Source organism: Shewanella gelidimarina, from assembly GCF_023283945.1.
GTDB classification, from domain to species: Bacteria; Pseudomonadota; Gammaproteobacteria; order Enterobacterales; family Shewanellaceae; genus Shewanella; species Shewanella gelidimarina.
Map to the genome: position 1 here is coordinate 57,672 of NZ_JAKIKW010000020.1, position 51,727 is coordinate 109,398.

Sequence of the window (51,727 nt, forward strand, 5' to 3'; positions counted from 1 at the left end):
TGGAAGGCGATACGCTTGTCATATATGCACCTAACCGTTTCGTTTTAGATTGGGTTAGAGACAAATACCTTAATATCATTAATCAATTCTTTATTGAACAAATGGGTGCTGATGCGCCTAACTTGCGCTTTGATATAGGCAGTCGTCCATCGGCTAAGCCAATTGTGCAGGCGACTGCTTCGATCAGAAGTCGACCTGCGGTTAGACAAGCGGTAGAGAAACCTATTTTTAATACTCCGCATTCTGCTCCAGCGCCCTCGGCTAATCATCGTAGCAACATTAATCCGACCTACCAGTTTGATAACTTCGTTGAAGGTAAATCAAACCAATTAGGTAAAGCGGCTGCAATGCAGGTTGCTGAGAATCCAGGCGGTGCTTACAACCCACTGTTTCTTTATGGCGGTACAGGTTTGGGTAAAACCCACCTTTTGCACGCCGTGGGTAATGGCATTATTAAGAACAAGCCTGATGCTAAAGTGGTTTACATGCATTCAGAGCGTTTTGTACAGGACATGGTTAAAGCCCTACAAAACAATGCAATTGAAGAATTTAAGCGTTACTACCGCAGTGTTGATGCACTCTTTATTGATGACATTCAATTCTTTGCCAACAAAGATCGTTCACAAGAAGAATTTTTCCATACCTTTAACGCACTATTAGAAGGTAATCATCAGATCATTCTGACGTCAGATAAGTATCCAAAAGAGATCGACGGTGTTGAAGATCGTCTTAAATCTCGTTTCGGTTGGGGCTTAACGGTTGCTATTGAACCACCTGAACTAGAAACTCGTGTGGCGATCTTGATGCGCAAAGCGCAAGAGAGTGGCATTAACTTACCTGATGAAGTGGCATTCTTTATTGCTAAGCGTTTGCGTTCTAATGTTCGTGAGCTTGAAGGCGCGTTAAACCGTGTTATCGCTAATGCGAACTTTACCGGTCGTCCAATTACTATCGATTTCGTCCGCGAAGCATTACGTGACTTACTTGCGCTGCAAGAAAAGCTGGTCACTATCGATAATATTCAAAAAACCGTGGCTGAGTACTATAAAATTAAAATGGCTGATATGTTGTCGAAGCGTCGTTCACGCAGTGTGGCACGTCCAAGACAAATGGCGATGGCATTATCAAAAGAACTTACCAACCAAAGCTTGCCTGAGATTGGTGATGCATTTGGTGGCCGTGACCATACAACCGTTTTACATGCATGTCGTAAAATTGCGCAGTTGCGTGAAGAAAGTCATGACATTAAAGAAGATTATGCTAACTTGATAAGAACCTTATCTTCTTAATATCAGGGAGTTGAAACGAATGAAATTTTCTATTGATAGGGATGCCCTATTAAAGCCACTTCAGTTAGTTAGTGGAGCGGTGGAGAGACGTCACAACTTGCCTATTCTGGCGAACCTTTTAGTAGAAGTAAGTGCTCACTCACTTAAGTTGACTGGCACCGATTTAGAAGTTGAATTGGTGGGTGAAGTTCAACTTGAGGGTGACGTCATTGAAGGGCGAACCACGGTTCCAGCGAAAAAATTTCTAGATATTGTTAAGTCTTTACCTGATCTGGTCGAGCTTAAGATTGAACAGCAAGAAAACCGATTATTGTTACGTTCTGGTCGCAGCCGTTTTACGTTGGCAACCTTGCCTGCTGAAGAGTACCCGAATGTAGAAGCGTTTACAGCTGATATTGAATTTACCCTCAAGCAAGGCACGATGAAGTCCTTGATTGATGCGACTCAGTTCTCAATGGCTAATCAAGATGTACGTTACTACCTCAATGGCTTGTTATTAGAGACCGAAGGTAATGTTTTGCGTGCTATCGCAACCGATGGTCACCGTCTTGCTTTGAGTCATCGTATTATTGACGCCACTTTGCCTGAAAAGCAGGTAATTGTGCCGCGTAAAGGCGTGTTAGAGCTGATGCGCTCGTTCGAAGGTGATGATTTAGATGTCACCATCGCTATTGGTGACAACGCCATTAGAGCGACGACAGCGACTGCTGTGTTTACCAGTAAGCTGGTCGACGGACGTTTCCCTGATTATCGCCGAGTGTTGCCAAAAGGCGGCGATAAGATTGTTATTGCCAACCGTCTGCAGCTTAAACAGGCGTTGCTACGTGCTTCTATTTTATCGAATGAAAAGTTTCGTGGTGTGCGAGTACAGTTAGAAAACAACCTGATTAAGATCACTGCCAATAACCCTGAACAGGAAGAAGCGGAAGAGATCTTAGATGTTGAATACGAAAACACCCCGTTAGAGATTGGTTTTAACGTCAGTTATTTACTGGATGTATTAAATAACTTACCTTCTGATGACGTGCGTATTACGCTTATTGATGGTAATTCAAGCGCACTTATCGATAATCACATAGAGCAGAACTCTATGTATGTTGTTATGCCAATGCGTTTATAACAGACTGTTTTATTCTGCTTTAGAGACCAGATAAAGTACTTCGACACACCGTCGGCTTTATCTGGTATAAATGACCACTTCAGAAAAATCCTCCCCGTTGCATTTAAAGGGTATTAATGAGCCTTAACCGTCTTCATATTGAAGCTTTCCGTAATATTGTCTCTGCGCAGTTGCAGCCAGGTGAAGGGCTCAATTTAATTTATGGCAAAAATGGCAGTGGCAAGACCAGCATTTTAGAAGCCATCTATTTTTTGGGAATGGGGCGCTCTTTTCGCAGTCATTTATCGCAGCGAGTGATTCAACATGACCAAGATGCGCTGACGTTATTTGCCAATATGCAAACCGGCGAAGAGGACAGTAAGATAGGCCTCAGACGTTTTAGAAGTGGCGAGATTGAAGTTAAAATTAATGGCGATAAAGTTAAACGTTTATCGACATTAGCGGAAACATTACCGATTCAGGTGATCACTCCCGAAAGCTTTTCATTGCTTTTTGAGGGGCCAAAAGCCAGACGGCAGTTTATTGATTGGGGTGCGTTCCATTCTGACCCCCGTTTTTATGCGGCATGGGTAAATGTACGACGAATTATAAAGCAACGAAATCAGTTGCTCAGGGATGAATCGCCCTATAGTTCGATACAATTTTGGGATAAAGAATTTATTCGTTATGCTGAACTGGTTACCGATATACGAAAGCAATATGTAGACTCGTTAAATGAGCTACTTAAGGGTATAATCGAAGAGTTTTTACCTCAGGTTGATGTGAAGGTTTCTTTTACCCGAGGATGGGATAGTAAAACAGAGTATGCACAGCTGCTCGAGACGCAGTATCCCAGAGATTTAGCCACAGGCTTTACCGTCAGCGGACCTCATAAAGCGGACTTAAGGTTGCGGGTAGGAACACTGCCAGCACAAGATGCTTTGTCCCGCGGACAGTTGAAATTGTTAGTCTGTGCATTGCGTATTGCACAAGGAAAGTTGCTCAAACAACAAATAGATAAAAAAAGTATTTATCTGGTGGATGATCTTCCATCGGAATTGGATGCACAGCATAGAAAACTATTGCTACAGCAGTTAGCAGATACCGGGGCACAAGTTTTTGTCACGGCAATCGAACCAGCAGCAATAGTCGATTCGTTAATCACGCCGCCAAGTAAGGTGTTCCATGTGGAACATGGGTGTGTAACGGTAATTGAATAACCGACGAGAGTATAATATGTCAGAGAATAGTTATGATTCTTCGAGTATTAAGGTATTAAAAGGCCTTGATGCGGTACGTAAAAGACCAGGAATGTACATTGGTGATACCGATGATGGCACCGGTCTACATCACATGGTATTCGAAGTGGTCGATAACTCTATCGATGAAGCATTAGCCGGCCACTGTAACGACGTCATTATTACTATTCATGCCGATGGTTCCGTTTCGGTTAAAGATGATGGACGTGGTATCCCAGTTGCGATTCACCCAGAAGAGGGTATTTCTGCGGCTGAAGTGATCATGACGGTACTGCATGCTGGCGGTAAGTTCGATGATAACTCGTATAAAGTTTCTGGTGGCCTTCACGGTGTAGGTGTTTCAGTGGTAAACGCACTCTCTAGTAAGGTGCAGTTGACCATTCGTCGTGACGGTAAGCTTTATGAGCAATTTTACACCCACGGTGTACCTGATGCGCCTGTTAAAGAGATTGGTGATTCGACTAATACCGGTACTGAGCTAAGATTCTGGCCAAGTACCGATACGTTTACCAATGTACTGTTTCATTTTGAGATTCTTGCCAAGCGTGTCCGTGAACTGTCTTTCCTAAACTCAGGTGTAGGTATTCGCTTAATTGATGAGCGTGATGATAAAGATGAGTTCTTTAAGTACGAAGGCGGGATTAGTGCGTTTGTTGACTACTTAAACGTTAACAAGACACCGGTAAACAAAGAAGTTTTCCATTTTATCCATGAGCGTGACGACGGTATCACCGTTGAAGTGGCTATGCAGTGGAATGACGGTTTCCAAGAGAACATCTTCTGTTTTACTAACAACATTCCTCAACGCGATGGTGGTACTCACTTAGCGGGTTTCCGTGGTGCGTTGACGCGTAACCTGAACAACTACATGGAAAAAGAGGGTTATAACAAGAAGGGCAAGACTAACGCGACTGGCGATGATGCTCGTGAAGGTTTGACCGCTGTTATCTCTGTTAAGGTTCCAGATCCTAAATTTAGCTCACAGACCAAAGACAAATTGGTCTCGAGTGAAGTTAAAACGGCTGTTGAGCAGACAATGGGCGAGCAGTTAGCTGATTACCTAGTTGAACATCCAAATGAAGCTAAGTTGATTGTTGGTAAGATCATCGATGCATCGCGTGCTCGTGAAGCGGCGCGTAAAGCCCGTGAATTGACACGTCGTAAAGGCGCATTAGATTTAGGTGGTTTGCCTGGTAAGTTGGCCGATTGCCAAGAGAAGGACCCTGGTCTTTCTGAAATATACATAGTGGAAGGTGACTCTGCTGGCGGATCAGCCAAGCAGGGACGTAACCGTAAGAACCAAGCGATTCTTCCGCTTAAAGGTAAGATCTTAAACGTTGAAAAAGCACGTTTTGATAAAATGTTGTCTTCGCAAGAAGTGGTCACGCTGATTACTGCACTCGGTTGTGGTATTGGCCGTGATGAATATGATCCTGATAAGACCCGTTATCACAACATTGTTATCATGACCGATGCCGACGTCGATGGCTCGCACATTCGTACCTTGCTATTGACCTTCTTCTTCCGTCAAATGCCTGAGCTTATCGAACGTGGTTATATCTATATTGCACAGCCACCTTTGTACAAAGTGAAAAAGGGTAAGCAAGAACAGTATCTAAAAGATGATCCTGCACTAACTGAGTACCTAACGACTCAAGCATTGGATAACGCTAATGTTTATCCTTCGCAAGGTGCACCAGGTATGTCAGGCCAGCCGCTAGAGACATTGGTTAAGCAGTACCGCGAAGTAGAAGCGGTTATTAAGCGTCTTGAAAAGCGTTACCCAACTAACATTGTTGACTTGATGTTGTACCACCCAACATTAACTAACGAGATGTTGAGTGATGAAGCACAAGTTAAAGTTTGGTCTGATGCCTTTATTGCTGACTTAATTGAAAAAGAGTCTGGCGGTATCTTGTATAGTGCAGAGCCTATTCTTGATCCAGAGCGTCAGGTTTATCTACCAAAAATTACTATTCGTAAGCATGGTATTGATACTAACTATCTGTTCACATATGACTTTTTCCAGTCTACCGACTATCAACGCATTGTTAAGTTAGGTGCTGAGATTGATGGCTTAGTTGAAGTTGGCGGTTATGTTCAGCGTGGCGAACGGACTAAAGATGTCACTAGCTTTATTGAAGCACTTGATTGGTTAATGAGTGAAGCTAAACGCGGTCAATATATCCAACGTTATAAGGGATTGGGTGAGATGAACCCTGAGCAGTTGTGGGAAACTACAATGGATCCAGAGTCTCGCCGTATGCTGCAAGTGACCATTGAAGATGCGATTGGTGCTGACCAGTTATTCACTTGTTTGATGGGTGATCACGTTGAGCCTCGTCGTGAGTTTATTGAGTCTAACGCGCTTAACGTGGCTAACTTAGACGTATAGTCTTATTGCGATAGTACTAACCTTACAAATAGTGAAATCGGCGCATACTGCGCCGATTTTTTTTGTTTTATTGCATACTAATATTAACCACTGCCTTTAGTGATGGGTATTATTACACTCGGTCATCGAAATTGTTCAAGAAAGCGTTTAAAAAACTGTTTAATATCAGAGATAAAGTAATTATAGAGAAGCCTAAAAGTTTCAGCGGTCAGGCTGAATACTCCCAAGCTATCTCATCTGTATCTCCAATAAACAATACTCCTCCAGCCATACCGCCTGTCGCGCCGATCGATATATCAGCACTGTTTTATAGTTTGTTATTTCCTAGCACCTTACAAAGTGGTGTGGCTAACGAGTTAGAAAAGAGCATATTTAGACGGGTAGAGGCAGCACTGTCTTCTCCGAAAGCCATTGCGGAAAGAGTGTTGAAACTCCCGACACAAGTGGCGGCGCTAGATAAACAGTTAGCAGATGAATCTAGCAACACTAAGGTTTTACTGGCGCTCATAGAAAAAGACCCTGTGCTCAGTGTTGAAGTGCTAAAGCTATGTAATGCCCCTTTGTTTAGACGCAGTGAAAAAGAGATCACTAGTTTACAGCTGGCCATTGTGCAACTTGGCAGGGAACAGATAAGGCGCTTTATTACTACGGCATTATTGCGGGACTGTATCGAGATCAAAGCCATCTATTTTCGCCGTTTTGGCTCGCAGATATGGCGCCACTCAATGCAAGTCGCTTACCTTGCAAGCGAGTTAACCGATGAAGATGCTGATAGCGCATTCTTATTGGGACTGATTCATGATGTTGGCAAGATCGCTATCTTCAAGTTGCTATTAGAAGCCTTTAAGCAGGCTGAACCGGGTGAGCAGCCTTGCTCAAGTCTATTCCGACAGGTTATGACGACGAAATCGTTAAGTTTAAGCGCCTTACTCGCCCAGCACTGGCAGTTACCAGCAGTCTTTGAGGCAGAGCTTGGTCGTTTGGCGGTTGTTGATTCTAAGCCTGTTGGTGGCTTAGCTGAAGTTGTTTGGCGGGCTAACTTGATCAGTGAATGCTCTATGTTGTTTGAAGCCGATAAGCTAACTGAGCAACAACTTAATCGATTATTGCTAGAAGCAGGTCTCGATAGAGGCGGTTTTGATGAGCTACATCAAAAGCTGATCCTGTTTTAATGTGTTTGTTGAACTCTAAGTGCAGATACAAAAAAGCCCCTAATTAAGGGGCTTTTTATTGGGTCACAGTAACAAGATTACTGTGGTGATATTACTGCAGCAGTGAAATGTCAGCCGCATGTAGGAACTGTTCGCGTAGGCTAGAAAGTAGCGCTAGGCGGTTGTTCTTAAGGGCTTCGTCATCAACCATCACCATCACATCTTCAAAGAAGGTATCCACGCTTTCACGTAGGCTTGCTAATAGTGCGAGCGCTTCTTGATAATTAGCAGCAGCAAATAGCGGTGCTAATTGTGGTTGTAGCTCTGTTAGTTTAGTCGCGAGGGCTTTTTCTGCCGCTTCAACCAGTAACGTATCATCGATAGTGGCTGGAAGTTCACCTTCAACTTTAGCCAAAATGTTTGATACGCGCTTGTTCGCGGCAGCCAGTGCAGATGCTTGCTCTAACGTTCTAAAGTGAGCAACGGCTTTAATGCGGCTTTCAAAATCTGCAGGTGCAGTAGGGCGACGAGCCAATACGGCAAGGATAACGTCTACGCTAACACCTTGATCTTGATACCAAGCACGGAAGCGACCCATAAAGAACTCAAGTACTTGCTCTGCAACCTTATCGTTCGTTAACGTTTCACCATGTAACTCTTGTGCTTTAGCTATTAAATCAACAAGATCGAGTGGTAAGTTGTTTTCTAAACAGATACGTAGAATACCAATGGCAGCACGACGTAGTGCAAATGGATCCGCTGCGCCTTTCGGTGCTTGGCCAATACCAAAAATACCCACTAAGGTGTCTAGCTTTTCAGCCAAGGCAACACTAATTGAGATAGGGGCTGTTGGCACTGTATCGCCTGAGAACTTAGGCTTGTATTGCTCTGATAATGCCACGGCTACCGCTTCAGTTTCACCATTAAGACGTGCGTAATGCATGCCCATAGTGCCTTGAAGATCGGTGAACTCCATGACCATGTTAGTCATCAAGTCAGACTTAGATAAAAGCCCTGCACGTGCAGCTTCTTCGCTATTAGCACCAATGCTGGTGGCAATATAAGCGGCCATTGCTGATATGCGTTCTACGCGCTGCTTGATGGTGCCAAGCTGCTTTTGGAATACCACTGTTTCTAAACTAGTAAGACGAGACTCTAGTGAGTTTTTCTTATCGGTTTCGAAGAAGAATTCTGCATCGGCAAGACGTGGGCGAACTACTTTCTCGTTACCGGCAATAATCTGCTGCGGATCTTTTGATTCGATATTGGTGACAAAGATAAAGTTAGGCATTAACTGGCCCGCTTTATCAAATACTGGGAAGTACTTTTGGTCGCCTTTCATGGTGTAAACCAAAGCTTCAGCCGGCACGTCTAAGAACTTCTCTTCGAAGCTAGCCGTTAGCACTACTGGCCATTCAACCAGTGATGTAACCTCTTCTAGTAGATCGTCTTCTAGATCGGCCACGCCACCTAGTTTAGTCGCTGCGGCTTCTGCATCGGCTTTAATCAGTGCTTTACGCACCTCATAGTTGGCCTCTACTTTACCTTGTTCTTTTAGTGCTGATAGATAGTTGTCGGCATGATCAAGCTCGAAGCTTGGTGTGCCCATAAAGCGGTGACCACGAATAACGCGAGCCGACTTTATACCTAACAATTCACCTTCAACCACATCGCTGCCAAGCAGCATCGTCACAGTGTGAACTGGGCGAATAAATTGAGTGGTGTTGTTACCCCAGCGCATAGGCTTAGGGATAGGCAACTTGTCTAAAGAGCGCTGTGCCATCGCGGCAATAAGGCTTTTTGTTTCAACACCAACCACTTTAGCTTGATGTAGTAACCATTCACCTTTATCGGTTTTAAGACGGTCAGCTTGCTCTACAGTAATGCCATTACCACGGGCCCAGCCCATAGCGGCTTTAGTCGGGTTGCCGTCAGCATCAAACGCCTGTGCAACTGCTGGTCCACGTTTTTCGACCACTTTGTCAGCCTGAGCTAGAGCAAGTTGGTTAACGCTGATCGCTAAACGGCGAGGGGCCGCATGCCATACCGCAGTCTCAAAGCTAAGTTCAGCTTTTTTTAGTTCATCAGTAAAGTTGCTAAGAAAAGTCTCAGCTAGTTTACGTAAAGATTTTGGAGGTAGTTCTTCAGTGCCTACTTCAATCAGTAAGTTTTCAAAATTCATAAGTTATTCCTCTACTTACCGATTGGGAAGCCAAGAGCTTCACGGGCTTGATAGTAAGCTTCAGCTACACCCTTAGCCATGGTACGAACGCGTAAGATATAACGCTGGCGTTCAGTGACTGAAATAGCGTGGCGTGCATCAAGCAAGTTAAATGCGTGAGAGGCTTTCATGACTTGCTCGTAAGCAGGTAATGGCAGTGGCTTTTCAAGTGTTAGCAGATGCTGACAGGCTTTCTCGCAGTCATCAAAATTTCTGAATAACACTTCAACATTAGCGTGTTCAAAGTTATAAGCTGATTGCTCAACTTCGTTCTGGTGGAAAATATCACCATACATCACTTTGCCCAATGGGCCGTCTGTCCATACGAGGTCGTACACGTTGTCGACTTCTTGAATGTACATTGCAAGACGTTCAAGGCCGTAAGTGATCTCACCTGTTACAGGCTTACACTCCAATCCACCTACTTGCTGGAAGTAAGTAAATTGCGACACTTCCATGCCGTTTAACCAAACTTCCCAGCCTAGACCCCAGGCACCTAGAGTCGGTGATTCCCAGTTGTCTTCAACAAAGCGCACGTCATGAATGTTCATGTCGACACCTGCGGCAGCCAAAGAACCCAGATAAAGCTCTTGAATATTATCTGGAGATGGCTTTAACACGACTTGGAATTGATAGAAGTGTTGTAGGCGATTCGGGTTGTCGCCATAACGGCCATCAGTAGGGCGGCGACTAGGTTGAACATAGGCACAGCTCATTGGCTCTGGGCCTAAGGCTCGTAAGAAGGTCATAGGGTGGAATGTACCAGCACCTACTTCCATGTCCAATGGTTGTACGATTGCGCAACCTTGCTGCGCCCAGTATTCCTGAAGGGTCATTATGAAACCTTGGAATGTTTTTACGTCGTGTTTGGTCGTCATATCCGCTTGTCTACTGCCTGGAAGCTTAAATAGAAAATGGTGTCGATTATACCTTGTAGGATTAAGCTTATATAGGTTATTTTTTATCTCATAGATTAAAAATATAGGATTATGACAATGGAAGTGACACGTTGCGGTTGGGTCGGAAAAGATCCTATCTATCAAGAGTATCACGATAAAGTGTGGGGTCGACCTGTATACGACAGCCATGAACTGTTTGCCAAACTCTGCCTTGATGGACAGCAAGCAGGGCTGTCGTGGTTAACTATTTTGAAGAAACAACAGAATTACGAAGCTGCCTTTGCCCATTTTGACCCGGCAATTATTGCTACTTTTGATGACGATAAAATAGAAGAACTGTTGCTTAATCCTGGGATTGTTCGCAATCGTTTAAAGGTGAATTCGATTATTAAAAACGCCAAGGGCTACATGGCTTATGTAGAGCATGGTAATGATTTTTCAGAGTTTTTATGGAGCTTTGTGGGTGGTGAACCCATAGTGAATCATTTTACTTCAAGCAAAGATTTCCCTACACAAACTAGTGAATCAGAAGCAATGTCAAAAGCGCTAAAAAAAATGGGATTTAACTTTGTCGGGCCGACAATTTGCTATGCGTTCATGCAAGCCGTTGGTATGTTCGATGACCACACAATAGATTGTTTTTGTCGTGAAAAGATTGGATAAAGCTGAGACGGAAAAGAATAAGAAAGGTTGTAGGAATAAAGCTAAGACGATTTTAGGAAAGAGCTAAGGTTGAAAATAGTCGTTTAAGTTTAGGGTTTGCTAATGTTTGATCGTGGAATCTAAAAAAGGATGTTCCACGTGGAACATCCTTTTTGGTTACTGGCTTAAAACCTCTATTTTTGTTTCAAAAATAAATTTTCATGAAACTAAAAATCCAGAGCTAAGTTAGCCAGATTACAAAATTAAAAATAGAATCTATTTTTCAAAAAAGAATGGTTTTCTCTCTTTTCCATTATTTTTTGAACCGCCATTTAACTGGTCCATGGTTTCGGCATTGTAGAGCTTACCGTTAACCATGGTATAAGTGACGCGATCTGTTACACGGATATCTTCAAGCGGATTGCCGTCGATAACAATTAAGTCGGCCAACTTGCCTTGCTTGATTGAACCAATTTGATGATCCATGGCAAAGTGCTTAGCCGGATTAATGGTTGCTGTTTTTAACACTTCAAGATTACTCATTCCACCTTGAGCGAACATCCACATTTCCCAATGGGCTGCTAAACCTTCACGCTGACCATGGGCACCAATGTTTGACTTAACACCTATTTCGTTCAATTCATTGGCTACACGTGCAACATTGAAATGATTGTAATGTTCATAGGGTGCAGTGGGGCGACGCATTGAACGCGCATTCAAAATGTCCGAAGGTACATACATCGATAAACGTGGGTGAGCCCAAACATCAGTTTTGTCGTACCAGTAGTTTTCACCTGAGATACCACCATAAGCCACAACGAGTGTCGGTGTGTAACCCACATCGGTTTGACTCCAGAACTGCTTTATATCGCTATAGATATTAGCCGCTGGCAAAGAGTGCTCAATACCTGTGTGGCCGTCTGCAATCATAGTGAGGTTATGTTGCAGCAAACTACCACCTTCAGGAACGACCATCATCTCAAGTTCGCGGGCTGCGGCGATAACTTGTTGACGTTGGTTTCGACGCGGTTGGTTATAGCTTTTTACGCTAAAAGCACCGACTTTCTTTAGGCGCTCCAAGTGAAATTTCGCATCGTCTAACGAATCGATATGTGATGTATAACCTGGTGCATTGGCTCCATATAAAATGGTGCCGGTAGAGAAAATACGGGGTCCAGCGATGTTACCTGCTTTTTGCTGCTCCGATGCGGCAAAAATTTCGGTAGTATCGTTTGATGGATCATGAATCGCGGTCACACCAAGAGATAAGTTCGAGTAAAGTTCCCAGTTCTGCTGTGGGATAATTTCACTTTCACCTTGAGCTCCGTGTGCATGGGCGTCAAACAAACCAGGCATTAGTGTCTTGCCTTTAATGTCGATGACCTTGGCATCACTTGGAATATCGATTATAGATGCAGGACCGACACTGACAATATGGTTATCTTTGACGATAACAGTGCCATTTTCGATGACTTCATCATTCTCCATAGTGATAATGTTGCCGCCAACAAAAGCAATTGTTCCACGTGGAACATCAGCTTTTTTAGTAAAGCCTAGATCGGTAATCTCTGGCTCGACCTTGGTTTCATCAGCCGCCGCAGTTTCTTTATATTGAGTATCCACTTTAACTTGGTAAAGCTCGGGGCCAAGCGTCCAATAAATTTGGTCGTTAGCGTTGTTCCAGCTAATGCTTTCACCAGCGCGAACACTGAGTTGAGTGACGGGTAAATTACTCGCCTTGGGTCCAATTTCAACCGTTTCTCCATGTTTAGCAAAAGGGGTAACATAAACCCTAAAGCGCTCGGCAAACGCGAGTTGCTTACCGTCGGGGGAAACTCTAAATTCAGTTGCATGCTTACTGGTGTAATGGACTCGCTTTTCAAATCCATTTAAGCCAATTGATGCCAACTGCGGTGTTTCGTCACTCTCCATAAAGTAGACGCGTTGGTTATCTGCGCCGAATTGCGGTTGGTAACCTGAAGCTGTGATCTTGGTATTTTTATCGCCATCCACATCAACTTGGTAAAGGCCTGTTTCCTGCGACCAGGTTTTGGGGGTGATATAGCCACCTTTGGCCTTGCGATAAACGACGGTTTCACCATCGGGTGAAAAGGTAGGTTCTACATATTTACCAGGCTCTTCAGTGAGTACTTTGACGCGTTTATTACGCACCGTTGCTAGACTCACTGTTCCTTGTTCTTGGTCATCCCAAGTGGTGAAGACAATACTCTTGCCATCTCTAGACCATTGTGGAAATAGTTCGCGAAGTTCACTGTCTAGTTTTGTTAAGCGCTCCATTTTTCCATCTGGTAGGCTTTTAACCCAGATCTTACCGAGTGCTTCAAAAGCCACTTTTTTTCCATCAGGTGAGACTTGAGCCATTCTCAACATCTTCACATCGAAGACATCTTTATCGAGATCTTGTTGAAAGCGAACGGCAGGTTGTACGGTGCGTTCTGACTTCACGCTGAAAGGGATCTGTACAACAGTCTTAGACTCGACTTCGAGTTTGTTAATTTTACCGTTAGCCCAGAATACGATGTCTTCGTTGTCAGCGGTCCAACTCATGGTTGGGTATACACCATGAATAGCCCAGGTTTCTTGCATATCGCGATCTAGTTCGCCATAAAGTTTTTCTGTTTTACCTGACTTCAAGTCGAGCAGATACAGAGATGACTGGAAGCCATCGCGTTTGATATAAGCCAGCTTTTCACCATCAGGACTTGGAGTTGGACGGATTGCGCCGCCAGTGCCTTGGACAATGACTTCGATATCGCCAGTTTGCGTATCGTAACGTTTGATTTTATAGATGCCCTTCACTGAATCTTTAGAATAGTGAAAGGTCTTCCCTGGAGTAGCGTCTTGGCTAAAGTAGATGTAACGGCCATCAGGCGAGTATGCGGGTTCGCCTAGATCTTTTTGTTCATTCGGTCTTTCTGTTAATTTAACGCCTTCACCACCCGCAACGTGGTACATCCAGACTTCGCCAGCGCCTAAACTGCGGCTACCCGTATAATGTTTACGTGCAACTAAGTATTGTCCGTCAGGACTCCATGCAGGGCTGTTAAGCAGGCGGAATGTTTCCTCTGTGACTGCGCGAGGGTTGCTACCGTCAGCTTCCATAATCCAGATGTTGTCGCCGCCATCTTCATCAGAGGTAAACGCAATATACTTTCCATCAGGGCTATAGACAGGCTGCATCTGCCAAGCGATACCTTTGGCTAACGGTATTGCGTCGCCACCGTCGACAGGTATCTGGTAGATATCTCCGAGTAGATCAAACACGATGTGTTTACCGTCAGGGCTGACATTGATATTCATCCAAGTGCCTTCATTAACCTCAATCTTAACTTGCTGAAGTGGTGCATTAGCAGGTGCATTCACTTGCCATGTTTTTTTGTCTTCTTCTTCGGCGACGACGGGGATACTGAAGCTAAGTGCAATTGCTGCATATAGAGGGGTAAGCTTATTTTTTAACATGCTTGTCCTATTTTTTGTTGTAATTGTTCAGGAGTTGGCAGTATTGGTTACAAGTAGAGTCTACTGCGATAACTGTTATCGCATAAATTCGTTAACAGTAAAACAGAAATACTGTTTCAATTAGTTAAGATCTGCTGGACAGTGCAGCACAGTAAATTGGAATATGGGCAAGTTGGGTTTTGTTGAGTAGATGAAGTTGAATTGAATGATCTAATGGGATGTTTCAAGGGGGCGGCAACCGCTTTACTTTTATCTAAAGCGGCCATCTCAAAATAGGAGTTGTTATGCTAATTTAACGAAACTGAATCATTGATGGTAATGCTGGCGCCAGTCATTACACGGCAAGTGACTCCGCCGCGCCAATCTGGCTGCAGTGCTTTTTCTAAACCGGGGTAGGCGATTTCCATTTTTTTACAGGGATCTGTTTCACCTGTTATCTCTAAGGTGAGTTCACCGATGACAAGTTGCTTGCCTTTATCTTCTGCAGAAAACGTAATGCCTTCGACTAGAATGTTGGCTCTGCGGGTAAACCAAGGAAGGCGTTTATCAACATCATTACAGGCCAGTTGCCACTGCTCGATAGACATTACGGTCACTTGACGCTTACCTGGACGGCCAAAGATGTCATTTTCAACACCCTTGGCTTGAGTCACGGCTGCATGTTCTACCGTTATCATCTCGCCACGTTTTTCTGTTTTATATGCAATACCAATTAGCTTTGCCATCGGAAAAATCCTTATGTCCGTTTCAGTTCATTAAGCTTATAAGCCTTTCTTTATCAAATATTGATAAGGGGTTGCTTCTGTTTGACTCGCAATGAGAGTGTGGTCCATGAATTCACAAAAGCTAGGGATGTCACGAGTCGTGGCTGGGTCATCAGCAATGATCAATAAAGTTTCACCATTGTTCATGCGTCTAACTGACTTACGCACCATCATCACGGGTTCAGGGCATCTTAGCCCTAAAGCGTCGAGTTGGTGTTGTGCAGTATTAAATTGGTCGCTCATATTACCTCAGCAGAACGATTAAACAGAAGAGGCTAATATTACTCCAGCGGATGGGTATATCCAAGCTTGTCGCCAGATTTTGTGAACTTGGATTTATTTGCTGAAAGCGGTAGGTTCCACGTGGAACATCTTTAAGGATTATAATCCTATGTTAGGCTGTTATTGAGGTGATATCGGCATTGAGTAATCGCTGTAAGTCGGTTGGTGCTATCTCGATATCTAACCCGCGACGTCCGCCACTAACGTACATTTGAGCCAGTTGTGCACAGCTACTATCAATGATGGTGAATAGCTGCCGTTTTTGGGCTAAAGGGCTAACGCCGCCTAATACATAGCCAGAGCTACGCTGAACTTCGATAGCCTCAGCCATAACCGCTTTTTTAGCTTTGCTTGCCTTGGCGATAGCTTTTAAGCTGAGCTTATCCGCGACCGGAATAATCGCCACAGCAAGCTGTTTGCCGTCTAGCTTCACCACTAAGGTTTTAAAGACCAAACCGATTGGGACTCCGATCTTTTCGGCTGCTTCTAACCCATATGCTTGGCATGCAGGGTCATGTTTATACTCATGAACTTGATGTGTAATATTGTGCTTAACGAGCAAGTCTATGGCTGGTGTCATTTTATAACCTAGTGTGGACTGTAGTTAACTTTAAAGTGATTTTTCCATAACTAATACATCAATACCGTGATAAGTCACTTGTTCTACTGTTTGCCAGCCCAGGCTGCGATAAAGGCCACCAGAGATATCTTCTGTTTGTAGGTTAATACTTGTTACGCCTAACGCTTTAGCTTTCTCGATAATGGCTTCAACGAGCGCTTTACCTACACCCATACCGCGAGATGATGCTGCAACGTAAACACCGCCAAGCCAATGTTCACGCTCAGGATAGATGTCCATTTCATGAAAGCGCAGTTGCGCCGCTCCGATGAATGTACCTTTATCAAATGCCACCATCATAAGCGGTAGCTTATCGTGATTAAGATACTCTTTAAGCTTTAGTTCAAGCTCATCAACGCTACGACCATCACCTATATACCCCCACTCATTGCTATACCATGTCGCTATCAGGTGTATTGCTTGTGGCTTTTCTGCGAGTAAAAACAGCTGCATCTACGCTGAACTCCTTGAGTCATTAATGCTACTTTAATTTAACAATTACTTATGTAGTGTCGAGTCAAACAGATCGAGAGTATGGTTTTTTATATCGAAAACAGATCAATACACCCAATTGAAAGATAAATAATACTCAATTTTGGGAGGTTATATCTGTTCTATTATAAGTTAGAACTTTTACTTAAATTTCGCTAAGTTGACCAAGCTTAGGAAGCTTACCTTTGCAACATTCAGGTTCAATCAATAAAAAAGTGCACAGCGTGATTGCACATTTCAGCCAAGTAGAAAAAAGGTGGGTTAACCTATGAAAATATTCAATATATCTACTATATTCAATGCCGAAGTTCGGCCCTTTAGCGGCTAGAAAACATGACTTTTTACTTTGCTTCTGCCGAAAAATGGAGGGTTTGATGTCGCAGTCAAAGAATCTAAGGGGATTTAAGTCAATCCCGAGCGTATCTTAGTTTAGGAATGAACCCCTTAAATGAGAAGCACGAAAAAGCCAGTTGGGAACACCAACTGGCTTAATAAAAATCGTCAACCTATTTTAGTGCTAGATGAATTCACTTTATAGTTTTTTAGACTTAGAAAGCTCAGCTTCTAACTCCTCCATCGCCTTTTGGGTTTTAAACTCAGAGTAAAGTACTGCTTCATCATTAGGGTTTAACGTTTTGCCTGATTGTTGAAGCAATTTATCGAACAGTGGTTTGGTGTTTTCCATAACCACGAGTACACACAATTGCTTTTTGTCATCAATGCGAGCAAAAGCGACTTCTTTCGGCACTGCTCCTATTAAGCTTTGCTCTGCAATTTGTTTACTGACTTGAGAAAAGCTTGAGCTAGTATTGCTCATTTCATTTTCTTGAGTCTGTTGGTTAACGAACTTATCCATCACCTTAGCTTTAGTATTAATTTGTGTCGCCAGATCAGCTCTTGCATTAGCAATGGCTAGTGCTCGACTAGCGGCCATATTACCACTCCACAATACACAACTAGAAGAGGCCAACCCAGTTTCATGCGTAGGCATCAATACCCAACTAGGGATACTGTCATTTTCAGATAATGGTGTCGATTGTGGTTCCTGAGTACTACTACATGCCCCTAAAAGGAGAGCGCTAGCGACCATTAAGTGTCTTTTCATCATAATTTACTATTTCCATTCCATGTGGGTAATTTTGAGTGATATTGCTCTTCTAATTTACGAACTTTCTTAAGGTACTTCTTAGTTTCCGAATAGGGTAAACGTTTAAGTAATGTCTGATAAACTTGCTCACTAGACATCGCATTTATTTTTACTAATGCCTGCTTAACATTACGGCTATTTCCGCCATTAAATGCCTTTGCAACGTTACCAGCACCCGTATTGTATGCAGCTATCACACAGTATTTCTGGCTCTTAGGGTCTTTAATCCCCTTTAGGTAACGATCAGATAATATAGAAAGATAACCCGCACCATAGAGAATGTTTGTCTCAGGCTGGTAAAGTTCATTCGCTGTCGGTGCTGCCGATTGCTTTAGCAATTTATTGGCCACATCCATTCCTGCAGAACGCGGGACAATCTGCATTAAACCAAAAGCGGGAATATGCGATTTTGCTTGTGGGTTAAATGACGATTCAGCATGTGAAATAGCAAGTAACAGTGCAAGCTCTTGTTGATGATCACTTGCTTGTTTACTAAATGAGTCTAAAAAAGGAGATGCTTTCCTATAAAGATAATCTTCAGGTAAAGCGATAGTATAGGACTTAATATTCTTATACTTTACATCCTGTGTTTTAACTTTATCGACCTGCTTGACAAGGTTTTCAACTCTTACTTTTTGCTGCTTCTCTAGTACTTCTTTTTTAGCTTTAACCTCTGACTCTGTAATTGTTTCATCGGCATCAAGACTATTAAATACTTGCTCATATTGCACTACAATTTGCTGCTCTAACACTTTCTCACTTACAGCCACTTTAGGCTGTGCACTTATTGTTGGAGTGGATTGCTGTAACTTTTTTACTGACTCCTCATTGTCTATTATGACTTGAAGTACAGGTGCAGCATTTCCTTCATCGAGTAACTCAGTTATCACAGCTTCAGGCTCAAATGGCACATTGGTATCAAGCTGCTCAATAGTTAAAGTTTGTGCTTCTTCATCAACAATAACTCGACTTTGTAAATCGCCACTATAAACAATCTGCTGATCCATTGAACTTTGTACCGGTACAGCCCAGTTCTGTAAGAGTTGACCACGAAATTTATCGTAATCTGACAAATACTCTGTTCTAAACGCATCATATTCCTGCTGTTGCTGTTGAATATGGTTCTGTTGTTGCTCTTGCCAGTCCTTTTTAAATTCATCAAAAGATGCATCTGTAGCATGCACTAAAGAGGGGAGAAATATCACTGCTAGTATTAATTTACGCATGACTATATCCTTAGAAGTAAGCTTTAAACTCATGCTTTGTTAGCAATGAATCAGCAATGTATTCAGGTGGTATTTCAGAAATGGCATAAAAGTTAGCCGGATAAGTAGCTAACTTTTGAGTCAGTGCACTGACATCGGCAGAGTTCCCATCTAATGTTGCGTGTTCAAGCTCATTCAACATAGAAAATGCATTGGGTTGGACCTGTTCATATTCAGTAAACCCTGCCAACAAATTCAAAAACATTCCTTGTGGTCCTAGCTCCTTAGATTGCAAGTAATAACTAATATTCTGATAGTCATAGAAAAATAAATTTGAATCTAATGTGATATCAGCAATGCTGTTTACTTTAAGGAGATTATCGGTGAACGGCACCATTGGAGTGAACTCAGAAATAATAGAGTTATTCTGTTGTAAACTATGCAGTACAATGCCCACTATTCGCTGATCTTTATTAATTAACGTCAGCAAATATTTGGGATCTTTATAATAGCGATACTCTATTGTTGGATCTAAATTAGAGGCCTTGATAACCTGAGGAATACCTACACTTTTTTGAGCAAACTGTAGGTAATTACCAATATCTAAAGAGGCGACTCTATTATTTTCGATTTGATGTGTAAAATTCGTAATGAACGCTTGATAGGCCTCTGTAAGCAGTTGCTTAGTATCAGCCCAATTACCTAACCCCATCAATATCACCATCAATAATAAGAAACCTGAAGCCAACCGAGCAAAGAAACCTTTCTTTTTCGGCGTACCATCAGCATTGACTTCACTTTTTCGCAAAATATCTTGAACACTCATACGGGTATCCTTTTATCCCTTTGGTTCTGTCGCATGTAATTTTTAGTCCACGCAGGCTAAAAGTAGCTACTTAAATCATTAGCTTGCTCAATTTCTATTTGCTGTAACCTTTCCTCAGCCTGAGTAAGTAACTGCTGACATAAAGGTTCATGACAAGATGAAATTAAGCCGATAACGGCTTCAAATTTCTTGCTATCTAACCATATTTGTCCAACGGCCAGTTTTGCATGGTCAAGGGTTAGCTCTGCTGGGTGTAAATGTTTATCTAAATAAGCTAATCCTGATTTAGAGTCTGTTTGGCTAGCGATGAGTGCGACCGAATCGGCTTGAGTTCTCGCATGCTGTAAAGATACTTTTAGCATTGCACGTAGTAACTTCATATCACCTTGTTCTGCCGCCCACCATGCCGTTATTAATGCAAGCCCCGCCTGATTATATGAGGCATCAACAACACTAACCTTGCCGACACAATTGACACCATTTTCAAATGGAGTTTGTCTATATCCCGTAATGTTCGCATCAATAAAACTCAAATGTTGAGGGATATTTTTCGCAGTTAATACTGCAAGTTCAGAGCGTATGCTCATACGCTGAGGTAACGTTAGAGCCCGTCGACACGCAGCTTTCAATGCACTACTTGAAAGTGTTTTTAGCGCAACAACTTTTGCGCCATCAACACTCACTTCGCTAGCAAAGAAAGCACTTTGTTCTTTGATTATTCCTGATGCATCAGTCGTAATAGCGCTCAATAAAACAGAGATAGCCAAAAAGGCTGACAGCATCAAAGCTCCTCGGTGCTCGAGACTTTGCCCGATGCAGTTTCTGGGTTAGCGCTGTTATCATTTACGCCACCGACAACTCTAATTTTGCCGCCTGAATTATCGCTAGCATTTAGGCTACTACCACCAACTTGCATCTCTTTAGCCGCTTTTTTTGCTGTTGCTTCCAAGCTCGGCGCATATACGGCAACACTGTATTGCCAATATCCATCCGCACTGCTAAAGCTTTTGACACTAACACCAGCTGGTAGCTTACCTTTGGCCAGTGTTGAGTAATCATCTGACATTTTAAGTTGGCTCATAAAAGTATCTCGATCATCATCAAGCACTTTTACCTGATTAGGATCTTGCATAGAAGGGTCGTCATATTGAAATTGAGAAGAGCCTTCCATCTGTTTTTCGTCAAAACTACCTTGCCAATACACTTTTTCACCTTGCATTGTTGCCAGCAAAGCGTCGCGTGCACGAGTCTGCGATTGTGACTTTGCGGCACCGCGTAACTTATTAGCGATAGTCTTGTTTTTATTTTGTCTAATAATGGCTGATCCATAACCCATAACGATGACTTCACCAGAGTCTGCATGAGTAAGTATTTTGGCTCCTACAGGAGGTAAAACACCACCACGAATATCAGTAATAACTTGTTTGAAAATACTATTCGGATCGGTTGTGACTGCTACAGCTCCGTGCTGTTTCCGTACTTGTGCACGAGTCTTTGGTGTAGAAATTAGACTGACCCGAACATTTTTCGACTCTGCATTGTCATATACATCGAATGTCACAAATCCAGCTAATGAGCCAGAAACTGACTCTTTACACGCTTCTGTCATTTTGTTTTGTGTATTAGCGACACTCTCTACTCCGGTATCGATAACATCCATACTGACAGACACTAGGTTGCTACACTGATGCTCAACCCCTTTCATATTTTCTATTAACTGCTTTTTGGCAATTAAGTATGCTTGGTTATAAGCCCCCCGTTTAGACAGCAGCGTTGCATTGATATTGTCATAGGTGGTGTAGCTAATGCTGCCGATAGATAAGATCCCAGTACCACTACCAACTTGAATCATTTTTACGCCATCGTCATCACTATCAATTAATGCTTTATGTGCCACCGCAATAGCCAAATTTGCATCATCACCAACAATGGCATCTCCCTTAATAACCACTTGCTCAGTGTTTGCCAGTTCAACACCTGGTCTAGCGGGGATCATATCGGTCAAATCAAAAGCATCATTGGCCATAACTGGCATAGATAGCGCTAATGCCAATGTAAATAAGTTTAATTTCAAAACAGTTTCCTTACCTATATCTAAGAGTAAAATCATTTTCGATACTAATAGCGGATAGTCCGCTGTTTCTTGTTGTTAAAGCTTGATTTATGGCGTCTGCTAGCTCGCCAGTCGCGCCCTTAAACCTAAGACTGGCAACAATGTTTTTATCTTTTTGTTCTATGGATACATCAGACACCCCACCTAACGTACTCAACAAGGCTTGTAGTTTTTCGGGCTGTTTTATTTTTGATTGAGGCAACCAAATTTGTCTCACTAGACCGCCACGAGCAACAACTTGCGTAAATGCTTTTTGCAAAGATTGCTTTAAATTTCTGGCTTGTTGTTCATGAGCAAGATGAACAGACATTAAGTCTTGCTCAACTCGTTGGCTGTGGGGTAAAGCTAATAACGCAGGATTATTTTTCCAAGCGCCATAGATATTGCCGCTTAAATCTTGAACATTAACACTTAGGTGCAAACGACTAGTTTCTCCAGTGTTTGCTAGAGCAGCATCAGCTAATACCACTAAACTAGCAGTATTAGCGACCTCAACACCTTGCTCACTGAGCCATAACGTTAACTCTGTTTTTAGCGGTTCTGGTGCAACCACTTTAACCCTTGGAGAACCAATCACAGACAGGAGTTGCGAAGCTTGCTGAACTAGAGGCGATTTTTCTACAACAGCATGTACGGTCACTTGCAAGCCATGATTATCCATAGCTTTGCTATCTAAGGTCTGCCACTCCTTAACTAAGCCTTCACTATGGCTGGACAGTTGTTGCCCTATAATCTCTTGCATTTGAGTGGTTTCATCATCATTCAACACCTGTAAATTTAACTGTGATGATTGACTATGTTGTTGCGTCAACCAGACGCCAACAACCTGTGAAACTGCTCTCTGCAAGGCATCCATTTCTGCATAATGGCGGGCTGAACGGCCATTTTTAGGCCAACCTTCACCGGATACAGTTACGCTTATGTTTTGAGTATCTTCTTCCCAACCTTGGGATGTAGGCTCAGCTAAATCTTTTAAAGACAAACTAACAGTGACACAAGTATCATTGCCGCTAAGGGTTGGTGAAGACGTTGATAGTGGAATAGCGTCCATATTCAGCCCTTCTAACAGATAACTTCGCTGTTGCTCATAGAGACTTGCATTCTTTTTACTTAATGAAGTTTCTACCGTTGTCTTATTATCAGTTATAGCTAAAATTTTGTTGCCTTTAATAAAAGCTGCTAGCTCCACTGCAGCGAGTGCTCTAGCACTTGAAACAGCCACACTTCCACGACCATAAGCACAGGCTGTCGTTTGCATGGTTGCATCAGACAACACCTTAACCTCGGCGGCCAACGGTGTGGATAATAAGGCTAATAAACTCAACCCTATTGTTCTCATGTACGCTTCTCCAAAAATCCCTGAGGCGTGCCGACAGATACGGCAAAGACCTTAATATTTGAATCTGGACGATAAATACCATTCTCAGCTTTATCTTTGATTTCATCAGCTAAGTCATTATCTTTCCAACGAATAATTTCACCGATAGAGCTGTTGGCTGACGGAGTTACATTTGCCACACAGATAGGTTCCACAAATCCACCTTCATAACTGAATACGATCATGGTTTCGTTAGGTAAAACACCCGCATTTTGACCGCGGTCTAAACTTAATTGATTGCCTTTAATTCCCATAACTTGTGTAGTTGCAGGCATTTCGGTAAGCATGCGTGTTAATAAAATATCTATTCCTCGAGACGCCATATCATTGATAACAGCGTTCACATGAGCAGTGTCAAAGTATCTGAAGCCACTCACATAACGGTTACTAGCCTTAATATATTTGAGCTCAGAACGCTCACGGACATCTTCAGATTTAACTCTGATTTTACCTAAATTAGGGTGGGATAATTTTTCGCGAGTATAAGGATTTAATACCGAGCTAGTGAGTTCTAACGTGTAGTCCATCCAACTGGTAATGCTGCCTTCATTTTTGACTGTTCGAACAGAATCTAACTTAACAATATAATCAGGTTTAAGAACCTGTTGCTGGCTGACTCTTTCTGCTAACGCTTTAGCCCCTTGCTGTTCAAGGTATATTTGCTGTTCTTTTGATACGACTGCGTCATCACGAGTAACAATTCGAAAACGGTTAATACCAGCAAACTGGTTTTCTAACATCAATAACAATTGCTGATCTTCAAAGGAGCTTAACGCTTCCACTCCTTCTCCCTCACCCTTAACTCTGGCTACATCAAAGTACATACGTACAACGGGTTTCTTCAGCGGGCAGCCTTCGTTTTCATTGTTAGCATCGAAGCTACAAAGATTTAAGCCTTGAGTATCAAAATATGAAGGTACGCGAATATCACTATCACTGAATTCGTAAGCACTTTTTGCTATCTCCGCATTTGATGCGCGATTACTTACTTTTGTCATTTTAGTTTGCACTGCTTTATCACTCTGACAACTAGCCAGTAAGGCCACAGTGAGTAAAGATAGTGTAATATGTTTTACTAATTTCATAACAAATCCTAATTATCGAACATCCATTTACTGATAGGGGCTTGTACTTGTGTCTCTATCCGTTGTAATGCAGCAGATTTAGCCATTGCAGTGCTAGAGCCTGTGCCTTCAGCCACTAAATGACGTTGATGCAATACTCTAAACGGTGACTCTGTTTCTGTAATAGTGAGTTGCAAGTTGGCTTGTGCTTGGCGTTGGGAGCCTCTTTTGGCATGTTTCCATTTGAGGTTAGCTTTTACCCATAACTCAGTATTACCACTTTGAGGTAGCGAGAGACTTAATGCCGATTTAATAGTGGTTAATTCATTACTGGCGATCACTTTGCAAGAAATGGCATCTAGTGCATGACGTCTTTCACGTTGAAATGACTCAAGTTGATGAGATACTTCTGCATTTTCGCCACCGAGTAAATTGAGTACTCTTAAGCGCTTGTTAGCAAGTTCAAGCGTTTCACCATAGTGAAGCGCCCATATGAATTTTTGGGTTGGCAGTGAAGGGGGCTTTGACAAGCGAGACACTACAGCCAACTCATTTTCTAAGTTTGCTATTAGTGTGGATTTTTTAATTCCAAGCAATAATGCACTTTCGTTATCTAATTGTGCAGCCTTTAACTCCTGCACGCCTTCAAGAGTAAAAGGCAAGCTATTCATCTGGCTAGATTGCTTAAAATTAGTTTCTGTATGGCTATTATTAGTGCTTAAGGTCTGAGTTTGTTCAACGCGATAATCAACACTTAATTGTGCCACTATCTCACTTAAGGCTGCATCTCTGGCAGCGATACGATCGCTGCCAGTCCCAACTCCAACAATAAAATCATCATATTGAGGAGTATGAGTCACCCACTCAGGCCAAGCATATACAGAAGAACTAAAAGCAATTGCCAAAAAGGCAAATAGGCTTTTAATCATTAGCTTTTAGCTTCCTGCTCTTGTTGTAACTGCTTAACAGCATCAATAGTCGCGAGCTCTAAATCAATAATATCATTAGCTTCTAGTGCTAGAGATAATTGATCTTTCGCTTTGAGTAATGCATTACCTAGGTCTTTAGGATCTTCTTCTTTTTCATCACTGAGAAGAGAGCCGAATACTGAACCACCTAAATTGGCAGCAGTAGCTTTTGCTACCTCTGTACTATGCTCTGATAATATATAAGCAGACTCTGCGATTTCTAGAGCCAAAGTTGTTGTCAGTTCTATATTTTGGTCATAAACATTTTCATTGGCTTTGGTATAAACATCTATTTTATGGCCAATTTTTTCATCTTCTGTTTTTGCACCAGCATCAAACTTATCAATAGCGAGTTGAAGTGCTTCAGGAGTTGCTCCCCGGTATGAATATAAAAATGCTTGCACATCTGTATAGTTTTCAGTTTGCTTTCTGTACTCACCAATAACGTTACGCTGGCGTTCTAATATCGCTGCTGCCATATTAAGGAACTCATCGACGCCAGGTTGAATAGTAACAGGACTGTAGCCTAATTCATCCATTTTTACAGTCAATTCAGACACCGCTTGATTACGGTCAAGCGTTGCTGCAGCGTCATCAGATGTAGATACACAACCAGTAAATAATGGGACGCATATTAATGCGCTAATGAGGGTTTTCTTCACAAGACAGCTCCTTTAATATTAAAAATATCAAGGAAGGTTAAAAGAGAGTCTTTTGTAAAAAGTATCTCCCCCTAAAATTTTGCTTAACTCTTCCTTGAACTAAGCGCTGATACTACAACAATAAAAAAACAGAAGATACTGTTCTATATCATGTTTTGCACAAAGCCTTGCAAAGGCTTATCAAGTTACGACGTTTGTTAACATGGGGGCGTGGGGGGGCATGTGTTTTTAGTGGAACTATTATGTAGAATTTGAAATTGCAGGATATATATCTAAATTGGAAGTTAAAACGAAATTAAACTAATAGATAGCTAATCACTTCACCAATAGTGCTCCAATAATAAACATAAGTGCCATTTGTAACTCACTAAATTAAAGCTAAAACAATAAATAATTATAAAACATAAAATTAGAGTTCTTATAAGCAAGTATAACTCCTCCTTCCCGCTAACTGTCCGTGTATATATAGGCCTCAAACCAGTGGTATCTATGGTGATGCATTGGTGTGAAGGCTCTCGTAAGCTTATTGCTAGTAGTTGACGCCTATTCTAGAAATATAATGGGATATGAAATAAACCATGAGATTGAAAGCATATGATGCAATCAATCGTTGAGCATGGCGATAAAGATTTACAACAGATTACGGCCGCACCTTAGTTTAGGAATACTCCCAAAAGCCATGTGAATGAAAAAACCAGTCGGGAGCACCAACTGGCTTAATAAAATCGCTAAACGATTATTTAATTAATTATTATCAATCGAAGCTTACGGACGTTCAAATATAGTTGCGATACCTTGGCCTAAACCAATACACATAGTCGCAAGACCATATTTTGCATCTTTTGCTTCCATTAGATTGATAAGAGTCGTTGAGATACGCGTGCCCGAACACCCTAGTGGGTGGCCCAATGCAATTGCGCCGCCGTTAAGGTTAATCTTCTCGTCGACAACATCCATCAAACCTAGCTCTTTAACGCAAGGGAGTGACTGCGCAGCAAAGGCTTCGTTGAGCTCAATAACGTCTAAGTCGTCAACCGTCAACCCGGCGCGAGCCAGAGCTTTCTTAGTTGCAGGTACTGGGCCGTAACCCATAATTGCGGCATCACAACCGGCAATCGCCATCGAACGAATACGCGCTCGAATAGGCAAACCGAGCGCTTTGGCTTTCTCTTCTTCCATCACCAACATGGCAGATGCGCCATCAGACAATGCAGATGAGGTACCTGCGGTAACTGTGCCGTTGACAGGATCAAAAGCGGGGCGTAGTCCAGAGAGCGATTCCATTGATGTTTCAGGGCGGATCACTTCATCATGCTCAACTTTAATCAGCGCGCCGTCTGCGTCGTGACCTTCAATGGCAACGATTTCATTGGCGAAGCGACCTTCAACCGTTGCAGCTTGTGCACGTTGATGTGAGCGTACTGCAAATGCATCTTGCTGTTCACGGGTAATGCCGTGCATTTTACCGAGCATTTCAGCGGTAAGGCCCATCATACCCGACGCTTTAGCGACGTTATTGGCAAGACCTGGGTGGAAATCCACTCCATGGCTCATTGGTACGTGGCCCATGTGCTCAACACCACCGACGATAAACGTATCGCCTTGGCCTGTCATAATTGCACGGGCAGCTTGGTGAAGTGCATCCATTGATGAACCACACAGGCGGTTAATGGTAACTGCACCGACTTGCTTAGGAATACCTGCAAGTAGCGCGGCGTTACGGGCGATGTTGAAGCCTTGCTCAAGAGTTTGTTGTACACAACCCCAAAGCACATCTTCAATGGTATTTGGGTCAAGCTGAGGGTTACGCTCAAGCAGTGACTTCATGAGTTCAGCAGAAAGAGTTTCTGCACGTACATTTCTAAATACACCAGCCTTTGAGCGGCCCATTGGAGTACGAATGCAATCTACGATTACGGCATTTTTCATTGTTCTAATCCTTGCTGCTTAAGCCTGCTGGTAGTAGCTGCCATTGTTGGCGGCGAGTTCACGCATAGTGTCGGTTACTTGATATAGGCCACCTAGGTGAGCATATTTGTCAGCGAGAGCGACAAAGTTAGCAACACCCATAGTATCTAGATAACGGAATACACCGCCTCTAAAGGGTGGGAAACCAAGGCCATAAACTAAGCCCATATCCGCTTCAGCAGGCGAAGCGATAATACCTTCTTCAAGACAGCGTACCGTCTCGATAATCATTGGGATCATTGTACGAGCGATGATCTCATCTGACTCAAATGCTTTCTTCTCGCCAAACTCAGCTTGCAGTAACGCATAGCTCGTTGGGTCTAAATCTTTCTTTGGCTTACCGCGACGGTCAACCGAATATTGGTAGAAGCCTTTGTTGTTCTTCTGACCAAAACGCTCAGCTTCAAACATCACGTCAATGGCATCTTTACCTGTTTTACCCATACGCTCTGGGAAACCTTCCGCCATAACGGCTTGAGCATGGTGGCCCGTATCAAGGCCAACAACATCAAGTAAGTATGCAGGACCCATAGGCCAGCCAAACTGCTTCTCCATGACTTTATCGATAGCCGCAAAGTCTGCGCCATCAGCGAGTAGGCCACTGAAGCCTGCAAAATATGGAAACAATACACGGTTTACGAAGAAACCAGGGCAGTCGTTAACAACGATAGGGGTTTTACCCATCTTGCTGGCGTAAGCAACAACAGAAGCAATCGTTTCTTCAGAGCTGTTTTCGCCGCGAATAATTTCTACTAAAGGCATTTTGTGCACTGGGTTAAAGAAGTGCATGCCACAGAAGCGCTCAGGCTTTTTAAGGCTCTTAGCAAGTAGGTTGATTGAGATCGTCGAGGTATTTGAAGTGATGATCGTATCTTCACTAACATGCTGCTCAACTTCTGCTAGCACCATCGATTTAACTTTTGGATGCTCAACAACGGCTTCAACAATAATATCTACCGCTTTAACGGGGGCGTAATCCAGCGTTGGGGTGATGTTGTTGAGTACCACTGCCATTTTAGCAGGGGTAGAACGGCCACGTTTAACTTGTGCGGTTAGCAGTTTAGATGCTTCATTAAGGCCTAAATCTAGCGCAGGTTGCGCAATATCTTTCATCACGATTGGGGTGCCTTTACTTGCACTCTGGTAAGCAATTCCCCCGCCCATGATCCCAGCCCCTAATACTGCAGCTGAATTAACTTTCTTAGCAAGCTTGCCTGCTTTCTTGGCTTTACCTTTAACCAACTGGTCGTTTAGGAAAATACCAATCAGTGCTTGAGCCACTTCGGTTTTAGCGAGTTTCACGAAGGCTTGATGTTCAATTTTTAGTGCCGCAGCGCGATCGCATTGTGCCGCTTGCTCGATAACACTGACCACAGCCATTGGCGCGGGGTAGTGTTTACCTGCAACTTTAAAGACCATGCCTTTAGCGGTTGCAAATGACATCATAGCTTCAAGTTTTGGCAGCGTGAGTGGCGCTAGCTTTCTAGCTCGGCGCGTCTGCCAATCGAGCTTTTCTGCGATGGCATCTTTCAACATTCTAAGTGCCGCACTTTGCAGTTTTTCTGGTGCAACAAGCGCATCGATAGCACCAATTTTTAATGCGGCATCTGGTCGTTGATCTTTGCCTGAGGTGATCCATTCAAGAGCATTGTCTGCGCCGACGACGCGAGGTAAGCGAACAGTGCCGCCAAAACCTGGAATGATGCCTAACTTAGTTTCTGGTAGACCAATGCGAGCGGTGGTGTCTGCAACACGGAAATCGGTGGCTAGGATGGTTTCACATCCAGCGCCGAGTGCAAATCCATTAATGGCTGAAATCGTCGGGAACGGCAGATCTTCCAATTTGTTGAAAACAACATTAGCTTGTTCCAACCAAGACAGTAGTACTGAATCTTCTTCAGCAAAAAGTCCCAAGAATTCAGTAATGTCAGCACCAACAATAAATGCAGATTTTGCTGACGTTAGCATTAAACCTTTGATATTGTTATTTTGCTTAATGCTGTCGAGTGCAGCATTTAAAGAGTCGATGGTTTCTCTATCGAACTTATTGACCGAACCTTGTGCGTTAAAACACAAATGAGCGATATTGTCCTCAAGTAACTCAACCTCAATTGTAGGGCTTTGGTAGATCATTGCTTGCTTCCTTATAGCTTAAGTTAAATATCCACTCTTACTTTTGTGAGTAAATATAACTCTCTTCTTCACAGCAGCTTCGGCCATCATTTGACCAGTTGTTGCTCAGTGTGCGACTAATCACATTAAATTACAACACCCAATTTAAACGACCGTTTTGTTTTTGCTTGCGCGTTACTGCTAATGGATTAATATCAATGACTTACTGTGGTTGTGGCGTGTGTGTATCTTGTTTTAACCTAAAACTATAGTGTTAAAATAGGCATGAAATGTTTGAAGTACTAAATTTTTTTATTAAATAAACCAGTGTGTACGCTTTCTCATTTGTAAATCACTCTGGTTAGAGCTGCTGTGATTAAAGCGCGACTTTTTCTGTTATTAACCTAGTAACTTTACGTGGATTTTGGTGAAAGGCAGTTACTAATAGTTAAGCCAAAAAATAAAAATTTAAGGGGATTGCTGAGTATGTATTTAATGCTCAGGCCCATAGGGCTGAATCCAAGCGCAGAATGACCAGTCTATAGGCACTAGACTTCATTGAAAACGCAGCTCAGGTAAGAGTGCTATACCGCTATGATTTGGAATATGCCAGTCAATACGCTGAGCTGCCAATATCGATTGACGACTTGCGGATTAAAGTCAAAATGAAGGGGGCAGTCTGTAAATCAGAATGCTCGATGCTTATATGCATTAAAAATGAGGAGTTTACTAAGTTTAGACTTCACTACGCCTTTTAATGCCGGATGAATATTATCCCTTTACCGATCCCTTTACCGATCCCTTTACCGATACCTTTATACATCTCTGTAAACATGCCTTTTTCGGGACAGTCCTGCTGTGACAAATCTAGAGTTTTACCGACCTTGTGATAGACTGAGCCAACGTCGATACCAGACTATATAACAATAAGGTAACCCTCATGGAACAGTTAGCGCATCTTTATCGTGACCATATTAGCGAGTTAAATCGCCGCGTGGCTGATATCACTTCTCGTGAAAACTTGTCAGGTCTAGTGATCCACTCTGGCCAACTACATCGACAGTTTTTAGATGACATGGACTATCCGTTTAAGGTGAACCCTCATTTTAAAGCTTGGTTACCGGTGACCGATAACCCCAACTCTTGGTTAGTGGTTAACGGTCGAGATAAGCCTACCCTTATTTTTTATCGTCCTGTTGATTTCTGGCATAAAGTTGCAGATAAACCAACGGACTTTTGGGCTGAGCATGTCGATATTAAATACCTTACCAAAGCCGATAAAGTCGCAGAGTTATTGCCAAAAGATATCGATGATTGGGCTTATATTGGTGAGCATTTAGATGTTGCTGATGTACTTGGGTTTACAAGACGTAATCCAGATTCAGTCTTAAGTTACCTTAACTACCATAGAGCCAATAAAACGGCCTATGAGTTAGCCTGTATGAGAAAGGCTAACGATATCGCAGTCACTGGGCATCAAGCTGCAAAGACGGCTTTTTACAATGGCGCCAGCGAATTTGAAATCTTGCAGGTCTACCTCAGCGCTATCGCGCAAGGTGAAAACCAAGTGCCATACGGTAGTATTGTGGCGTTAAATGAAAATGCGGCGATATTACATTACACCGCGCTTGAACAAACAACACCGGCACATAGGCACTCGTTTTTGATTGATGCAGGGGCTAATTTTCATGGCTATGCGTCAGATATCACTCGAACTTACGCATTCGAAAAAAATATCTTCGATGATCTGATCACCGCAATAGATACAATGCAGCAGCAGATCATTACTATGATGAAACCCGGGGTTAATTACGCCGATTTACACGTTGCAACGCATCATAAACTCGCGCAAATACTGATTGATTTTGATATCGTTTCAGGTGATATAAATGGTTTGGTTGAGCAAGGGATCACCAGTGTCTTTTTCCCTCATGGGCTAGGGCATATGCTTGGTTTACAGGTTCATGATATGGGGGGATTCCTCGCGGATGAGAAAGGCACTCATATTGCTTCCCCTGATGCGCACCCATTTTTACGTTGTACTCGCACTTTAGCTGAAAACCAAGTGTTAACGATTGAGCCCGGTGTTTATATTATCGACTCTTTGTTGAATGAGTTGAAGCAAGATAAGCGTCAGCAACAGATAAACTGGGACACGGTTGATATATTGCGTCCTTTTGGCGGGATACGTATTGAAGATAACGTGATCGTGCATAGCGACCGTACTGAAAATATGACTCGAAACTTTGGGCTTAATCGGTAACGTTATACCTAGTCCTAAATTAACCTTGGAAACCTCAATGAGTCGTTTATTTTGAGTGAGAGTTATCTTATACCAGCTGCCGAATTATTGATTGAGGAGGAGATAAAACATAGCCGATTTATCTCCTGCGTATTTCATTGCGGTTCAGCTGTAGAGTTTAAACGTGAACTCTCTCAATTAAAAATTAAGTACCCCGGGGCAAACCATTATTGTTATGCGTTTGTGGCCGGAGCACCGTCTGACAGCATCAATATTGGTTCTAGCGATGACGGTGAGCCGTCAGGAAGTGCGGGGCGTCCTATGCTGGCTTCGCTACAAGGCTCCAATATTGGTGAGATCGGTGCTGTTGTTATCCGTTATTTTGGTGGTACTAAACTCGGTGTCGGTGGACTTGTGCGCGCGTATAGCTTGGGGCTTAAAAAAGGGCTACCTTTACTAGAGACTCAGCTAAAACAGATCCGTTACCCAGGCCTGTTGGTGTGTGGATACCATCAGTTGAAAGATGTTGAACATCTTTTTTCACAGCTTGATGTCGTTATTGAAGAAAAAGTCTTTAGTGACAACATCTGTATTCAATTTGCGATCCCCAAGTGCTTTAAAAAGGACTTGAACCAAGAATTGGCAACCATGAGTCAAGGGCAGTTGATTGCGGTATTTAAGTCTACTTAATAGGATGACTGTTACTGGAAGTGAATCGGTTGTGAACAAAACCACTAAGTATGCGAAAATGCGTTTGAGCAAAAATGCGCTAGCAATGGAATAGAATGCAATATAGAACAATAATAAGAATAACAGGCCTATTAATGGGATTGTTTTCCTTGTCTTTACTTCCGCCAGCCCTTGTTGCTGTTATCTATAAAGATGGTGGCGGCATGGCATTTATTCAGGCATTTGTTTTGTGTCTTATACTCGGGTTTACACTTTGGTATCCTAACCGCCATCATCGTAAAGATCTGCGTACCCGAGAGGGATTTCTGTTAGTGGTGCTCTTCTGGGTGGTGTTGGGCTCTATTGGTGCCGTGCCGTTTATTTTCTCAGGTCAACCCTCCCTTAGCCTTACCGATAGTTTTTTTGAATCCTTCTCAGCGTTAACCACAACGGGGGCTACCGTTATCGTCGGGTTAGACGCGCTCCCCAAAGCAATCCTTTTCTATCGACACTTACTGCAGTGGCTTGGTGGAATGGGGATTATTGTACTCGCCGTCGCTATTTTACCTGTGCTGGGTGTGGGAGGGATGCAGCTATATCGCGCCGAAACACCAGGGCCCGTTAAAGACAGTAAGATGACGCCGAGAATTGCTGAAACAGCCAAGGCGCTTTGGTATATTTATTTTGCATTAACGGTAGCATGTGCCGTGGCTTATTGGGCTGCGGGTATGGATGTATTTGATGCAATATGTCACTCGTTTTCAACCATTGCGATAGGCGGCTTCTCAACCCATGACGCCAGCATAGGCTATTTTGATAGTCCCGCGATAAATATGGTCTGTGTCGTTTTTCTGTTAATCGCAGCCCTAAATTTCAGCCTGCATTTTGCTGCTTTTTCACGTCGAGGGATCAACCTCAAAGTCTATTTCAAAGATGCTGAATTTAAGGCGTTGATTGCCATTCAGTTGGCGTTAACAACGGTCTGTTTCTTGACTCTGTATCATTCTGGCATTTATGACTCAGCTGAGGAAACACTCGATTACGCACTTTTTCAAGCTGTATCAGTGTCTACGACCGCAGGTTTTGGGACTGAAAGTTTTCATACTTGGCCGCTGTTTTTACCGATTTTGTTGATTTTTTCGAGTTTCATTGGCGGCAGTGGTGGATCTACAGCTGGCGGTATTAAGGTTATGAGAATGATTCTATTGCTGCTGCAAGGTTCTCGTGAGCTTAAGCGATTGGTACATCCACGTGGCATGTTTTCGATTCGAATTGGTGGTAAAGCATTACCCGATCGGGTCATTGATGCAGTGTGGGGGTTTTTCTCTGCCTACGCCTTAGTCTTTGTGGTGTGCATGCTCATCTTAATGGCGATGGAGATGGATGCCATTACCGCATTCAGTGCGACAGCGGCATGCTTAAATAACTTGGGTCCTGGCTTAGGTGAGGTGGCCAGTAACTATGCCAACATTGGTGATGGCGCAAAATGGGTACTGCTGTTTGCCATGTTATTTGGTCGCTTAGAGGTCTTTACGTTATTGATCTTGTTTACGCCGACATTTTGGAAAAACTAAAAAAAGTACAGCACGACGTTCGCGACTAAGCTAGCTTTAATTATTCAGTTTTATATTAATTAGTCGTGGCACTTTGCCATAATTTGAATCAGAACATAGCAGGACGTTAATGAGTAATACACTAGTTATCTATTCGACAGTTGATGGTCAAACCAAAGCAATTTGTGAGCAGGTTAGGAAAATCAATCAAGAACTTGGCGCGACGGTAACGCTGGCATCATTAGATGAAGCGGAAAGCTTAGGCCTGGCTCAATTTGACAAAATATTAGTTGCCGCGAGTATTCGCTATGGCAAACATCGACCAGAGTTGTACCAATTTATAAATCGCCACCATGCGGTATTAGATGCGAAGAAAAATGCCTTTTTTACGGTTAATGTAGTGGCGAGAAAACCTGAAAAAAATACCCCTGAAACTAATCCTTACGTGAAAAAGTTTTTAGCGCTTTCATTGTGGCAGCCGCAACAACTAGCCGTGTTTGCCGGTAAAATTGATTACCCTAAATATCGGCTCTTCGATAAGACCATGATCCGTTTTATTATGTGGATGACCAAAGGGCCGACGGATACCAGTGGTACGTTCGAATTTACTGATTGGACTAAAGTGGATGAGTTTGCCCGTGCTTTTGCCGAGCGCTAATTGTTACTGCTGTTTCAATTCTATATGACATAAAAAGGCCTGCTCACTCGCAGGCTTTTTTATGTCTAAAATAAGCTTAAGCACAATATTTACGATATAAGATGGAGATGACTTCGGTCACTTCTCCGTTCTTTAAGCTATAAAAAACCACTTGAGAGCTCTTGCGTGTAGTGACCAAGTCTTCAGAGCGTAATACGGCTAAATGCTGTGATAATGCAGATTGGCTCAGTGGGACCGTTGCATTTAACTCGGTTACGCTTAGCTCTTTGTCTAGCAGTAAGCACAAAATCATTAACCGGTATGGGTTGGCGATTGCTTTTAGCCATTTTGCAGCGTTCTCGGCATTAGTCACCATTGCACTTGCATCGATTTCTTTTTGCATACGGTTACTCTCTTTTATCGCCTTTAATTAGTTAATTCTAATTGAGTTGTCATTATAAAACAATATACCAATGCAACACAGGGATCTCAATTTTTGATGCTGATAATATGAGCTACACCTAATTTGTGATCTATTATCCTGTTAAATAGCTAATTTACTGTAACAATGAATTCAATATGGAATCTTCCGAGTTAGCATAATGAATAAATCAGTATTGGTCCTGTACTACTCTCGTGGCGGTCATACCGCTAGGATTAGCCGCGCGATTGCCGACCGTATCGTTAGTGAAGGGCATCAGTGCGATATGATGCACATTAATGAAGCTAAGGCTGAAGGGCTGGACTGGTCAAAGTATGACGTTGTTGCCCTTGGCGCGTGTGTGCTTTATGGCTCATATCATAAGTCGGTATTTGAATTTGTCACTGAGCATCAGGCGCAGTTGACGGCAAAATCAGCCAGTTTCTTCAGTGTTAACGTGGTTGCGCGTAACCCAGAAAAGCGTATTCCGGAAAACAATAAGTACCTACAAAAATTTATTGAGCTCTCTCCTTGGAAGCCACTAGACGTTAAAGTGATTGCGGGTAAAGTCGATTACCCATCATGGCGCTGGTATGATCGTTGGATGATCCAATTTATTATGAAGATGACTAACGGTCCAACCGATCCAACATCGGTCATTGATTACACCGATTGGGAAGACGTTAACGTTTACGCCGACCATCTCGTTAAGTTAGCCAAATAATCGAGTTTGAGTTTAATCGCTTGAGTGAAATGAAAGCCGCATTTGATGCGGCTTTTTAGTTTCTGAGTTTAAGCCCCTGAAGTTAAGTATCCTAGCTTTAGTACTTCCAAAAGCTGGGGTGAAACAGCACTGCAACGGTTAAGATCTCCAACCGCCCGAGTAGCATCCCGATTGAAAGTGCCCATTTGGCCGTATCGGGCAGCGTAGAGAAATTACCTGCGGGCCCAATTGTCGCTCCAAGTCCCGGCCCAACGTTGGTGACGGCAGTAATCGCACCGGTAAAGCTGGTCACTGGATCTAATCCCGTTAGCACTAATACGATAGATAAACCAACAATGACCATGGTAAAGAGCAGCATAAAGGTGACGAGCGAGCGCACAATATCATCTCTGATTATGCGGTTGTTATAGCGCTCTTTAAACACTCCATTCGGGTGGAATTGTTGCTTGAGCTGCTCGCGCATAATAACGCCAGCAATTTGGAAACGGAAAATCTTAATCCCACCGGATGTCGAGCCCGAACAACTACCAACAAACATTAAGAACAGGAATACAATATTGGCCACGGCGCCCCAAGCGGAGTAATCCGTTAAGCCATACCCTGTGGTGGTCACTACGGAGACAACATTAAAACTGGCTAGACGAAGGGCATCAATAGGATCGATTTCTCGGCTGCTCCATAACCACAGCGCCAATAATGAAGAAACTAAAAATATAAACTTTAGAAAGCCTTTTACCTGCGCATCATTCCATACCTTCAGCGATTTCTGCTGCACCATATAGACAAACATTAGCAAAGGTAGACCACCTGCTAGCATAAAGGTAATGCCGACCCAATGCGCTTGATTAGAGAACGCCGCCATTGAATTGTCAGATGTGGAATAGCCGCCGGTTGAAAGGGTTGTCATGGCGTGGTTGATGGCCTCAAACCAACTCATACCGCTGTTGTGATAAGCCAAAAAACATAGAAAAGTGAGTAGGGTGTAAACAATAAACAGGCTCATTGCCATATGCTGGGTGCGAGGAGTCGCTTTGTCGCCCCAATCGGAAGATTCTGTTCTAAACAGCCGCATACCGCCGACGTTGAGAAAGGGGAGTACCGCGACGGCCATGACGATAAAGCCGATGCCACCGAGCCATTGCAATAAGGAACGCCAAATCAGGATGCTGTGATCCATGCTATCGAGCCCCGAAAGCACTGTTGAGCCGGTTGTGGTGATCCCTGACATGGTTTCGAAAAAGGCATCGGTGTAATTTATGCCGTGATACAGGGTAAAAGGTAGGGCGGCAAATAGGCTGACAATAAACCAGGTCAGGCTGGTGAGTAGAAACATGTCTCTGATGTTGAGGTGCAGTGTTTGGGATTGACCTTGGCGCATACAAAAGCTGGCCGCAGTGCCTGCAACCAGAGATGAAATCATAAATGCACCGACGGTTTCTTCACCGTAGTAAAGCGCAAACGCACCAGGGATTAACATAAACGCGGTTAGCGTTGATAGAAAAATCCCCAATATAAACAGCAGAGGCCTAAAGTTCAGCATCGTGTTGAATTAAGCTCCCTGAACAGGTTTAAAAGAAGAAGGCGCTAGGTTGGAATAGCTTTTCGACTTCACCGATAAACTTCTTGTTTACTAAGAATAGGATGACATGGTCACCTTGCTCAATAACTGTTTTGTCGTGTGCCATTAACACTTCATCATCTCTGACAATAGCGCCGATAGTCGTACCTGGTGGTAGCTTTATATCGCTGATTTTCTTGCCGACAACTTTTGAAGTATTTTTATCGCCATGGGCAATAGCTTCAATGGCTTCTGCAGCCCCACGTCGCAGTGAGTAAACATTACAAATATCACCTTGGCGGATATGGGTTAATAATGCAGAAATAGTGGCTTGCTGAGGGGAGATGGCGATATCAATATTGGCCTCTTGCACAATATCAACATAAGCTTCTCGCTGAATCAGCACCATGACTTTTTTAGCCCCCATGCGCTTAGCGAGCAATGCAGCCATAATATTGGCTTCATCATCGTTAGTGACCGCAATGAATACGTCAGTTTGGTCTATGTGCTCTTCAAGTAGCAATTCTTGATCTGAGGCATCGCCACAAAATACTGTGGTGTTTTCTAACTTTTCTGATAGCTCTTCAGCGCGCTCTTGCTTATGTTCGATCAGTTTAACCGAGTGGTTGCGTTGCAGTTGTTTCGCTAATCCAAGGCCAATATTGCCGCCGCCGGCAATCATAATATTGCGATAAGAGTTATCGAGCTTTTGCATTTCACTCATCACAGCACGGATATGGCGACTATCGGCCACAAAGAAGACTTCGTCATCAGCTTCAATAATGGTGGTACCACGCGGCATGATCGGTCGACCTTGCCTAAAAATAGCGGCTACTCGGGTATCAATATTGGGCATGTGCTCTCGTAGCGCAGCTAAAGCATTACCGACAAGTGGGCCACCATAATAGGCTCGAACGGCAACAAGGCTTAATCTACCTTCTGCAAACTCAAGTACCTGCAGTGCGCCAGGATATTCAACTAAACGGCCAATATAAGCCGTGACCAGTTGTTCTGGGGCAATGAGCTCATCAATAATAAAACCACCTCGTGGGCGATTTTCTGAGTGCTTAGTTTCGCTATCGATAAACAATTTATCGCGAAGGTTTAAATACTGCTCTGAACGGATCCGCGCAATTTTGGTTGGAGTACCAAACAGTGAATAAGCAATTTGGCAGGCTGCCATATTACACTCATCACTGTTGGTGACCGCAATCAGCATGTCTGCGTCTTCGGCTCCAGCTTCTTTTAACACATCTGGGTGAGCACCATGGCCAACAATCACACGTAAATCGTACTTATCTTGCAAGGTACGTAAGCGCTTTTTATCGGTGTCTACGATGGTGATATCGTTATTTTCACCGACTAAGTTTTCGGCCAATGTACCGCCAACTTGTCCCGCACCCAAAATGATAATTTTCATTGCCGTACTAATCCTTCACTAGGCGAGCGTAATAAAAGCCATCCATGTTTTCTTGCCCAGGAACAATTTGCCAACCCACATCACTCGGGTTTGGCTGTTGTTCGATTGGGACTAAAGTCGCGTCAGGTGTTCTTTGTAAGAAGGCACTGATCTGATCTTTGTTTTCCTGAGGCAAAATAGAACAGGTCGCATATAAGAGTGTGCCACCGGGTTTCAGCCACTTCCAGCAATGATCAACTATTTGTGATTGCAATGCAGCCAGCTCTTCGATGTCGTCGTTTTTTCTGAGCCATTTGATATCTGGATGACGTCGAATAACACCCGTTGCAGAGCAGGGTGCATCTAATAATATGCGATCAAACTTATCACCTTGCCACCAGGAATCAATATCTGCAGCATCACCATGTATCAATTCTGCTTTCAATGATAGTCGGTCTAAGTTTTGTTGTACTCGTTCAAGTCTTTTGGCGTCATTATCAACCGCAACCAATTGAATGTCAGGCGCAAGCTCTAATAGGTGACAGGTTTTACCGCCGGGTGCAGCGCAGGCATCGAGAACGAGCTCGTTACCCTGTGGTGCCAGTATCGTTGCGGCCCATTGTGCAGCCCCATCTTGTACCGAAGCCGAGCCGGTCTCAAAGCCAGGAAGCTGCATTACATCGCGTGGGCTTGCCAATAAAATTGCGTCATTGCTGCTGCCTGCCGTCGCTTCGACTTCAATATCAGCCAATGCACTTAAATAGGCATCACGCGTTTGTGATTGCTGATTGTTACGCAACCACATTGGCGGGCGCTGGTGGCTTTGCTCAATAATCTCTTGCCAGTTTTCTGGATAAGCATCTTTAAGCCGCTTAATGATCCATGCAGGAGTATTATGCGCTAGCGTATCGTTATCGGTGGCTAATGGTTTTTCTTGGCGCTGGATGGTGCGCAATACCCCATTGACGACCTTAACCATACCCTCGAATTTTAACTGACGGCATGCTTCTGCTGTTTCTGATATAGCGGCATGACTAGGTATACGGGTGAAGTAAAGCTGATAACAGCCAACCAATAACAGTTGATGCACAATGCGTTGTTTGCCCTTAAGGGGCTTACTCATGCAATCACTCACTTGCTTATCAATTTGTGGCAAGTGGCGCATTACGCCGTAGCAAAGTTCGGCCAACAGGGCCTTGTCTTTACCACTTTCAATATGTCGCTGTTGATCGGGTAGGGCGACTGAGAGTGATATCCCTTTTTCAAGGACCTGAAATACCACTTTTGCGGCAAGCGCTCTTAAATTCATTGCCATTAGGCTTGGTCGTCCATTTTATGAGTGAGTTGGGTGCCTGGTATGAACCAGTCAGCTCGAGAGTTAAGGATGTCGGCCACACTGAGTGGCTTTTTACCTGGAAGTTGCATACTGGTAATGGTTAATACGCCATCACCGGTGGCAATATTGATACCGGTTTTATCTGCTGAAATAATCGTGCCTGGCGCTGCAGTGGTACTGTTGGCACTGACATGACTTTGCCACACTTTAATGGTGTTAGCTTCATGCTGATGTTGATAGTGACTCACCGGCCATGGATTAAAGGCTCTGATTTCACGCCACAGTGCCAGTGCTGATTTTGACCAATCTAAGCGCGCTTCTTCTTTTGAAAGCTTGGCGGCATAATTTGCTAAGCTTTCATCTTGCTTTTCAGCGGGTAAGTTGTCTTCCGCTAGCGCGGAAAGTGCTCCAATAAGCGCGTCAGGTCCTTGCAATGCTAATTTTTCATATAGAGTCGCAGAGGTATCTTCATCTTCAATGGTGAGCTTAGTCTTGAGCAGCATATCACCGGTATCTAAGCCAACATCCATCTGCATAATAGTGATGCCAGTTTCGCTGTCACCCGCCCACAAAGCGCGTTGAATTGGCGCAGCGCCTCGCCAGCGAGGCAATATCGAACCATGCACGTTAATACAACCTAGGCGCGGAGTATCGAGTACCACTTTAGGTAAAATCAAACCGTAGGCAACAACGACCATGATATCTGCATTGAGGGCGGTAAGCTCTTGTTGCGCAGCTTCATCACGTAAAGATTTGGGTTGTAGCACCGGAATGTCATTTTCGAGTGCCAACGCCTTTACTGGACTCGATTGCAGTTTCTTACCGCGGCCGGCAGGGCGGTCAGGTTGAGTATATACAGCGACAACATTATGCTGTGATTCGATTAGTGCTTGAAGGTGACGAGCGGCAAAGTCAGGCGTGCCCGCAAAAATGACATTTAATGGTTTCAAAAATTTATCCTTGTTTTGCGTCTAATCGAGCTGCTTTTTCTAGCTTTTGCTTAATACGTTGACGTTTTAATGGTGATAAGTAGTCAACAAACAGCTTTCCTGCCAAATGGTCGAGTTCATGTTGCAAGCAAATCGCAAACAAGCCTTCTGCTTCTAACGTAAACTCATTACCGTCACGGTCAAGCGCTTTAATGGTGACAAACTCTGCCCGATCCACTTCGGCATATATCCCTGGAACAGACAGACAGCCTTCTTCATTACGAAAATCACCGCTTTTGGCGATAATCTCTAAATTAATGAATACCGTTGGCCGTTCGACCTCATCTTGCAAGTCCATTACGATGAGCTGATGATGAAAATCAACTTGGGTGGCTGCTAGGCCAATGCCCTTTTCTTCGTACATGGTTTCGAGCATATCGTCGATTTGCGTCTGCAGTGCAGCGCCAAACTCAGTGATTGGCTGTGCAATCGTGCGTAATCTTTCATCTGGAAAACGTAACACTTTTAGTAAACTCATACCTAAACTCTTAACAGGTCTGTCAAATCTAAGTCAGTTGGTTATACTGGCTTTGGCTAATGACTCAATTTTAGTCTTTAGCGGCATTCAATAACAGCAAAAGCTCTACTTATAATCTAATAAAGAGCAAATAGCATGGATACCCTGATGAAACGGTTACTATTACTTGCCTCACTTATGCTTGGTTGTACGTTCGTATTCGCTGATACTTTGACACTTAAATCTGGACACCCTGAGTCCTATGTTGTCAAAAAAGGCGATACCCTTTGGGATATATCAACTTTTTTCCTAAAGGATCCTTGGCGCTGGCCAACATTGTGGGGAGCGAACCCGCAAGTGGCTAACCCGCACTTAATTTATCCCGGTGATAAACTGACGTTGGTGTTTATTGATGGTGTGCCACGTTTGGTGGTTAAACCTCATTTAAGCAAGAGCCCTGCTGGGCGTATCTCGGCAAAGAACGGCGCCATCCCCGCGGTCGATTTGTCACTTATTCAACCTTATTTACTGCAAAATAGAGTTGTTGATGCGCAGTGGTTTGAAGCGCAGCCTATGATTATGGGTGGTGAAAGTCCGTCTAAATATCATGTGGTGTCAGATATTGTCTATGTTCAAGGTGAACTGACCGTCGGTGATAAGTTTGGCGTTTATGCGCAGGGCCGTGAGTTCTCTAATACTGAGGGCGAGGCTCTCGGGTTAGAAGTGGTGTTGACGGCCAGTGGTCGAGTGGTTGAATCTGGCGCTGTTTCTAAGATTGAATTACTCAGTAGCTTACGCGAAACAAGAGCTGGCAACCGTATCTTACCGATTGAAGATGACTCGTTGATGTCAGCCTACTTTATGCCGAGAGCTGCGGAGTTAACCGCTGTTACGACCGTTTTGGCATCGGGTAAAGACATTAGAGAAATGGGTAAGCTAGATGTCGTCTACCTTGACCGTGGTGATATCGACGGGGTTGAAACTGGTCATGTGTTCTCTATTTTCAAAGAGGGCGACGTTGTCGTTATCGATGGTGACGGTATACCTGTACAGCCTAACGATCGTAATCGTTACGAGAAGATGTTAGCCAATGTATCGGCGGATAATGCAGTACAAATGCCGGATCTATATCGTGGTAAGTTAATGGTCTTCAAAGTCTTCGAAAAGGTCAGCTTAGGAATTATCCTCAAAAATGAAAGGCCTGTCCGCGTTGCGGATAAACTCACCATTCCCGATTCGCTGATAGCGGGTGAATAGTCTAGAGTTAGAGCTTATACCAGTGCAGCGATAGTGCTGCACTGACATTAGAGGCTAAGTTATTAATGACAAGCTGGTCGATTGGCTAGTTGTTTCTGCTGTATCTGGGCTAGGACCCGCTCGGATTAAACAATTAATAAATTACATGGATGTGGAAGAGCTAAGGCAAAGGTTAGCCCATGAACCCGATGCATTACCTCTACCAGAGTCATTACTCAATTCTAATTTAACCCCCAATTACGCCTTAGTTGATACTGCACTTGAATGGCAACAACAAAGTGAATTCAACCATTTAGTGTGTTTGGCTGATCCTCTCTATCCGCCTTTGCTTAAACAGATTAGTGACCCGCCAACCGTCCTGTTCATCAAAGGTAATATCACCAGTTTAATACGCCCGAGTATTGCGATTGTTGGTAGTCGTAATGCCACGCCGGGGGGATTGAAAATGGCTTACTCGTTGTCTTCGCAGCTGGTGGATCAGTATCTGTGCATTGTCAGTGGTATGGCGTTAGGGATCGATGGGGCTGCACATCAGGCTGCTATTGATAACAGAGGCACCAGCATTGCGGTTTTGGGCACAGGGGCTGAAGTTATTTATCCCAAAAGGCATCGGAGTATTTATCATGATATTCAGAATGATGGCTGCGTTATGAGTGAGTTTTGGCCCCAAGTGAAACCCTATTCTGGTAATTTTCCGAAACGAAACCGGATCATTAGCGGTCTAACTCTAGGTACCCTTGTTGTAGAAGCTAGCTTGAAAAGTGGTTCTTTAATTAGTGCTAGGTTAGCCAATGAGCAAGGACGAGAAGTGTTTGCGATACCGGGAAGTGTATTGAGTGGTCAGAGTGAGGGCTGTCATCAACTGCTTCGTGATGGGGCCAAATTAGTGGAGTCTGCTGGCGACATTTTAGAAGAAATCGCGGTTTTATCTGGCTACCACCTTGAAGAAGTGAAGGCCTGCCACCATATAGGGGGTGAGATAGTCTCTGATTTGCCATTTGCTTCGCTGTTAGCTAGTGTAGGTTATGAAACCACAACGATTGATAACGTGGTTGAGCATAGTGGAAAAGCCATAGAGCTAGTATTGGAGCAGTTGCTTGAGCTTGAATTACAAGGTTGGGTTACTGCTGTACCCGGTGGTTATGTAAGACTTAAGAGGAGCTAGCCATGTTTGATATCCTCATGTATCTATTTGAAAACTATGTGCATAGTGAAGCTGAGTTTTTAGTCGATGAAGACGAACTCACAAAAGAATTAACGCGTGCTGGCTTTCACCAGTCGGAGATAATCAAGGCTTTGACTTGGTTAGAAGGCTTAGCCGAGTTGCAAGAGGCGGGAACACCTTACCTTTGCAATCATGATCAACAATCTTTCCGTATTTATACCAAAGATGAGATAAATAAAATTGATGTGGAAAGCCGAGGCTTTCTGCTGTTTCTAGAGCAAATTAAAGTGCTCAGTGTAGAAACGCGTGAGATGGTTATCGATCGAGTGATGGAGCTAGACGAAACAACGTTAAATTTAGATGATCTAAAATGGGTTATCTTAATGGTGTTATTTAATGCGCCAGGACATGAGTTGGCCTATGAACAGATGGAAGATCTTATCTTTGAGCAGCCTGATGGCCGTCTGCATTCATAGTTAAGTACCTGTTTGAGCATATAAAAAGGAGGCTAACGCCTCCTTTTTAGTACATTCAATAGCGAGTGCTAAAAATGTAAGTGTTTGCTGTCTTGAGTTAAGTGCTCTGGCTGCAAGTAGTCACGATAAGCATAGCGGTTCTGTTTATGCAGTCTAGGCTTAGCTTTTTCTTCACTTTCATCGAATTGTTCGACTTGAGTGGTAAGCCAATCTGCAAACTCTTGTTGATGTTGAGTCAACTCGGCGAGTAATGACTCATAACCTTCAAAGTAATCCGTTTTCAAGAACTGGCTCAGCTTCACGTAATCACTATGGTGATGCTCGGCAAGAAAACGCACCGCCATGTAACTCCATTTGTAGGTCATATCTACGCCATCTTTGTACTCAGTCGCGAATATATCTTCTAATGACGGGGCCTCTTCGATGTCGCGCTTGATGATTTTAAGCGTGGTTGGATTTTTATCTCCCCGCGCAATGTACTCTGCTAAACCCTCTGACCACCACACCATTTTGCTAGGGAAGTGTCCGAAACCACCATACTTTACAAAGTGGCCATCTAAATAATGTACATATTCATGATTTAAGTTCCAAATCGCAAATTCAGGCTCTATCCACCATTGGCGATAGGCAAAGAAAGTCGCTTGGTTCCCCGGTTTGGACGGCTGTCCTTCGATATACATGCCACCGTTATCGGTTTGAATGTCGAAGACTAACTGACCATAGTAGTGATACTGGCTCCAGTTTTTGAACGCCACCACTCTTAATGCATCATTGTTATCATTGGCTGTGGGCTGCTGCTGCGTTTCAAGCAGCTGATGAAAATGCGACTCTTGAGATGTGAGCTTAGTACAGCTGTCAGTGAGCTCTTGTGAGTTAAGATCTTGCGCTAAGATAAATAGCGAGTCAGAGCAACGGTGCTCTATTGGGAGTGCTTCTTTAAGTTCTGGGATACGGCATATTTCGCTGTTTTCTTGGCAGCGCTCTTGTGCGGCAAAGGTATTAACATGGTAGCCCTTGCTGTATGCATCTTTGGCGCTATCTCCGCGTTCGGCGACATCTTGCTTAGCAATATTTGCAACGGCTTCATCGACAGCTTTTTCAAGTGCTGTTGTTTCGCCATCCTCTGATGATGGCAGTGCCAGTCTATAGAGTGCTAACGCCCAATATGCATTGGTTCGCGGCCAGTCTTTATCAGCGCGAATACTTGCGGCGCTGGCAGCAAAAGAAACTAAAGGCTCATTGAGCTGTGCCGAGAGTAACGTGGTGTTGAGCTCGCCATCAGTGTCCTTGCGACTCACACTGAACAAAAAACCATAGGCTTTTAATGTTTCCAGCAAAGCGTAGTCGTTTGCCTGTTGGCTGGCAGTGTTTGCCAGTTGGGCTAGCTGAGTGTTTAGCTGCGGTAGTAGTGGTGCGAGTTGCACTGCACGTTCATTGCTCGAGAAATAGCGATAAACAGTTACCGCATACTGCTCCTGCAAGCGAGCTTGGTTATTTAATTGACCTGAGCTTGCAAGTTGTTCAAGGGCAACAGATAACCCAGCATAGTCCTTCGCTTCTAGCTGATCTATGGGGCCATAATAACTAAATGCACGGAAGTAATAGAGTAGCTTATCAAGGCTATTGAATTCAGTGGTGGTTGCCAAAGCCGCGCTTGCTTGTTGGAAATGAGCAACAGTTAACAGTGGGCTTGAAGCATCAAAGAGTGTACTTTCTGAAGCTGTAGATATTTGTTGTACGAGTGCTGGCTTAAGTGGGGGATTGTTTGTGCTTGAACAGCCAGATATTGAGCCAGATAGCGCCGCTATGATGGTTAAAGCTATTTTATTTTTTGTATTCATCAATTACACCTTTGTGTTTTGAATACAATATACCACCGCTTTTTATCAAAACCTATTAGATGAATACAAAAGTTACGCTAATACTTGGTAGAATAGCGCTATATTGAAGAACTGAGATAATCATGGCTAAAATCGATAAGCAACTGTTTACAACACATGAACACGCATTAGAAAAAGAGTATGAACTCTGTCCTAAGTGTGGCTGTGAGCTGTCAGTAAGACACAGTAAACACGGTGGGTTTATCGGCTGCAATAACTATCCTAGTTGTGATTACACTCGGCCATTAGTGCAGCATGAGTCTATAGAAACTCAAGTGATTGAAGGCTCATCCTGCCCCGAGTGCGGCAGTGAACTCGCTGTTAAGTCTGGTCGATTTGGTATTTTTATTGGTTGTACTAATTACCCTCAATGCAGTCACATCGAAAAACACGATCAAACCGACGCAGAAGATGAAATTGATTGTCCAAAGTGTAAGTCGGGTCATGTTGAGCATAGAACCAGTCGATTTGGTAAATCATTCTATGCTTGCAGTGCTTATCCTAAATGTAAGTTTTTGGTGAACTACCCACCTAGAGCTGAAGCGTGTCCTGATTGTGGTTTTGAGATCTTAGTTGAACGTAAAGGGGCGGCAGGCATGCGCTTAGAATGTCCCGAGAAAACGTGCAAATATAAACGGCCAGTCTAAATAATCATATTATCTTCCACTAATGTCGCTTTTGAGTAATCATAGTGATATTGAACAGTGCAGCTTATATGAGTAAGGATCAGTGAGATAAATGTTAGAAGTATTGCCTGCTGAAGTGGCTGAGCTTATTGAACAAGGAGGCATCATCGCCTACCCAACTGAGGCCGTTTATGGCTTAGGTTGTGATCCTGACAATGATGAAGCTATTCATCAATTGCTGCAAATCAAGCAACGTCCTTGGCACAAAGGCTTGATACTCGTTGCAGGTGACTATCAACAACTCCTTCCCTATATAGATGAATCTCAGCTTAGCGTTGAGCAGCTGGCATTTGTTCACAGTAAATGGCCCGGCCCCTTTACCTTTATCATGCCAATTAAGCCTGGGCTGTCTAAATTATTAAGCGGTACCTTTGATTCCATAGCCGTACGAGTTACCTCGCACATCGGTGTGAAAGGGCTATGCGCTGCAATCAATAAACCCATTGTTTCAACCAGTGCCAATTTATCAGGTCAAGAGCCCGCGTTATCACCTATAGCCGTTCGACAGCAGTTTGAGGGCATTATTGCTGGGTTAGTGGTTGGAGAGCTAGGAAGTCAGACAGCTCCTTCAACGATTATCGATGCCAAGAGCGGCAACATTATAAGAAAAGGTTAATCAAGGAAAAGTATGAGCACACCAGATTCTGCAATAGTAAAAGCTTTCTTACTCGATCTTCAAACTCGAATTTGTAATGGACTCCAAGCGCTAGACGGCTCTGCACAATTTGTGGAGGACTCTTGGAAACGTGAAGAGGGCGGTGGTGGACAAAGTCGTGTATTAACGGCAGGAGCGGTATTTGAACAAGCGGGGGTAAACTTTTCTCATGTGACAGGTGCATCTATGCCTGCATCGGCAACGGCTCACCGTCCTGAACTCGCTGGGCGTAGCTTCGAGGCGATGGGGGTTTCGTTAGTTATTCACCCTAAGAACCCGCATATACCAACGACTCATGCCAATGTACGCTTTTTTATCGCGCATAAAGAGGGCGCTGATCCGGTATGGTGGTTTGGGGGTGGTTTTGACTTGACCCCTTATTACCCTTACCTAGAAGACGTTGTAGAGTGGCACCAAAATGCCAAGTCTTTGTGTGAACCCTTTGGCGACGAGGTATATCCAAAATATAAGCAATGGTGTGATGAATACTTTTGGTTACCGCATCGAAACGAAACTCGCGGCGTTGGCGGGTTGTTCTTTGATGATCTCAATAAAGAGGGCTTTGATAAGAGTTTTGCCTTTATGCAGGCGGTAGGTAATGGCTTTATAACGGCTTACTCACCCATTGTTGAACGCCGTAAGGATACTGAGTATGGCGAACATGAACGCCAATTCCAACTGTATCGCCGTGGCCGTTATGTTGAATTTAATTTGGTTTATGATCGTGGCACCTTGTTTGGATTACAGACAGGAGGCCGTACTGAGTCAATTTTGATGTCTATGCCACCGCTAGTGCGTTGGGAATATGCCTACACTCCAGAAGCCGGCAGCCCTGAAGCCGAATTATACAGTGACTTTCTTAAGCCAAGAGAGTGGTTAAGCGCGTAGGCTGCAGAAAGTAGTCTACAAAATAAGATGAAACCAGTTTCGTCAGCCTAAAAGGGCGTTACTGGTTTCGCATATGATCAGCAAGTGTCGATATCGCAGTGTAAATGGCCTGTTGGTGTTGCTTATCTTCTATCTCTATTTCAATCGCGGTTCTCATACAAGCTAACCATTGGTCGCGCATGTTCTCGTCAATGTTGAACGGCATATGTCTTGCTCTTAAAGCGGGATGGCCATGTTTTTGCTGATATAGCTGCGGTCCGCCTAACCAACCGCTTAGAAATTCAAATAACTTTTGTTCAGATTCACTCAGCGGTGCTCTGTGAATATTCAGCAACTCTTTGCTTTCTTGTTTAGACTGCATCTGCAAATAAAACTGATGAGCAACTGCGCGAATCGTTTTCTCGCCACCAATACGATCATAAGCATTCGATTGCTGCGGATCTCGCTCTTCTGTGGTCTCTTTTTTACTTACTAGGCGTTTTAACCAGTTCATTTTTCATCTTCTGTTAGCACTCATGCCGCCATTGTAGCAACATGCGCAGTGAAAATAACGGCGACAGAATAGATTGCTAGTGGCTAAATCCGCGGTAAACTAACCCTCACTAAGTTTAGCTAGCAACAGAGTGTTGATCATGACGGATAGATACGCAGTATTTGGCAACCCCATTGGGCACAGTAAGTCACCGAAAATCCATGCCGTGTTTGCTGCTGAAACAGATCAGTCATTACGTTATGAAGCCATTTTGGCGCCAGTGGATGCATTTGAAGCTAGCTTTGGTACTTTTGTTGCCAACCAAGGCTTGGGGGCAAATGTTACCGTGCCTTTTAAAGAGCAAGCGTTTGCACTGTGTGATGAATTAAGTGACCAAGCGCAGCTTGCTGGGGCTGTAAACACGCTATCGGTATTAAGCAATGGCACAATTCGTGGGGATAATACCGACGGGCTGGGACTGGTTACCGATCTACAGCGACAGTTCGGTAGCCTAAAAGGCTTAAATATTTTGCTGGTGGGTGCGGGGGGGGCGGCTAGAGGCAGTGTATTGCCACTATTGCAGGCTGGTATCGCTAAGTTAACGATCGTTAATCGCACCCAATCTAAAGCTGAAGCATTGGTCGATATATTTTCTGAGTACGGTGATGTCGTCACATTACCTATCGAACATACTGGCCACAGCTATGACGTCATCATTAACTCAACCTCATCTAGCTTAAGCGGCGATGTACCCAAGATCAGTTACCAAACGATAGCTGAAGACACTGTTTGCTACGATATGATGTATGGCAAAGAGCAAACCGCCTTTAACGCTTGGGCACTAGCGCAAGGCGCCAAGCAAGCAGTTGATGGTTTAGGGATGCTGGTGGGACAAGCTGCGCAGAGTTTTTTGATATGGCGTAAGGTTAAACCTAGCGTTGAAACGGTTTTAACGCAGTTGAGAGCAGAGCTTTAATAGAGAGCAAAATGAATCAAAGTATATTGTTTCCTGACTTACAAGATTGGGAGCCGCAAGCCCTGAGTGTTGTTTTCCCCGTTCAGGTGCAAGGCGTCAATGTAGAGTGTCGAATTGGCTTAGCAAAGTTAGCTGAATTGTCTGCGACAGCACTGAGTGCAGATCAACATGATATCGCTAGCAAGGCTTTGACTATATTTGACGAGTATCGATTTGATATAGAGGATGAGGTCGAACAACTCATCGAACAAGAGTCATTCGATGAGTTAGGTAGAGTGATACTTATATAGCTAGTCTCTCTTATGCGCCTTCTTGCAAATATTCATTTTTCAGTCTGACATAGTTGTCAGCAGATTGAGGTAAGAAGGCAAGCTCTGCTTCGGTTAGTGCACGGATCTGCTTAGCCGGGCTACCGACATAGAGATAACCACTTTTTAATACTTTATTGGGCGGCACTAAAGAACCCGCACCCAAAATCACATCATCTTCTAATATCGCACCATCAAGGATGATCGCCCCCATACCGACTAAAATACGATTACCCACTTTACAGCCATGCAACATCGCTTTATGCCCAATCGTTACATCGTCACCAATAATTAACGGCTGACCCTCAGGTAATGAAGGAGACTTGCGAGTGACATGTAGTACAGTGCCATCCTGAATGTTTGTACGTTTGCCAATGCTAATATGGTTAACGTCACCTCTGGCAGCGACTAAAGGCCAAATACTCGAATCATCATCTAAGGTGATATCACCCACCAAAACACATGCTTCATCGATATAAACATCATTTTTAAGCTGTGGCACTGTTCCTTTGTATGAGCGTAGTGACTTGTTATTTTGCGAGCTAGTCATCTCAAAATCCTTAAAGTGGCTGTTTTGGGCATTATAAAGCCTAAAAAGTAGCTAGTCAGGGTGTTTTATCATCAAACAGCAACAATAGACCCTTTTTATTAAGAAAGCCTCTTGTGCTCCATCAGTATTTCCCTATAATTCGCACCCACTGACACGGCACAGCAGGCCAACTACTTAGGTAGTACGGGACTTGCAGCAGTGTTAGAGAGTTAAAACTCTTCGGAGATTTGATTCAGGTGACAAGCGCTTTAAGGGCTTCGGTTTTGACTTCTGATTAAGAAAGCATCACTCGAAAAACTTCTTAAAATAAGCACTTGACGCTGACACTGGAGAGTGTAGAATACGCCTCCTCAAGCCAACGACCTAGCGTCTTCGGCGACACATGAAAGATGGT

Annotated in this window: 46 protein-coding genes (1 of these 46 running past the window's edge); 19 read left to right on the top strand and 27 right to left on the bottom strand. The window is 43.5% G+C overall.

Annotation, left to right across the window (positions count from 1 at the left end; genetic code table 11):
* The 5 genes from dnaA to L2729_RS16145 all read left to right on the top strand — a co-directional run.
* On the top strand, positions 1 to 1,289 hold the 3' portion of the coding sequence (dnaA, locus tag L2729_RS16125) for a chromosomal replication initiator protein DnaA (RefSeq protein WP_102038657.1). 97 nt of this gene lie to the left of the window's left edge; 1,289 of the gene's 1,386 nt are visible here — the last part of the coding sequence; its start codon lies off the left edge, out of view; its stop codon occupies positions 1,287 to 1,289.
* Between the two features lie 19 nt (positions 1,290 to 1,308).
* Complete coding sequence (dnaN, locus tag L2729_RS16130) at positions 1,309 to 2,409, top strand: DNA polymerase III subunit beta (RefSeq protein WP_101089167.1); 1,101 nt, start codon at positions 1,309 to 1,311, stop codon at positions 2,407 to 2,409.
* A 116-nt stretch (positions 2,410 to 2,525) separates the two neighbouring features.
* Entirely contained in the window at positions 2,526 to 3,608 is a 1,083-nt protein-coding gene (recF, locus tag L2729_RS16135; RefSeq protein ID WP_101089168.1) for a DNA replication/repair protein RecF, read from the top strand.
* A 16-nt stretch (positions 3,609 to 3,624) separates the two neighbouring features.
* Positions 3,625 to 6,042, top strand: a complete 2,418-nt coding sequence (gene gyrB / locus L2729_RS16140; protein WP_248989177.1) for a DNA topoisomerase (ATP-hydrolyzing) subunit B — start codon at positions 3,625 to 3,627, stop codon at positions 6,040 to 6,042.
* Positions 6,043 to 6,173: 131 nt separating this feature from the next.
* On the top strand, positions 6,174 to 7,214 hold the full coding sequence (locus L2729_RS16145; RefSeq protein ID WP_248989178.1) for an HDOD domain-containing protein: 1,041 nt from the start codon (positions 6,174 to 6,176) through the stop codon (positions 7,212 to 7,214).
* 91 nt (positions 7,215 to 7,305) lie between these two features.
* Here the strand turns inward: L2729_RS16145 and glyS are convergent, their stop codons facing one another.
* Both glyS and glyQ read right to left on the bottom strand, forming a co-directional pair.
* Positions 7,306 to 9,375: a glycine--tRNA ligase subunit beta gene (gene glyS, locus L2729_RS16150; protein WP_248989179.1), complete on the bottom strand. Its 2,070-nt coding sequence runs from the start codon at positions 9,373 to 9,375 to the stop codon at positions 7,306 to 7,308.
* Between the two features lie 11 nt (positions 9,376 to 9,386).
* Complete coding sequence (gene glyQ / locus L2729_RS16155; RefSeq protein WP_101089171.1) at positions 9,387 to 10,292, bottom strand: glycine--tRNA ligase subunit alpha; 906 nt, start codon at positions 10,290 to 10,292, stop codon at positions 9,387 to 9,389.
* Positions 10,293 to 10,409: 117 nt separating this feature from the next.
* Here glyQ and L2729_RS16160 point away from each other — a divergent pair, with 117 nt between their 5' ends.
* The gene (locus L2729_RS16160; RefSeq protein WP_248989180.1) at positions 10,410 to 10,976 is read left to right on the top strand and encodes a DNA-3-methyladenine glycosylase I; all 567 of its coding nucleotides are present in this window, start codon (positions 10,410 to 10,412) and stop codon (positions 10,974 to 10,976) included.
* Positions 10,977 to 11,231: 255 nt separating this feature from the next.
* On the opposite strand, the gene L2729_RS16165 is transcribed toward L2729_RS16160, so the two are convergent.
* From L2729_RS16165 to fadB, 16 genes are all read right to left on the bottom strand, one after another.
* On the bottom strand, positions 11,232 to 14,435 hold the full coding sequence (locus L2729_RS16165) for an amidohydrolase family protein (protein WP_248989181.1): 3,204 nt from the start codon (positions 14,433 to 14,435) through the stop codon (positions 11,232 to 11,234).
* A 287-nt stretch (positions 14,436 to 14,722) separates the two neighbouring features.
* Entirely contained in the window at positions 14,723 to 15,160 is a 438-nt protein-coding gene (locus tag L2729_RS16170; protein ID WP_248989182.1) for an MOSC domain-containing protein, read from the bottom strand.
* A 36-nt stretch (positions 15,161 to 15,196) separates the two neighbouring features.
* Positions 15,197 to 15,442, bottom strand: a complete 246-nt coding sequence (gene tusA / locus L2729_RS16175; RefSeq protein ID WP_101089008.1) for a sulfurtransferase TusA — start codon at positions 15,440 to 15,442, stop codon at positions 15,197 to 15,199.
* A 151-nt stretch (positions 15,443 to 15,593) separates the two neighbouring features.
* Positions 15,594 to 16,061: a Cys-tRNA(Pro) deacylase gene (ybaK, locus tag L2729_RS16180; RefSeq protein ID WP_248989183.1), complete on the bottom strand. Its 468-nt coding sequence runs from the start codon at positions 16,059 to 16,061 to the stop codon at positions 15,594 to 15,596.
* Positions 16,062 to 16,091: 30 nt separating this feature from the next.
* Positions 16,092 to 16,553, bottom strand: a complete 462-nt coding sequence (locus tag L2729_RS16185) for a GNAT family N-acetyltransferase (protein WP_248989184.1) — start codon at positions 16,551 to 16,553, stop codon at positions 16,092 to 16,094.
* A gap of 571 nt (positions 16,554 to 17,124) precedes the next feature.
* Positions 17,125 to 17,700 (bottom strand): LPP20 family lipoprotein, encoded by a 576-nt coding sequence (locus L2729_RS16190; protein ID WP_248989185.1) that lies wholly within the window; start codon positions 17,698 to 17,700, stop codon positions 17,125 to 17,127.
* Entirely contained in the window at positions 17,697 to 18,965 is a 1,269-nt protein-coding gene (locus tag L2729_RS16195; RefSeq protein WP_248989186.1) for a transglycosylase SLT domain-containing protein, read from the bottom strand. The genes L2729_RS16190 and L2729_RS16195 overlap by 4 nt, the downstream gene beginning before the upstream one ends.
* A 10-nt stretch (positions 18,966 to 18,975) precedes the next feature.
* Positions 18,976 to 19,770, bottom strand: a complete 795-nt coding sequence (locus L2729_RS16200) for an ETEC_3214 domain-containing protein (protein WP_248989187.1) — start codon at positions 19,768 to 19,770, stop codon at positions 18,976 to 18,978.
* Between the two features lie 56 nt (positions 19,771 to 19,826).
* Positions 19,827 to 20,552, bottom strand: coding sequence for a hypothetical protein (locus tag L2729_RS16205; RefSeq protein ID WP_248989188.1), 726 nt, complete (start codon positions 20,550 to 20,552; stop codon positions 19,827 to 19,829).
* A complete protein-coding gene (locus L2729_RS16210) occupies positions 20,552 to 21,844 on the bottom strand; it encodes a hypothetical protein (RefSeq protein WP_248989189.1) in 1,293 nt (430 codons plus the stop codon). The genes L2729_RS16205 and L2729_RS16210 overlap by 1 nt, the downstream gene beginning before the upstream one ends.
* Positions 21,845 to 21,854: 10 nt before the next feature.
* Positions 21,855 to 23,222, bottom strand: a complete 1,368-nt coding sequence (locus L2729_RS16215) for a hypothetical protein (RefSeq protein WP_248989190.1) — start codon at positions 23,220 to 23,222, stop codon at positions 21,855 to 21,857.
* Positions 23,219 to 24,346, bottom strand: coding sequence for a hypothetical protein (locus L2729_RS16220; RefSeq protein WP_248989191.1), 1,128 nt, complete (start codon positions 24,344 to 24,346; stop codon positions 23,219 to 23,221). Before L2729_RS16220 ends, L2729_RS16215 begins: the two co-directional genes overlap by 4 nt.
* Before the next feature lie 8 nt (positions 24,347 to 24,354).
* Positions 24,355 to 25,254 carry an LPP20 family lipoprotein gene (locus L2729_RS16225; protein WP_248989192.1) on the bottom strand — a complete coding sequence of 300 codons (900 nt, stop codon included), beginning with the start codon at positions 25,252 to 25,254 and terminating at the stop codon, positions 24,355 to 24,357.
* A complete protein-coding gene (locus L2729_RS16230; RefSeq protein WP_248989193.1) occupies positions 25,254 to 25,955 on the bottom strand; it encodes a hypothetical protein in 702 nt (233 codons plus the stop codon). Before L2729_RS16230 ends, L2729_RS16225 begins: the two co-directional genes overlap by 1 nt.
* Before the next feature lie 765 nt (positions 25,956 to 26,720).
* Positions 26,721 to 27,884, bottom strand: a complete 1,164-nt coding sequence (gene fadA, locus L2729_RS16235) for an acetyl-CoA C-acyltransferase FadA (RefSeq protein WP_101089016.1) — start codon at positions 27,882 to 27,884, stop codon at positions 26,721 to 26,723.
* Between the two features lie 18 nt (positions 27,885 to 27,902).
* Positions 27,903 to 30,056: a fatty acid oxidation complex subunit alpha FadB gene (gene fadB / locus L2729_RS16240; RefSeq protein ID WP_248989194.1), complete on the bottom strand. Its 2,154-nt coding sequence runs from the start codon at positions 30,054 to 30,056 to the stop codon at positions 27,903 to 27,905.
* Positions 30,057 to 30,975: 919 nt separating this feature from the next.
* Between fadB and pepQ the strand changes: the two genes are divergently transcribed.
* The 4 genes from pepQ to hemG (L2729_RS16260) all read left to right on the top strand — a co-directional run bounded on the left by pepQ (position 30,976) and on the right by hemG (L2729_RS16260) (position 35,157).
* Positions 30,976 to 32,298 (top strand): Xaa-Pro dipeptidase, encoded by a 1,323-nt coding sequence (pepQ, locus tag L2729_RS16245; protein ID WP_248989195.1) that lies wholly within the window; start codon positions 30,976 to 30,978, stop codon positions 32,296 to 32,298.
* Between the two features lie 51 nt (positions 32,299 to 32,349).
* Positions 32,350 to 32,967, top strand: a complete 618-nt coding sequence (locus L2729_RS16250) for a YigZ family protein (RefSeq protein WP_248989196.1) — start codon at positions 32,350 to 32,352, stop codon at positions 32,965 to 32,967.
* A gap of 95 nt (positions 32,968 to 33,062) precedes the next feature.
* Positions 33,063 to 34,520, top strand: coding sequence for a TrkH family potassium uptake protein (locus L2729_RS16255; RefSeq protein ID WP_248989197.1), 1,458 nt, complete (start codon positions 33,063 to 33,065; stop codon positions 34,518 to 34,520).
* 109 nt (positions 34,521 to 34,629) lie between these two features.
* Positions 34,630 to 35,157 carry a menaquinone-dependent protoporphyrinogen IX dehydrogenase gene (gene hemG / locus L2729_RS16260; RefSeq protein WP_248989198.1) on the top strand — a complete coding sequence of 176 codons (528 nt, stop codon included), beginning with the start codon at positions 34,630 to 34,632 and terminating at the stop codon, positions 35,155 to 35,157.
* A gap of 76 nt (positions 35,158 to 35,233) precedes the next feature.
* Here the strand turns inward: hemG (L2729_RS16260) and L2729_RS16265 are convergent, their stop codons facing one another.
* Positions 35,234 to 35,539 (bottom strand): ArsR/SmtB family transcription factor, encoded by a 306-nt coding sequence (locus L2729_RS16265; protein ID WP_248989199.1) that lies wholly within the window; start codon positions 35,537 to 35,539, stop codon positions 35,234 to 35,236.
* Between the two features lie 199 nt (positions 35,540 to 35,738).
* On the opposite strand from L2729_RS16265, the gene hemG (L2729_RS16270) reads away from it, so the two are divergent.
* Positions 35,739 to 36,281, top strand: coding sequence for a menaquinone-dependent protoporphyrinogen IX dehydrogenase (gene hemG, locus L2729_RS16270; RefSeq protein ID WP_248989200.1), 543 nt, complete (start codon positions 35,739 to 35,741; stop codon positions 36,279 to 36,281).
* Positions 36,282 to 36,378: 97 nt separating this feature from the next.
* On the opposite strand, the gene L2729_RS16275 is transcribed toward hemG (L2729_RS16270), so the two are convergent.
* Genes L2729_RS16275 through def form a run of 5 tightly spaced genes read right to left on the bottom strand, consistent with a single transcriptional unit; the run spans position 36,379 to position 42,041 of the window.
* Positions 36,379 to 37,821, bottom strand: coding sequence for a TrkH family potassium uptake protein (locus tag L2729_RS16275; protein WP_101089024.1), 1,443 nt, complete (start codon positions 37,819 to 37,821; stop codon positions 36,379 to 36,381).
* 28 nt (positions 37,822 to 37,849) lie between these two features.
* On the bottom strand, positions 37,850 to 39,259 hold the full coding sequence (gene trkA, locus L2729_RS16280; protein WP_248989201.1) for a Trk system potassium transporter TrkA: 1,410 nt from the start codon (positions 39,257 to 39,259) through the stop codon (positions 37,850 to 37,852).
* 7 nt (positions 39,260 to 39,266) lie between these two features.
* On the bottom strand, positions 39,267 to 40,547 hold the full coding sequence (rsmB, locus tag L2729_RS16285; RefSeq protein ID WP_248989214.1) for a 16S rRNA (cytosine(967)-C(5))-methyltransferase RsmB: 1,281 nt from the start codon (positions 40,545 to 40,547) through the stop codon (positions 39,267 to 39,269).
* 5 nt (positions 40,548 to 40,552) lie between these two features.
* Positions 40,553 to 41,524 carry a methionyl-tRNA formyltransferase gene (fmt, locus tag L2729_RS16290; RefSeq protein ID WP_248989202.1) on the bottom strand — a complete coding sequence of 324 codons (972 nt, stop codon included), beginning with the start codon at positions 41,522 to 41,524 and terminating at the stop codon, positions 40,553 to 40,555.
* Positions 41,525 to 41,528: 4 nt separating this feature from the next.
* Positions 41,529 to 42,041 (bottom strand): peptide deformylase, encoded by a 513-nt coding sequence (gene def / locus L2729_RS16295; protein ID WP_248989203.1) that lies wholly within the window; start codon positions 42,039 to 42,041, stop codon positions 41,529 to 41,531.
* 135 nt (positions 42,042 to 42,176) lie between these two features.
* On the opposite strand from def, the gene L2729_RS16300 reads away from it, so the two are divergent.
* From L2729_RS16300 to L2729_RS16310, 3 genes are all read left to right on the top strand, one after another.
* Positions 42,177 to 43,277: a LysM peptidoglycan-binding domain-containing protein gene (locus tag L2729_RS16300; RefSeq protein ID WP_248989204.1), complete on the top strand. Its 1,101-nt coding sequence runs from the start codon at positions 42,177 to 42,179 to the stop codon at positions 43,275 to 43,277.
* A 145-nt stretch (positions 43,278 to 43,422) separates the two neighbouring features.
* Positions 43,423 to 44,442 carry a DNA-processing protein DprA gene (dprA, locus tag L2729_RS16305; RefSeq protein WP_248989205.1) on the top strand — a complete coding sequence of 340 codons (1,020 nt, stop codon included), beginning with the start codon at positions 43,423 to 43,425 and terminating at the stop codon, positions 44,440 to 44,442.
* A gap of 2 nt (positions 44,443 to 44,444) precedes the next feature.
* The gene (locus L2729_RS16310; protein WP_101089029.1) at positions 44,445 to 44,918 is read left to right on the top strand and encodes a DUF494 family protein; all 474 of its coding nucleotides are present in this window, start codon (positions 44,445 to 44,447) and stop codon (positions 44,916 to 44,918) included.
* Between the two features lie 68 nt (positions 44,919 to 44,986).
* Here the strand turns inward: L2729_RS16310 and L2729_RS16315 are convergent, their stop codons facing one another.
* Positions 44,987 to 46,759, bottom strand: a complete 1,773-nt coding sequence (locus tag L2729_RS16315; RefSeq protein ID WP_248989206.1) for a collagenase — start codon at positions 46,757 to 46,759, stop codon at positions 44,987 to 44,989.
* Positions 46,760 to 46,881: 122 nt separating this feature from the next.
* On the opposite strand from L2729_RS16315, the gene L2729_RS16320 reads away from it, so the two are divergent.
* The 3 genes from L2729_RS16320 to hemF all read left to right on the top strand — a co-directional run bounded on the left by L2729_RS16320 (position 46,882) and on the right by hemF (position 49,027).
* Complete coding sequence (locus L2729_RS16320; protein WP_248989207.1) at positions 46,882 to 47,445, top strand: DNA topoisomerase family protein; 564 nt, start codon at positions 46,882 to 46,884, stop codon at positions 47,443 to 47,445.
* A 91-nt stretch (positions 47,446 to 47,536) separates the two neighbouring features.
* Positions 47,537 to 48,100: an L-threonylcarbamoyladenylate synthase type 1 TsaC gene (gene tsaC, locus L2729_RS16325; RefSeq protein WP_248989208.1), complete on the top strand. Its 564-nt coding sequence runs from the start codon at positions 47,537 to 47,539 to the stop codon at positions 48,098 to 48,100.
* A gap of 12 nt (positions 48,101 to 48,112) precedes the next feature.
* The gene (gene hemF / locus L2729_RS16330) at positions 48,113 to 49,027 is read left to right on the top strand and encodes an oxygen-dependent coproporphyrinogen oxidase (protein WP_248989209.1); all 915 of its coding nucleotides are present in this window, start codon (positions 48,113 to 48,115) and stop codon (positions 49,025 to 49,027) included.
* 58 nt (positions 49,028 to 49,085) lie between these two features.
* On the opposite strand, the gene L2729_RS16335 is transcribed toward hemF, so the two are convergent.
* On the bottom strand, positions 49,086 to 49,520 hold the full coding sequence (locus tag L2729_RS16335; RefSeq protein WP_248989210.1) for a group II truncated hemoglobin: 435 nt from the start codon (positions 49,518 to 49,520) through the stop codon (positions 49,086 to 49,088).
* Between the two features lie 139 nt (positions 49,521 to 49,659).
* Here L2729_RS16335 and aroE point away from each other — a divergent pair, with 139 nt between their 5' ends.
* Positions 49,660 to 50,475, top strand: coding sequence for a shikimate dehydrogenase (aroE, locus tag L2729_RS16340; protein WP_248989211.1), 816 nt, complete (start codon positions 49,660 to 49,662; stop codon positions 50,473 to 50,475).
* Between the two features lie 11 nt (positions 50,476 to 50,486).
* Positions 50,487 to 50,765 (top strand): DUF1488 family protein, encoded by a 279-nt coding sequence (locus L2729_RS16345; protein WP_248989212.1) that lies wholly within the window; start codon positions 50,487 to 50,489, stop codon positions 50,763 to 50,765.
* 10 nt (positions 50,766 to 50,775) lie between these two features.
* Here the strand turns inward: L2729_RS16345 and L2729_RS16350 are convergent, their stop codons facing one another.
* On the bottom strand, positions 50,776 to 51,333 hold the full coding sequence (locus L2729_RS16350) for a gamma carbonic anhydrase family protein (protein WP_248989213.1): 558 nt from the start codon (positions 51,331 to 51,333) through the stop codon (positions 50,776 to 50,778).
* Between the last annotated feature and the right edge of the window lie 394 nt (positions 51,334 to 51,727).

Excerpts from the sequence above, each read along its gene's own strand:
- L2729_RS16165 (WP_248989181.1), bottom strand. The coding sequence starts at position 14,435 with ATGTTAAAAAATAAGCTTACCCCTCTATATGCAGCAATTGCACTTAGC.
- L2729_RS16200 (WP_248989187.1), bottom strand. The coding sequence starts at position 19,770 with ATGAGTGTTCAAGATATTTTGCGAAAAAGTGAAGTCAATGCTGATGGT.
- fadA (WP_101089016.1), bottom strand. The coding sequence starts at position 27,884 with ATGAAAAATGCCGTAATCGTAGATTGCATTCGTACTCCAATGGGCCGC.
- rsmB (WP_248989214.1), bottom strand. The coding sequence starts at position 40,547 with ATGAATTTAAGAGCGCTTGCCGCAAAAGTGGTATTTCAGGTCCTTGAA.
- L2729_RS16275 (WP_101089024.1), bottom strand. The coding sequence starts at position 37,821 with ATGCTGAACTTTAGGCCTCTGCTGTTTATATTGGGGATTTTTCTATCA.
- L2729_RS16300 (WP_248989204.1), top strand. The coding sequence starts at position 42,177 with ATGGATACCCTGATGAAACGGTTACTATTACTTGCCTCACTTATGCTT.
- L2729_RS16225 (WP_248989192.1), bottom strand. The coding sequence starts at position 25,254 with ATGATTAAAAGCCTATTTGCCTTTTTGGCAATTGCTTTTAGTTCTTCT.
- L2729_RS16185 (WP_248989184.1), bottom strand. The coding sequence starts at position 16,553 with ATGCAGCTGTTTTTACTCGCAGAAAAGCCACAAGCAATACACCTGATA.
- ybaK (WP_248989183.1), bottom strand. The coding sequence starts at position 16,061 with ATGACACCAGCCATAGACTTGCTCGTTAAGCACAATATTACACATCAA.
- gyrB (WP_248989177.1), top strand. The coding sequence starts at position 3,625 with ATGTCAGAGAATAGTTATGATTCTTCGAGTATTAAGGTATTAAAAGGC.
- L2729_RS16265 (WP_248989199.1), bottom strand. The coding sequence starts at position 35,539 with ATGCAAAAAGAAATCGATGCAAGTGCAATGGTGACTAATGCCGAGAAC.
- aroE (WP_248989211.1), top strand. The coding sequence starts at position 49,660 with ATGACGGATAGATACGCAGTATTTGGCAACCCCATTGGGCACAGTAAG.
- L2729_RS16215 (WP_248989190.1), bottom strand. The coding sequence starts at position 23,222 with ATGAGAACAATAGGGTTGAGTTTATTAGCCTTATTATCCACACCGTTG.
- L2729_RS16205 (WP_248989188.1), bottom strand. The coding sequence starts at position 20,552 with ATGCTGTCAGCCTTTTTGGCTATCTCTGTTTTATTGAGCGCTATTACG.
- L2729_RS16160 (WP_248989180.1), top strand. The coding sequence starts at position 10,410 with ATGGAAGTGACACGTTGCGGTTGGGTCGGAAAAGATCCTATCTATCAA.
- tusA (WP_101089008.1), bottom strand. The coding sequence starts at position 15,442 with ATGAGCGACCAATTTAATACTGCACAACACCAACTCGACGCTTTAGGG.
- L2729_RS16195 (WP_248989186.1), bottom strand. The coding sequence starts at position 18,965 with ATGCGTAAATTAATACTAGCAGTGATATTTCTCCCCTCTTTAGTGCAT.
- hemG (WP_248989200.1), top strand. The coding sequence starts at position 35,739 with ATGAATAAATCAGTATTGGTCCTGTACTACTCTCGTGGCGGTCATACC.
- L2729_RS16220 (WP_248989191.1), bottom strand. The coding sequence starts at position 24,346 with ATGAAATTAGTAAAACATATTACACTATCTTTACTCACTGTGGCCTTA.
- glyS (WP_248989179.1), bottom strand. The coding sequence starts at position 9,375 with ATGAATTTTGAAAACTTACTGATTGAAGTAGGCACTGAAGAACTACCT.
- L2729_RS16335 (WP_248989210.1), bottom strand. The coding sequence starts at position 49,520 with ATGAACTGGTTAAAACGCCTAGTAAGTAAAAAAGAGACCACAGAAGAG.
- dprA (WP_248989205.1), top strand. The coding sequence starts at position 43,423 with ATGGATGTGGAAGAGCTAAGGCAAAGGTTAGCCCATGAACCCGATGCA.
- trkA (WP_248989201.1), bottom strand. The coding sequence starts at position 39,259 with ATGAAAATTATCATTTTGGGTGCGGGACAAGTTGGCGGTACATTGGCC.
- dnaN (WP_101089167.1), top strand. The coding sequence starts at position 1,309 with ATGAAATTTTCTATTGATAGGGATGCCCTATTAAAGCCACTTCAGTTA.
- tsaC (WP_248989208.1), top strand. The coding sequence starts at position 47,537 with ATGTTAGAAGTATTGCCTGCTGAAGTGGCTGAGCTTATTGAACAAGGA.
- fadB (WP_248989194.1), bottom strand. The coding sequence starts at position 30,056 with ATGATCTACCAAAGCCCTACAATTGAGGTTGAGTTACTTGAGGACAAT.
- L2729_RS16310 (WP_101089029.1), top strand. The coding sequence starts at position 44,445 with ATGTTTGATATCCTCATGTATCTATTTGAAAACTATGTGCATAGTGAA.
- def (WP_248989203.1), bottom strand. The coding sequence starts at position 42,041 with ATGAGTTTACTAAAAGTGTTACGTTTTCCAGATGAAAGATTACGCACG.
- glyQ (WP_101089171.1), bottom strand. The coding sequence starts at position 10,292 with ATGACGACCAAACACGACGTAAAAACATTCCAAGGTTTCATAATGACC.
- recF (WP_101089168.1), top strand. The coding sequence starts at position 2,526 with ATGAGCCTTAACCGTCTTCATATTGAAGCTTTCCGTAATATTGTCTCT.
- L2729_RS16255 (WP_248989197.1), top strand. The coding sequence starts at position 33,063 with ATGCAATATAGAACAATAATAAGAATAACAGGCCTATTAATGGGATTG.
- pepQ (WP_248989195.1), top strand. The coding sequence starts at position 30,976 with ATGGAACAGTTAGCGCATCTTTATCGTGACCATATTAGCGAGTTAAAT.
- L2729_RS16350 (WP_248989213.1), bottom strand. The coding sequence starts at position 51,333 with ATGACTAGCTCGCAAAATAACAAGTCACTACGCTCATACAAAGGAACA.
- hemG (WP_248989198.1), top strand. The coding sequence starts at position 34,630 with ATGAGTAATACACTAGTTATCTATTCGACAGTTGATGGTCAAACCAAA.
- L2729_RS16190 (WP_248989185.1), bottom strand. The coding sequence starts at position 17,700 with ATGATGAAAAGACACTTAATGGTCGCTAGCGCTCTCCTTTTAGGGGCA.
- L2729_RS16315 (WP_248989206.1), bottom strand. The coding sequence starts at position 46,759 with ATGAATACAAAAAATAAAATAGCTTTAACCATCATAGCGGCGCTATCT.
- L2729_RS16345 (WP_248989212.1), top strand. The coding sequence starts at position 50,487 with ATGAATCAAAGTATATTGTTTCCTGACTTACAAGATTGGGAGCCGCAA.
- L2729_RS16320 (WP_248989207.1), top strand. The coding sequence starts at position 46,882 with ATGGCTAAAATCGATAAGCAACTGTTTACAACACATGAACACGCATTA.
- hemF (WP_248989209.1), top strand. The coding sequence starts at position 48,113 with ATGAGCACACCAGATTCTGCAATAGTAAAAGCTTTCTTACTCGATCTT.
- L2729_RS16170 (WP_248989182.1), bottom strand. The coding sequence starts at position 15,160 with ATGGCAAAGCTAATTGGTATTGCATATAAAACAGAAAAACGTGGCGAG.